The sequence below is a fragment of the Streptomyces marincola genome (assembly GCF_020410765.1).
GTDB lineage: Bacteria > Actinomycetota > Actinomycetes > Streptomycetales > Streptomycetaceae > Streptomyces > Streptomyces marincola.
Genome location: NZ_CP084541.1, coordinates 5,463,448 through 5,507,500, shown reverse-complemented (window position 1 = coordinate 5,507,500; position 44,053 = coordinate 5,463,448). Strand labels below are relative to the sequence as shown.

At 72.5% G+C, this 44,053-nt stretch carries 38 protein-coding genes (2 of these 38 running past the window's edge); 11 read left to right on the top strand and 27 right to left on the bottom strand.

Annotated features, from left to right (window positions below):
• From LC193_RS24350 to thyX, 3 genes are all read right to left on the bottom strand, one after another.
• Positions 1–970: the 5' portion of a ribonuclease J gene (locus LC193_RS24350; protein ID WP_226077454.1), read on the bottom strand. Its footprint begins 716 nt before the window's first position; only the first 970 of its 1,686 coding nucleotides appear in the window; it begins with the start codon at positions 968–970; the stop codon falls past the left edge of the window.
• Positions 971–1,102: 132 nt separating this feature from the next.
• Positions 1,103–2,002 carry a 4-hydroxy-tetrahydrodipicolinate synthase gene (gene dapA / locus LC193_RS24345; RefSeq protein WP_086157675.1) on the bottom strand — a complete coding sequence of 300 codons (900 nt, stop codon included), beginning with the start codon at positions 2,000–2,002 and terminating at the stop codon, positions 1,103–1,105.
• A 182-nt stretch (positions 2,003–2,184) separates the two neighbouring features.
• Positions 2,185–2,907: an FAD-dependent thymidylate synthase gene (thyX, locus tag LC193_RS24340; protein WP_226077452.1), complete on the bottom strand. Its 723-nt coding sequence runs from the start codon at positions 2,905–2,907 to the stop codon at positions 2,185–2,187.
• A 211-nt stretch (positions 2,908–3,118) separates the two neighbouring features.
• Here thyX and LC193_RS24335 point away from each other — a divergent pair, with 211 nt between their 5' ends.
• A complete protein-coding gene (locus LC193_RS24335; protein ID WP_226077450.1) occupies positions 3,119–3,313 on the top strand; it encodes a hypothetical protein in 195 nt (64 codons plus the stop codon).
• Positions 3,314–3,384: 71 nt separating this feature from the next.
• Complete coding sequence (locus LC193_RS24330) at positions 3,385–3,930, top strand: PH domain-containing protein (protein ID WP_226077448.1); 546 nt, start codon at positions 3,385–3,387, stop codon at positions 3,928–3,930.
• A 129-nt stretch (positions 3,931–4,059) separates the two neighbouring features.
• On the opposite strand, the gene LC193_RS24325 is transcribed toward LC193_RS24330, so the two are convergent.
• From LC193_RS24325 to eccD, 6 genes are all read right to left on the bottom strand, one after another.
• Positions 4,060–4,536 (bottom strand): hypothetical protein, encoded by a 477-nt coding sequence (locus LC193_RS24325; protein WP_226077446.1) that lies wholly within the window; start codon positions 4,534–4,536, stop codon positions 4,060–4,062.
• Between the two features lie 3 nt (positions 4,537–4,539).
• Complete coding sequence (gene dapB / locus LC193_RS24320) at positions 4,540–5,295, bottom strand: 4-hydroxy-tetrahydrodipicolinate reductase (RefSeq protein WP_226077444.1); 756 nt, start codon at positions 5,293–5,295, stop codon at positions 4,540–4,542.
• Positions 5,296–5,317: 22 nt separating this feature from the next.
• Positions 5,318–6,688 (bottom strand): M16 family metallopeptidase, encoded by a 1,371-nt coding sequence (locus LC193_RS24315; RefSeq protein WP_404819478.1) that lies wholly within the window; start codon positions 6,686–6,688, stop codon positions 5,318–5,320.
• Positions 6,685–8,925, bottom strand: a complete 2,241-nt coding sequence (locus LC193_RS24310) for a polyribonucleotide nucleotidyltransferase (protein ID WP_226077442.1) — start codon at positions 8,923–8,925, stop codon at positions 6,685–6,687. Before LC193_RS24310 ends, LC193_RS24315 begins: the two co-directional genes overlap by 4 nt.
• A gap of 287 nt (positions 8,926–9,212) precedes the next feature.
• Positions 9,213–9,503: a 30S ribosomal protein S15 gene (rpsO, locus tag LC193_RS24305; protein WP_086157683.1), complete on the bottom strand. Its 291-nt coding sequence runs from the start codon at positions 9,501–9,503 to the stop codon at positions 9,213–9,215.
• A gap of 184 nt (positions 9,504–9,687) precedes the next feature.
• Complete coding sequence (gene eccD / locus LC193_RS24300) at positions 9,688–11,130, bottom strand: type VII secretion integral membrane protein EccD (protein WP_226077441.1); 1,443 nt, start codon at positions 11,128–11,130, stop codon at positions 9,688–9,690.
• A gap of 132 nt (positions 11,131–11,262) precedes the next feature.
• Here eccD and eccCa point away from each other — a divergent pair, with 132 nt between their 5' ends.
• Complete coding sequence (gene eccCa, locus LC193_RS24295; protein ID WP_226077440.1) at positions 11,263–15,222, top strand: type VII secretion protein EccCa; 3,960 nt, start codon at positions 11,263–11,265, stop codon at positions 15,220–15,222.
• A gap of 86 nt (positions 15,223–15,308) precedes the next feature.
• Here the strand turns inward: eccCa and LC193_RS24290 are convergent, their stop codons facing one another.
• The 7 genes from LC193_RS24290 to eccB all read right to left on the bottom strand — a co-directional run bounded on the left by LC193_RS24290 (position 15,309) and on the right by eccB (position 25,380).
• Positions 15,309–16,454 carry a S8 family serine peptidase gene (locus LC193_RS24290; RefSeq protein WP_226077439.1) on the bottom strand — a complete coding sequence of 382 codons (1,146 nt, stop codon included), beginning with the start codon at positions 16,452–16,454 and terminating at the stop codon, positions 15,309–15,311.
• A 1,709-nt stretch (positions 16,455–18,163) separates the two neighbouring features.
• Positions 18,164–19,291, bottom strand: coding sequence for a S8 family serine peptidase (locus LC193_RS24280; protein ID WP_226077438.1), 1,128 nt, complete (start codon positions 19,289–19,291; stop codon positions 18,164–18,166).
• Positions 19,292–20,901: 1,610 nt separating this feature from the next.
• The gene (locus LC193_RS24275) at positions 20,902–21,333 is read right to left on the bottom strand and encodes a hypothetical protein (RefSeq protein ID WP_226077437.1); all 432 of its coding nucleotides are present in this window, start codon (positions 21,331–21,333) and stop codon (positions 20,902–20,904) included.
• Between the two features lie 254 nt (positions 21,334–21,587).
• Entirely contained in the window at positions 21,588–21,878 is a 291-nt protein-coding gene (locus tag LC193_RS24270; RefSeq protein WP_226077436.1) for a WXG100 family type VII secretion target, read from the bottom strand.
• Between the two features lie 42 nt (positions 21,879–21,920).
• A complete protein-coding gene (locus LC193_RS24265; protein ID WP_226077435.1) occupies positions 21,921–22,223 on the bottom strand; it encodes a hypothetical protein in 303 nt (100 codons plus the stop codon).
• A gap of 489 nt (positions 22,224–22,712) precedes the next feature.
• Positions 22,713–23,915 carry a type VII secretion-associated serine protease mycosin gene (mycP, locus tag LC193_RS24260; protein WP_226077434.1) on the bottom strand — a complete coding sequence of 401 codons (1,203 nt, stop codon included), beginning with the start codon at positions 23,913–23,915 and terminating at the stop codon, positions 22,713–22,715.
• A 1-nt stretch (position 23,916) separates the two neighbouring features.
• Positions 23,917–25,380, bottom strand: a complete 1,464-nt coding sequence (gene eccB, locus LC193_RS24255; protein ID WP_226077433.1) for a type VII secretion protein EccB — start codon at positions 25,378–25,380, stop codon at positions 23,917–23,919.
• Positions 25,381–25,471: 91 nt separating this feature from the next.
• Here eccB and eccE point away from each other — a divergent pair, with 91 nt between their 5' ends.
• From eccE to LC193_RS29025, 5 genes are all read left to right on the top strand, one after another.
• Positions 25,472–26,761: a type VII secretion protein EccE gene (gene eccE, locus LC193_RS24250; protein ID WP_226077432.1), complete on the top strand. Its 1,290-nt coding sequence runs from the start codon at positions 25,472–25,474 to the stop codon at positions 26,759–26,761.
• Complete coding sequence (locus tag LC193_RS24245; protein ID WP_226077431.1) at positions 26,761–27,444, top strand: hypothetical protein; 684 nt, start codon at positions 26,761–26,763, stop codon at positions 27,442–27,444. Before eccE ends, LC193_RS24245 begins: the two co-directional genes overlap by 1 nt.
• 28 nt (positions 27,445–27,472) lie before the next feature.
• Positions 27,473–27,748 (top strand): hypothetical protein, encoded by a 276-nt coding sequence (locus tag LC193_RS24240; RefSeq protein ID WP_086157693.1) that lies wholly within the window; start codon positions 27,473–27,475, stop codon positions 27,746–27,748.
• Positions 27,749–27,852: 104 nt separating this feature from the next.
• Positions 27,853–28,137 carry a DUF397 domain-containing protein gene (locus LC193_RS24235; RefSeq protein WP_226077430.1) on the top strand — a complete coding sequence of 95 codons (285 nt, stop codon included), beginning with the start codon at positions 27,853–27,855 and terminating at the stop codon, positions 28,135–28,137.
• A 319-nt stretch (positions 28,138–28,456) separates the two neighbouring features.
• Positions 28,457–31,051 (top strand): SCO5717 family growth-regulating ATPase, encoded by a 2,595-nt coding sequence (locus LC193_RS29025; RefSeq protein WP_264086281.1) that lies wholly within the window; start codon positions 28,457–28,459, stop codon positions 31,049–31,051.
• Between the two features lie 34 nt (positions 31,052–31,085).
• Here the strand turns inward: LC193_RS29025 and LC193_RS24220 are convergent, their stop codons facing one another.
• The 8 genes from LC193_RS24220 to rimP all read right to left on the bottom strand — a co-directional run bounded on the left by LC193_RS24220 (position 31,086) and on the right by rimP (position 38,986).
• Positions 31,086–32,030 carry a bifunctional riboflavin kinase/FAD synthetase gene (locus LC193_RS24220; RefSeq protein WP_226077429.1) on the bottom strand — a complete coding sequence of 315 codons (945 nt, stop codon included), beginning with the start codon at positions 32,028–32,030 and terminating at the stop codon, positions 31,086–31,088.
• 93 nt (positions 32,031–32,123) lie between these two features.
• Complete coding sequence (gene truB, locus LC193_RS24215; RefSeq protein ID WP_226077428.1) at positions 32,124–33,017, bottom strand: tRNA pseudouridine(55) synthase TruB; 894 nt, start codon at positions 33,015–33,017, stop codon at positions 32,124–32,126.
• Positions 33,018–33,024: 7 nt separating this feature from the next.
• Positions 33,025–33,489: a 30S ribosome-binding factor RbfA gene (gene rbfA, locus LC193_RS24210; protein WP_226077427.1), complete on the bottom strand. Its 465-nt coding sequence runs from the start codon at positions 33,487–33,489 to the stop codon at positions 33,025–33,027.
• A 47-nt stretch (positions 33,490–33,536) separates the two neighbouring features.
• The gene (locus tag LC193_RS24205) at positions 33,537–33,833 is read right to left on the bottom strand and encodes a DUF503 domain-containing protein (RefSeq protein WP_226077426.1); all 297 of its coding nucleotides are present in this window, start codon (positions 33,831–33,833) and stop codon (positions 33,537–33,539) included.
• Between the two features lie 74 nt (positions 33,834–33,907).
• Complete coding sequence (gene infB / locus LC193_RS24200) at positions 33,908–36,931, bottom strand: translation initiation factor IF-2 (protein ID WP_226077425.1); 3,024 nt, start codon at positions 36,929–36,931, stop codon at positions 33,908–33,910.
• A gap of 155 nt (positions 36,932–37,086) precedes the next feature.
• Entirely contained in the window at positions 37,087–37,365 is a 279-nt protein-coding gene (locus tag LC193_RS24195; protein ID WP_226077424.1) for a YlxR family protein, read from the bottom strand.
• A gap of 107 nt (positions 37,366–37,472) precedes the next feature.
• Positions 37,473–38,477, bottom strand: coding sequence for a transcription termination factor NusA (nusA, locus tag LC193_RS24190; protein ID WP_226077423.1), 1,005 nt, complete (start codon positions 38,475–38,477; stop codon positions 37,473–37,475).
• Positions 38,478–38,479: 2 nt separating this feature from the next.
• A complete protein-coding gene (rimP, locus tag LC193_RS24185) occupies positions 38,480–38,986 on the bottom strand; it encodes a ribosome maturation factor RimP (protein ID WP_226077422.1) in 507 nt (168 codons plus the stop codon).
• Positions 38,987–39,252: 266 nt separating this feature from the next.
• On the opposite strand from rimP, the gene LC193_RS24180 reads away from it, so the two are divergent.
• From LC193_RS24180 to LC193_RS24170, 3 genes are read left to right on the top strand one after another with little or no spacing between them, the layout of a single operon-like run.
• Positions 39,253–39,783, top strand: coding sequence for a hypothetical protein (locus LC193_RS24180; RefSeq protein WP_226077421.1), 531 nt, complete (start codon positions 39,253–39,255; stop codon positions 39,781–39,783).
• Positions 39,780–40,220 carry a ferritin-like domain-containing protein gene (locus LC193_RS24175; protein ID WP_226077420.1) on the top strand — a complete coding sequence of 147 codons (441 nt, stop codon included), beginning with the start codon at positions 39,780–39,782 and terminating at the stop codon, positions 40,218–40,220. The genes LC193_RS24180 and LC193_RS24175 overlap by 4 nt, the downstream gene beginning before the upstream one ends.
• A gap of 5 nt (positions 40,221–40,225) precedes the next feature.
• Positions 40,226–41,128, top strand: a complete 903-nt coding sequence (locus LC193_RS24170; RefSeq protein WP_226078865.1) for an aminoglycoside phosphotransferase family protein — start codon at positions 40,226–40,228, stop codon at positions 41,126–41,128.
• Between the two features lie 60 nt (positions 41,129–41,188).
• On the opposite strand, the gene LC193_RS24165 is transcribed toward LC193_RS24170, so the two are convergent.
• The 3 genes from LC193_RS24165 to LC193_RS24155 all read right to left on the bottom strand — a co-directional run.
• A complete protein-coding gene (locus tag LC193_RS24165; RefSeq protein ID WP_226077418.1) occupies positions 41,189–42,898 on the bottom strand; it encodes a proline--tRNA ligase in 1,710 nt (569 codons plus the stop codon).
• 54 nt (positions 42,899–42,952) lie between these two features.
• Complete coding sequence (locus tag LC193_RS24160) at positions 42,953–43,516, bottom strand: GNAT family N-acetyltransferase (RefSeq protein WP_226077416.1); 564 nt, start codon at positions 43,514–43,516, stop codon at positions 42,953–42,955.
• Positions 43,517–43,597: 81 nt separating this feature from the next.
• Positions 43,598–44,053: the 3' portion of a GNAT family N-acetyltransferase gene (locus tag LC193_RS24155; RefSeq protein WP_226077414.1), read on the bottom strand. It continues 393 nt past the right edge of the window; only the last 456 of its 849 coding nucleotides appear in the window; the start codon falls outside the window, past its right edge; its stop codon occupies positions 43,598–43,600.

Genomic DNA, 44,053 nt, shown 5'->3' with positions numbered 1-44,053 from the left:
GGTTCGCCATCCGGGACAGCGCCGCCATGGGCTCCCCCTGGGAGCCGGTGCACACCAGGACGACCTCGTGGTCCGGCAGGTCGTCCAGCGTCCGCACGTCGACCACCAGGCCGGCGGGGACCCGCAGGTAGCCCAGGTCGCGGGCAATGCCCATGTTCCTGACCATGGAGCGGCCGACGAACGCGATCCGCCGGCCGTGCTCGTGCGCGGCGTCCACGATCTGCTGGATGCGGTGCACATGGCTGGCGAAGCTCGCCACGATGATCCGCTTCTCGGCGCGCGAGAAGACCTGCCTGAGCACTCCGGAGATCTCGCGCTCCGGCGCGACGAACCCGGGCACCTCGGCGTTGGTCGAGTCGGCGAGCAGCAGGTCGATGCCCTCCTCGCCGAGTCGCGCGAAGGCGCGCAGGTCGGTGAGGCGGCCGTCGAGCGGCAGCTGGTCCATCTTGAAGTCGCCGGTGTGCACGACCATGCCGGCCGGCGTGCGGATCGCCACGGCGAGGGCGTCCGGGATCGAGTGGTTGACGGCCACGAACTCGCAGTCGAACGGCCCGACCCGTTCCTTGTGGCCCTCGCGGACCTCAAGTGTGTACGGACGGATGCGGTGCTCCTGGAGCTTGGCCTCGATCAGGGCGAGGGTCAGCTTGGAGCCGATCAGCGGAATGTCCGGCTTCTCGCGGAGCAGGAAGGGCACGCCCCCGATGTGGTCCTCGTGGCCGTGCGTGAGGACGATGCCGTCGATGTCGTCGAGACGGTCCCTGATGGAGCTGAAGTCCGGGAGGATCAGGTCGATTCCCGGCTGCTCCTCCTCGGGGAACAGCACGCCGCAGTCGACGATGAGCAGGCGCCCACCGTACTCGAAGACGGTCATGTTGCGGCCGATCTCGCCGAGGCCGCCGAGCGGGGTAACGCGCAGGCCACCCTCAGGAAGCCTCGGCGGCGGGCCGAGTTCTGGGTGCGGATGACTCAAGAGACTCTCCTGACCACGCGCGCCGCCGCCCCCGTGCGGGGCGGCGCGGCGCGCGTGTCTCTGTGCACTGGTCGGTATTCAGTTATCACCCTCCGCGCGGCGCTCCGCGCCGGACAGGCAACGCTTCTGTTCTCAGATTTGTACCCCGCCGGCCGTCAGATCCCGCTTGAGCTGGTCGGTCTCCTCAGGGGTGAGACCGACCAGGGGCAGGCGCAGGGGGCCGCCCGGCAGGCCGAGGAACCCGAGGGCCGCCTTGGAGGTGATCACGCCCTGCGTACGGAACATTCCGGTGAAGACGGGAAGCAGCTTCTGGTGGATCTCGGCGGCCTTCGCCACGTCGCCGCCGGTGTACGCGTCGACCAGGGCCCGCAGCTCGGGCGTGACCACGTGGCCGACGACGGAGACGAAGCCCACCGCGCCGACGGAGAGCAGGGGCAGGTTCAGCATGTCGTCGCCCGAGTACCAGGCGAGGCCGGTCGTGGCGATGGCCCAGCCGGCCCGGCCGAGGTCGCCCTTGGCGTCCTTGTTCGCGACGATGCGCGGGTGCTCGGCCAGCCTGACCATGGTCTCGGTGTTGATCGGGACACCGGAACGGCCCGGGATGTCGTAGAGCATCACCGGCAGGCCGGTGGCGTCGGCGATCGCGGTGAAGTGCCGCAGCAGCCCCTCCTGCGGGGGCTTGTTGTAGTACGGCGTGACCGTGAGCAGCCCGTGGGCGCCCGCCTCCTCGGCGGCGCGGGCCAGCTCGATGCTGTGCCGCGTGTCGTTGGTGCCGACGCCGGCGACGACGTGGGCGCGGTCGCCCACCGCTTCGACGACGGCGCGCACCAGGCGTTTCTTCTCCACATCGCTGGTGGTCGGGGACTCACCGGTGGTGCCGTTGACGATCAGGCCGTCGTTGCCTGCGTCCACCAGGTGGACGGCGAGGCGCTGGGCGCCGTCGATGTCGAGCGAGCCGTCGGCCGTGAACGGCGACACCATGGCGGTCAGGACCCGTCCGAACGGGGTCTGCGGTGTGGAGGTCGGAGCCATAGGTTCCACGCTACTCGTAGCTCAGCGTGCTCGGGCCCATCGGGGCGTTCAACCGGTGGAACCCGGCACTGCCTGCTCGGGGGTTCAGACAGCGCCGGGTCCGTCCATTCACCCTAAATGAACTTCGCGAAATGTCGCAATACGGACACTTCGACCGGGATCGAGGCGCAGCGGTGCGCGCGCTACGGCGCCACCCGGCCGTTCGCGTTGAACGCCGCATGGGTCAGCGGCATCAGGCGCGCCCACTCCTCCTCCATGCGCTCGCCCACCATCTCGATCTCCCGCTGCGGGAACGACGGCGCCGCCGCGCGCTCGTCGCGCGTGCGCAGGCCGAGGAAGTGCATGAGCGAGCGCGCGTTGCACGTGGCGTACATCGACGAGAACAGGCCGACCGGCAGGACCGAGCGGGCGACCTCGCGCGCGACGCCCGCGTCGAGCAGGTCGCGGTAGGCGGCGTAGCTCTGCCGGTAGGACTCCTCCATGACCTTGCCCACCAGGGCGTGCTGCTCGGCCGTGCCCGGCACGAACTCGTACTTGCCCGGGCGGCCCCGCTGCACCAGGTCGCGGTCCTCGCCCGGCACGTAGAACTCGGGGTCGAGGCGGCGGTAGCGGCCGGACTCCTCGTTGTACGACCAGCCGACCCGGTGCCGGTGGAACTCGCGGAAGACGAAGATCGGCGCGCGGACGAGGAACGTCATCGAGTTGTGCTCGAACGGGCTGCCGTGCCGGTCGCGCATGAGGTAGTTGATCAATCCCTTGGACCGCTCCGGGTCCTTGCCGATCTCCTCGACGGACTGCTCCCCCAGCGTCGAGACACGCGCCGCGAACAGGACGTCCGTGTCCGCGGCACTGTGCTTGACCAGCTCGACGGTGAGGTCACTGCGGAAATTCGGGCTTTCGGTCACCAAGGGTCCTTCCGGGCACGGGCTGGCGGGCGGAGACGGGTCCCACCCTACGGCCCGCCCCGGGCCGCCCGACGGGCGGCAGCGGGGCAAAACCGGCATGACCCACGGAGTCGGATTGTTCACCTGATAGCCTGGCGTTGGGCCGTTCGGGGGACGGCTGGGACGACAGGGACGAGGGGACGACGGGGGATGCCAGGGGTTGGAGGACCGCATGCCGCACCATGACGACTTCACGGGTCCCACCGCCCCGCGTCGCGCCCCCGGCATCGGCCGGCTGCTCGGCGGCGCGCTCGTCGGCCTTGTCCTGATATCCGGGCTCATAGGCGCCCTGCTGCTCGCGCGCCCCGCCCTCGACGTGGACCCCGGGCCCGTTCCCGGGGCACCGGAGGCGGCCGAGGAGCACTGACCCGGTAGCCTCACCGTTCACAGCACCGCCCTGTGTGATGCCGTCTGTGATACGTAGCGAGGACCCCAGCCGTGCCCCTGACCTTTCTCGCGGCCGACCCCGACTCCGCCGGTTCCCGGCAGGACGAGGCTCTGCCGCACGCCACGCAGGACCAATGGCGCCGCCCCTACCGGCCGGGCCCCTGGCGCGTGGCCACCGCGGCGATCGCGTTGCTGATCGCCGCCTACATGCTCATCTGCGCCATGATCATCGTGATGGCCGGTTCCCCGACGGGCGCCGGAGTGACGCTCGCCGCCGCCGCCCTGGGCATCGCGTTCGCCCTGCGCCTGCTGCGCATGGGCATCTGGGTCAGCCCGCACGGGCTGCGCCGGGTCGGCCTGCTGCGCACCCAGTCCCTGCGCTGGAGCGAGGTGGCGCGCGTCAGCACCGTTCAGCAGCCGGTCAAGTGGCTGGGCACGCCGCGCAGCGTGCAGGGCCAGGCCGTGCACGTCGAGCGGCGCGGCGGCGAAACGCTGCCGCCCCTGCTGACCGACCACAACGCCGACTTCCTGTCCCGGCCCGAGGCGTTCGAACGCGCGGCCGACGTGCTGGAGGCGTGGGCCGCCGAGCACCACTAGATCCTGTCGCCCGAGGCGCGAATGCGGCCCCGCGGCGTGCTCCCGGCGTTACCGCCCGGGAGTCACGGCGCGGGGCCGCGGCGGCTCGTGGCCGAATCCGGGCCGGTCGGCTGTGCCAAGCCTGAGCCGTCAGCCGCGGGACATCCGCCCCGGCGACGCGGCGGGCACGCGGCCCGCCCGCAGGCCGATGGCGTGCTGCATCGCGCGGCGGGCCCGCGGTGTGTCGCCGGCGTCTCGGTAGGCCACGGCCAGCCGGAACCAGCACCGCCAGTCCTCGGGGCGGGCCTCGGCCTCGGCCCGCCGCGCCGCGAACGCCTCGTCCGCGGCGGCCCGGTCGATCCGCCCGCTCGGCGTCCGCGCCAGGTCGTCCACGGCGAGCCCGCCCTCGGCGTCGAGTTCGCGGGCCAGCCGGTTGGCCGCGAGCACGAAGCGCAGGCTGCGCCACAGGAACCAGGCCCCGAGCAGGGGCAGCACCAGCACCGCGAGGCCCAGGGAGACCGCCACCCACGTGCCCTCGGCCACCAGCAGGACGCCGCGGTGGCCCACGAGCCCGGAGTAGACCAGCAGGGCACCGCTCAGCAGCGCGAGGACGAGCCTGTCCCGCACGGCTCAGCCGTCCAGGTCCATGAAGTGTTCGAGACCGAACGTCAGACCGGGGACGCCGCCGACCCGCCGCACGCCGAGCAGCACGCCCGGCATGAACGAGCCGCGGTTCATCGAGTCGTGCCGCAGCGTGAAGATCTCGCCCTCGTCGCCGAACAGCACCTCCTGGTGGGCGACGAGTCCCCGCAGCCGCACCGCGTGCACCGGGACCCCGTCGACCGAGGCGCCGCGCGCGCCGTCGAGCGCCGTGCTCGTCGCGTCCGGCTGCTCGCCGAGCCCCGCGGCCCGCCTGGCCCCCGCGATCAGCCGGGCGGTGCGCACCGCGGTGCCGCTGGGCGCGTCCGCCTTGCCCGGGTGGTGCAGTTCGACGATCTCGACGGACTCGAAGAAACGGGCCGCCTGCTGCGCGAAGCGCATGGTGAGCACCGCGCCGATGCCGAAGTTCGGTGCCACGAGCACGCCGGTCCCCGGCGAGGCCGCCAGCCAGCCCTCCAGTTCCGCGATCCGTCCGTCGGTCCAGCCGGTGGTGCCCACGACACCGTGGATGCCGTGCCGCACGCAGAACTCCAGGTTCTCCATGACGGAGTCGGGATGCGTCAGTTCGACGGCGATCTCGGCGCCCGCGTCCGTCAGCGCCGTGAGCGGGTCACCGCGTCCGAGCGCCGCGACCAGTTCCATGTCGTCGGCGGCCGAGACGGCCCGCACGGCCTCGGCTCCCATGCGTCCGCGGGCACCGATCACGGCCACGCGCAGCTTGCTCATCCTGTTCGCTCCTGGGTTGTGCTCAGGCCACCGCGTCCGGCAGGCGCGCGGCCTGCCGGTCGTCCAGCGGGCCGATGACGGACAGCGAGGGCCGCCGGCCCAGCACCTCGCGCGCGACCTGCCGGACGTCGTCCGGCGTCACGGCCGCGATGCGTTCCAGCATCTCGTCCACCGAGAGCTGCCGGCCCCAGCACACCTCGCTCTTGCCCAGCCGGTGCATGAGCGAGCCGGTGTCCTCAAGACCGAGCACCGTCGACCCGGCGAGCTGCCCGATGGCGCGCCGCGTCTCCTCGTCCCCCAGCCCGTTCCGCGCGACGTCGGAGAGCTGCTCCCGGCAGATCGCCAGCACGTCGTTCAGCCGGTCGGGGCGGCAGCCGGCGTAGACGCCGAAGATGCCGCAGTCGGCGTAGCCGGAGGTGTGGGTGTAGATGCTGTAGGCCAGTCCGCGCTTCTCGCGCACCTCCTGGAAGAGGCGGGAGCTCATCCCGCCGCCCAGCGCGGCCGACAGCACGCCGAGCGCCCAGCGGCGCTCGTCGTGCCGCGAGACGCCCGGCATGCCGAGCACGAGGTGCGCCTGCTCGGTGGGACGTTCCTGCACCTCGACCCGGCCCGCCGTCCTGAGGGTCCTGCTGCCGGTGCGGTGCGGCGCGGGGTCGGCCGTTCCGTTCAGCGCACCGCCCCGCTCGAACGCCGCGCGGACCTGGTCGACCACGGCCGCGTGGTCGAGGTTGCCCGCGGCGGCGACGACCAGGCGCGAGGGCTCGTAGTGGCGCCGGTAGAACCGCGCGATACGGTCGCGCGTGAGCCCGTTGACCGTGTCGACGGTGCCGAGCACGGGACGGCCGAGCGGGCTGTCACCGAGCAGGGTGTGGGCGAACAGGTCGTGCACGCCGTCGCCGGGATCGTCCTCGGTCATGGCGATCTCTTCGAGGATGACGTCGCGCTCGGCCTCGACCTCCTCCGGCGCGATCACCGAACTCGTCAGCATGTCGCAGACGACATCGACGGCCAGCGGCAGGTCCGCGTCGAGCACCCGGGCGTAGTAGCACGTGAACTCCTTCGTCGTGAAGGCGTTCATCTCACCGCCGACCGCGTCGACGGCCGCCGAGATGTCCAGCGCGGTGCGCCGCTCGGTGCCCTTGAACAGCAGGTGTTCCAGGTAGTGCGTCGCCCCGTTGAGCGCCGGGGTCTCGTCGCGCGAGCCGACGGCCGCCCAGATGCCGAACGTCACCGAGCGGACCGAGGGCACGGCCTCGGTGACGACCCGGAGACCGCTGGGGAGCACCGTCGTGCGCACGGTCCCGGGCGCCGCCTCCGCGGGCCGCGGACGGGGCACGGCCCGCCCCACCGGAGCGGTGGGGCGGGCCGTCGTGGAACGGGGGGTGGGCCTCACTGGTCGGCCGCGTCCTTCCCGGCCTCGTCGGCGCTGCCCGAGGCGTCCTCGCCCGCGTCCTCGTCGAGGACCGGCACCAGGGACAGCTTGCCGCGCTGGTCGATCTCGGCGATCTCGACCTGCACCTTCTGGCCCACGCCGAGCACGTCGTCGACGTTCTCCACGCGCTTGCCGCCGGCCAGCTTGCGGATCTGGGAGATGTGCAGCAGGCCGTCCTTGCCGGGCAGCAGGGAGACGAACGCACCGAACGTCGTGGTCTTGACCACCGTACCCAGGTACCGCTCACCGACCTCGGGCATCGTCGGGTTGGCGATGCCGTTGATCGTGGCGCGGGCGGCCTCGGCCGCCGGGCCGTCCGCGGCACCGATGTAGATGGTGCCGTCGTCCTCGATCGTGATGTCGGCGCCGGTGTCCTCCTGGATCTGGTTGATCATCTTGCCCTTCGGGCCGATGACCTCGCCGATCTTGTCCACCGGGATCTTGACGGTGATGATGCGCGGCGCGTTCGGCGACATCTCGTCGGGAACGTCGATGGCCTCGCTCATCACGTCGAGGATGTGCAGCCGCGCGTCCCTGGCCTGCTTCAGCGCGGCGGCCAGCACGGAGGCCGGGATGCCGTCGAGCTTGGTGTCGAGCTGGAGCGCGGTGACGAACTGCCGGGTGCCCGCGACCTTGAAGTCCATGTCGCCGTAGGCGTCCTCGGCCCCGAGGATGTCGGTGAGGGTGACGTAGTGGGTCTCGCCCTCGACCTCCTGGGAGATCAGCCCCATCGCGATGCCCGCGACCGAGGCCTTCAGCGGCACGCCCGCGTTCAGCAGCGACATCGTCGAGGCGCACACGGAGCCCATCGACGTGGAGCCGTTGGAGCCCAGCGCCTCGGAGACCTGCCGGATCGCGTAGGGGAACTCCTCGCGCGTCGGCAGCACCGGCACCAGGGCCCGCTCGGCGAGCGCGCCGTGGCCGATCTCGCGGCGCTTCGGGGAACCGACGCGGCCGGTCTCACCGGTGGAGTAGGGCGGGAAGTTGTAGTTGTGCATGTAGCGCTTGCGCGTCACCGGCGACAGGGTGTCGAGCTGCTGCTCCATGCGGAGCATGTTCAGCGTGGTGACGCCGAGGATCTGGGTCTCGCCGCGCTCGAACAGCGCCGAGCCGTGGACCCGCGGGATGGCCTCGACCTCGGCGGCCAGCGTGCGGATGTCGGTCACGCCCCGGCCGTCGATGCGGACCTTGTCGCGGATGACGCGCTCGCGGACCAGCGCCTTGGTCAGCGACCTGTAGGCCGCGGAGATCTCCTTCTCGCGCCCCTCGAACTGGGGCAGCAGCTTCTCGGCCGCCACGGTCTTGACCCGGTCGAGCTCGGCCTCGCGGTCCTGCTTGCCCGCGATGGTCAGCGCCTGGGCCAGCTCGTCGCGCACCGCCGCGCTCAGGGCCTCGTACACGTCGTCCTGGTAGTCGAGGAAGACGGGGAACTCGCCGGTCGGCTTGGCCGCCTTGGCCGCGAGGTCGGACTGCGCGCGGCACAGGACCTTGATGAACGGCTTCGCGGCGTCGAGACCGGCCGCCACGACCTCCTCGGTCGGCGCCTGCGCACCGCCCTTGACCAGCTCGATGGTCTTCTCGGTCGCCTCGGCCTCGACCATCATGATCGCCACGTCGCCGTCCGGCAGCACGCGGCCGGCCACGACCATGTCGAAGACGGCCTCCTCCAGCTCGGAGTGCGTGGGGAAGGCGACCCACTGGCCGCGGATGAGGGCCACGCGGGTGCCGCCGATGGGGCCGGAGAACGGCAGGCCGGCGAGCTGCGTGGAGCAGGAGGCCGCGTTGATGGCGACCACGTCGTAGAGGTGCTCGGGGTTGAGCGCCATGATCGTCTCGACGATCTGGATCTCGTTGCGCAGACCCTTCCTGAACGAGGGCCGGAGCGGGCGGTCGATCAGGCGGCAGGTGAGGATCGCGTCCTCGGACGGGCGTCCCTCACGGCGGAAGAAGGAACCGGGGATCTTCCCGGCCGCGTACATCCGCTCCTCGACGTCCACGGTGAGCGGGAAGAAGTCCAGCTGGTCCTTGGGGTTCTTGGACGCGGTGGTCGCCGACAGCACCATGGTGTCGTCGTCCAGGTAGGCCACCGCGGACCCGGCGGCCTGCCTGGCCAGCCGGCCGGTCTCGAACCGGATGGTGCGGGTGCCGAAGCTGCCGTTGTCGATGACGGCCTCGGCGTAGTGGGTTTCGTTCTCCACCTTGGAAAGTCTCCTTCTTCTGCGCCCCGCCCCGAGGGCGGGACCGCGAGGTGGAGCACCTCCGGACGGGCCGGCCATCGATCGAAGCTCCCGGGACAGCAGCCCGGAAGCCACTACCGAGGACCGGCGTCGGTGAGAAGGCACTCCTCCTCGTGCATGCGTCTCTCTTCTTGTCGTTGGAACCAGCCTACAAAGGCGGCCGGTCCCCGGCGCGGTACCGATCCACGACGGACCGGATACGCCGAAGGGAGCGGCACCCGGCGGGTGGCCGCTCCCTTGGGGGCGTCTTACCTGGCGCCCGCCGCGCCGCGGCGGATGCCGAGGCGTTCCACCAGGGTCCTGAAGCGCTGGATGTCGTTGCGCGCCAGGTACTGGAGCAGCCGGCGGCGCTGGCCGACCAGCAGCAGCAGACCCCGGCGGGAGTGGTGGTCGTGCTTGTGGGTCTTCAGGTGCTCGGTCAGGTCCGAGATGCGGCGCGAGAGCAGCGCGACCTGAACCTCGGGGGAGCCGGTGTCGCCTTCCTTCGTGGCGAACTCGGCGATGATCTTCTGCTTCGTTGCGGCGTCGAGCGACGACACACGTACTCCTTGATGATGTCCGGCGTGGCCACCGAGTGCCCCTGGGCCGATCCGCAGGGGAGCTTCCTGAACTCGGGAGGCGGGGCTCGCTGAGCGCTTCCTCCAGAAGACTCCGGGGGCGCGTACGCAAACGGCCGGTAAGCAGGCTACCGCAGGATGGCCGACAGAGCACATCCGGGTGTCATCACCCGCTGGTCAGCCCCCTGGCCCTGCTGTACGCGTCGAGCACCGCGAGGCACAGCGGTATGAGGGACAACAATACGGCGCCCTCGGTGAGATCGAGCACCCGGCCCCAGAACGGGGTGAGACCGGCGCGCGGCACGACCAGGGCGATGCCGGCCAGGACGGCCGCGGCGGCCGTGAGAGCGGCGGCGAGCCAGACCGTTCGCAGGTCCGGTGAGCCGCCGTCGGCCGTCGGGGCCGCGTCCGAGGCGAAGCCGACGACCAGCAGCACCAGGGACACCAGGCCGGCCGTCAGCAGCACGGAGACCTGCACCGCGTAACGGAACAGCCGGGCCCGGGTGAGCAGCGCGACGGCGGTGGCCAGCGCGAGGAGCCTGCCCCAGCCGTCCTCGGAGAAGCCGAGCACGCCCGCGGAGACGGTCGCGAGGACGGCGCAGCCGCCGGTGAGCCCGAGCAGCAGCTGGTGGCCGCGGCGGGCCTGGGCGGCGACGCGTTCGGTGTCCACCGGCGGGCTCTGCGTCCTGGCCTGCTCCGGGTCGGCCGCGTCGTAGCCCGGCTGCGGCGCGGTGTACCCGATGGGCAGGCGCACCAGGCTCGCGGACAGGGCGGGCAGGAAGCCCAGGGCGCCGAGGGCGACGGGCGCGCACACGGCGGCGGTGTCGACCGGGTGCGCCCCGGTGAGGATGGCGACGAACGTCGCGAGCGCGCCGAGCGTCGCGGCGAACGCGCTCGCGGTGAACCACGCCGCGGCTTCCGGCATCGCGGCGACCAGCAGCACGGAGACCAGGACCGCGGCCACGCAGCCGAGCAGCAGTTCGAGGCGGCCCACGCCGTGCCCGTCGTCGAGCGGCAGCGCGCCGGTGCCCGCGACCAGGGCGTTCGGCAGGGCCGCGAGGCCGAACGCGACGGCGGCGGCCCGGTCGTCGTAGACGCGGGCCCGCACGACGGCGAAGGCCACCAGGAGCACGGCCACCACCCCGGCGATCACCCCGGGCAGGCCGTGCATCTCGTGCCGCCGCGGTTCCCCGTACCACAGCACCAGGGCCACCAGCGCGCCGAGGCAGCCGGCGGCGGTCAGGCCCGCCAGGCGCAGCATGCGGTCCTGCCACAGCCTGCGGTCCCCCGCGACGGCGTCGGCCACCGCGTCGGTGACGTCGTCGTGCACGGGCGGCGGCAGGGAGTCGGCGAAGGGGCGCAGGGCCAGCACCTCGCCGTCGAGCACCCGTTGTCCCGCCAGGGTTCCGGCGCCGTCGAGCACCGTGCCGTCCGGGCGCACCAGGTGGTACCCCACGGGGGCACCGGGCTCAGGCGTCGCGCCCGTCAGGCGCAGGATCTCCGGGAACAACTCGGCGAGCGGGAAGTCCTCCGGCAGGGCCATGTCGATGCGGCTGTCGGGCGCGGCGATGGTGACGCGGCAGAAGCCGACGTTCGCGGTCGTGCTCACGGTGTTGCTCCCCTCCCCAATGTGCACGGACTGCGGCGGCCACCCTACCCGGCGTGGTGTCGGAGGCGCCCACTAGGATCGGCACAGCGCGTCACCGGTCAGTGGCGCGCGGCTTTTCCGGGGGGTATTCCGATGGGCCAGATCGTCGTCAAACGTCCGCCGCGCGCCCTGCCAGAGCAGGCCCCAGGGACCGCGGTCGAGCTGCTGCCACCGCCCGAGCTGCCGCAGGGGCAGCAGGAGGGCGTGCTGATGCAGATCGTGCCGATGCTCGGCATGGGATCGTCCGTGGTCTTCTTCTTCATGCCGAACGCCCACCCCTTCATGCGCATCATGGGCATGCTGATGCTGGTGTCCACGGTGGGCATGGTCGTGGCCATGATCGTGCGGTTCCGCCGCGGCACGCAAGGCCAGATGGCGCAGCTGCGCCGGGACTACCTGAAGTACCTGTCGCGCACGCGGCGCGCGGTCCGCGAGACGGCGCGGCGCCAGCGGGACGCCCAGCACTACCTGCACCCCGCGCCCGAGCAGCTGTGGGCGCTGGTCGCCGAGGGCAGCCGGGTGTGGGAGCGGCGGCCGGGCGAGGCCGACTTCGGCCAGGTGCGCCTCGGGCTCGGCGAGCACCAGCTCGCGACGCCGCTCGTGGCCCCGCAGACCGCGCCGGTCGAGGAGCTCGAACCGCTCACGGCGGGGGCCATGCGGCGGTTCCTCGACACGCACAGCACGGTGCAGGGCCTGCCGATGGCGGTGTCGCTGCGCAGCTTCTACCGCTTGGTGGTCAAGGGCGACGCGGCAACCGCACGCGGGGTGGCGCGCGCGCTGGTCGGTTCGCTGACCGCGCTGCACTCGCCCGAGGACGTGACGCTCGCCGTGGCGGCCTCGGCGGATGCGGCGGGGCACTGGGAGTGGACGAAGTGGCTGCCCCACGCGCAGTTGCCCGCGCTGGACGGGGCCGGCACCCGCCGGCTGTTCGGCGGCAGCGTGTCCGCGGTCGAACGGGACGTGGCCGGCCGGCTCGAAGGGCGGGGCAGGTTCTCACCGGGCGGCAAGCCGGTGCTGGACCAGCCGCACGTGCTCCTGGTGGTGGACGGCGAACGGGTGCCGCCCCACTCGGCGTTCGCCGCCGCCGAAGGGCTCCAGGGCGTGACGATCGTCGAGGTGCTGCCCGGGGACCGGGACGCGGGCCGGGGCGGCCTGTCGGTCGAGTGCGCCCCGGGGCTGCTCAGGCTCCAGGCGCAGGACGGCGCGGTGTTCGAGGGCGAGCCGGACGTGCTGTCGCCCGAGGCGGCCGAGGCGCTGGCCCGGCAGCTGGCGCCGCTGCGGCTGAGCACGGCGGCGGACGAGGAGGAGCCGCTGCTGGCCGAGCTGGACTTCGCGGAGCTGCTCGGCCTCGGGGACCCGGCTTCCGTCGATGTCGCCAGGACCTGGCGACCGCGGTCGGCCGGCGAGCGGCTGCGGGTGCCGATCGGCGTCGACGAGGAGGGCCAGCCGGTGATGCTGGACCTCAAGGAGGCGGCGCAGGAGGGCATGGGTCCGCACGGTCTGTGCGTGGGGGCGACCGGTTCCGGCAAGTCGGAGCTGCTGCGCACCCTGGTGCTCGGTCTCGCGGTCACCCACACGTCGGAGACGCTGAACTTCGTGCTGGCCGACTTCAAGGGCGGCGCCACGTTCACGGGCATGGCCGCGCTTCCGCACGTGTCGGCCGTGATCACGAACCTGGCGGACGACCTGACCCTGGTCGACCGCATGGGCGACTCCATCCGCGGCGAGTTGCAGCGCCGGCAGGAGCTGCTGCGGAACGCGGGCAACTACGCCAACCTGCACGACTACGAGCGGGCACGCGCGGCGGGCGCGCCGCTCGAACCGCTGCCCTCGCTCGTGCTCGTCATCGACGAGTTCAGCGAGCTGCTGACCGCGAAGCCGGATTTCATCGACATGTTCATCCAGATCGGCCGCATCGGACGGTCCCTGGGCGTGCATCTGCTGCTGGCCTCGCAGCGACTTGAGGAAGGCCGCCTCAAGGGGCTGGACACCTACCTCTCCTACCGGATCGGGCTGCGCACCTTCTCCGCCGCCGAGTCCAGGACCGCGATCGGTGTGCCGGACGCGTACCACCTGCCGCAGGTGCCCGGCTCGGGTCTGCTCAAGTCGGGTACCGACCAGATGACGCGGTTCAAGGCCGCCTACGTGTCCGGCCCGTACCGGAAGCCCTCGGAACGGTCGGCGTCCTCGGGGCCGCGTCCCGTGCACCGCCGGCCGGTGCTCTTCACCGCCGCGCCGGTGGAGGTGCGGTACGCCGAGCCGACCGCCGACCCGCGCCGACCGGACGACGGCGGAACGGCGGCCGACGACCCGCTGGCCGAGTCGGTGCTCGACGTCATCGTCCGCAGGGTCGAGGGGCAGGGGCCGGCCGCCCACCAAGTGTGGCTGCCACCGCTGGACTCGGCGGTGCCTTTGGACGCGCTGTTCCCCGAGCTGCGCGTCGTCGACGGCCTGGGCCTGCGGGCGAGTGGCGAATCCGGTGGCCTCAGCGTTCCGCTCGGTGTGGTGGACAAGCCGTTCGAGCAGCGGCGGGAGCCGTTCGTCCGGGACTTCTCCGGGGCCGGTGGGCACATGCTGATCGTCGGCGGCCCCCAGTCGGGCAAGTCGACGCTGCTCCGCACCCTCGTCACGGCGTTCGCCGTGACGCACACACCGGAGGAGGTGCAGTTCTACGGGCTGGACTTCGGTGGCGGCGGGCTCGCTTCCGTCACGGACCTGCCGCATGTCGGCGGTGTCGCGTCCCGGCTGGACCCGGACCGGGTGCGGCGGGCGGTCTCGGAGGTCGCCGGCGTGATGGCGAGGCGCGAGGAGCTGTTCCGCCGGCAGGGCATCGACTCCATCGGCACCTACCGGCGCATGCGCGCGGCGGGGCAGTTGCCGCACGAGGCGTGGGGTGACGTCTTCCTCCTGATCGACGGATGGGCGTCGTTCAAGCAGGACTACGACATGACGCTGGAGCCGGTCATCACGGACATCGCCTCCCGCGGCCTCGGCTACGGCATCCACCTGGTCGTGACGGCGTCCCGCTACATGGAGATCCGTCCGGCCCTCAAGGACCAGCTGACCAACCGCGTCGAGCTGCGCCTGGGTGACACCCTCGACTCGGACTTCGACCGCAAGGTGGCCGCGGCCGTGCCGACGGGCATGCCGGGGCGGGGGCAGACCCCCGACAAGATGCACTGGATGGCGGCGCTCCCCCGGGCCGACGGCGCGGCTCGCGCCGAGGACCTCGCGGAGGGCACGGCCGCCCTCGTCGAAGCCGTCCGGGCCGCCTGGAGCGGGGCACGGGCGCCGGCCGTGCGCATGCTGCCCGAGCGGCTGTCCGCGAGCGAGCTGCCCAAGGGCTTCGAACGTCCCGAGTCCGGCATCGCGATCGGCGTCGGCGAGACCGATCTGGAGCCGGTGTTCATCGATTTCGAACGCGATCCGTTCCTGTTGATCATCGGCGAGAGCGAGTCGGGCAAGTCGGCGGCGTTGCGCCTCATCATGCGGAAGCTGACGGAGCGCTACTCGCCCGAGGACGTGCGTTTCATCGTCACGGACTACCGGCGGGCCCTGATGGCCGCGGCTCCGCAGGAGTACATCGCCAGCTACTCGACGACAGAGGCCCGGCTGACTCAGGATGTCGTCTCCCTGAACAAGATCTTCGAGAAGCGGGCGCCGACGGAGGACATCAGCGTCGAGGAGCTGCGCTCGCGCAAGTGGTGGAAGGGCCCGCGGCTCTTCGTCCTGGTCGACGACTACGACCTGGTCGCGAGCAGCACCAGGAACCCGCTCAGCCACCTGGCCGAGCACCTGCCCTACGCCAGGGATGTCGGCGTCAACTTCGTGATCGCGCGCGGCACGGCCGGTATCTCCCGCGCCATGTTCGAGCCGTTCGTGCAACGGCTGCGGGAGTTGGGCGGGCAGGGGCTGATCCTGTCCGGGGATCCGAAGGAGGGGGAGATCTTCCCCTCGGTGCGGGCCCGTGTCCTGCCGCCCGGTCGGGCCCAGTTCGCCTCGCGCCGCCGCGGTCGCCCTCTGGTGCAACTGGGCTGGCTCCCCGAGGAGTAGCCGATCCCAACGCCTGTGGGGGCGGTGCCGACCTACGGTCGGCACCGCCCCCACAGGCTTCCTCGGCCGACTCGCGGCCGAACCATCTACGTCATGCGCTTGCGGCGGTTGAACACCATGGCCGCGGCGACACCGCCCAGGACCACGACACCGACGACACCGGCCAAAGCCAGCGGCCCCGCACCACCACCGCCCTCACCGCTCGCCGCCCCGGCCCCGGCCTCCGCCAAAGGAACTTCCAGTACGTCGCCGCCCTCTCCACGAGCCCCCTGGGGCTCGGGCGCGGCCTCAGGCTCCGGCTCGGGCTCCGGCTCGGGAGACGCCGGCGGATCAAGCGCGGCCTCGTACTCCTCGAACAACGGATTGACATCCGGATCCCCCGGATCACCCTCACCATCAAGAATCACCCGGTCCGGCCGCACCATCCCATAACCGACAAAGTCATCCCGCTCGGCACCCTCAGGCCCATCAGCCGTCTCCAACATCACCCGCAGAACCTGATTCTTCGTCCACTCCGGATGCGCCGACCAGATCAACGCAGCCGAAGCAGACGCAAGCGCGGTCGCAGAACTCGTCCCCCCGCGCTCCGAGATACACGCCGGCTGGTAACTGCCTCCCGGACAAGGGCCCGGCACCTCGTTACCCGGCGCAGCCAACGAAACCTGCGGGCCATAGGTCGAATAATCCACCCGCTCACCCCGCCGATCCACAGCCCCCACACCCACCACACCATCAAGCGCAGCGGGCACCATCACGGTGTTCGCACCCGCCCCCTCGTTTCCACTGCCCGCGAAAATCAACACATCATTGCGCGCGGCCAAGGCGATCGCTTCCTGCAACTCGGGCATTCCACCCAAGTCCGGCCCGGCCAAAGACATACTGATGATGTCGGCACCGGATTCCACTGCATACTCAATACCTTGAATCCACCATTCATGCTGATTGAAGTCATAGGCCCCTGTGTCCACTCGCACCGGCAGAATCTGCGCTTCCGGAACCAGCCCCGGAATCCCGCCTTCTGCGCCGGTTCCAGCGATCAGAGCCGACATCATCGTGCCATGGCCATCCACGTCTTCATGCGCCCCCTCAGCCCCGCGAGTGAAATCTGCCCCTTCCAGCACGCGGCCCTCCAGAGAGGGCAACGAAGCCCGAGTCCCAGTATCCAGCACGGCGACCGTCACACCTTCTCCCCGCGCCCGCTCCCACACCTCCCCCATGCGCATCGTGTCCATGTACCACGGTTCCTGCGGCCCCTCGGCAGCAGCCCCCGGCGCCAGCCAAACACCACCCAATGCCGCCCCGGCTAGCAGGAAGGAAACACTTGCAACGCGCCCGAGAGGCGTGGAAGACAGAGGAAGCATCAGATTCAGCAATCCCTTTCCTGCCGCTCACGGTCCCTGCGCTTCGGCCGACGCCGACGACCACGTCCCAACATCACAGGACGTCCTGTGATTCCCTGGCCTGACGCCGACCCATCATTCGAACGGCCACCGGGCACGCCCACTCGTTTCCCAGCTGTATCTGCACCAGCCGTCCTCACATCGCCGACCCCAGCAATAGGCCGACTGACCAGAGCGCCTCCAGGCCCACGCACCATCCCAGTCACCGGATCACGGACAGCTGAGGGCATGCCGGAACTCACTACCCCAGCCTGTGACACTCCACGCACCGGCACGCCCGCCGTGCGCGGCGCACCGCCCACGACCCCACTGTCCACGCGGCCCTGCGACACCCCACCGGACCCGATCGGCCCGTCAATCGAACCCACCGACGGCCGCGCGCCCACCAGTCCCTCACTCAACACACCAGGCGAAACGAAGCGAGAAGAATCCGCTCCCAGGCCGCGCGGAAAGGCACCAGCGTCCAGCGGCACCACAGGTCGCACACCTACCGGGCCCACCGGCCCCGAAGATCCCGCCCGCGTCCCACCGATCCCCGCCGACCCAGCCGGCCCGACACCGCCCCTGAACTGCGGCCCTACGCCCGGACCCGAAGACGGCCCATCTTCAAGTGCCGGAACAATCGGCCCTTGCTGCGCGGGTCCCACAGGCCCAACCGGAGCACGGACCTCAGCACTTGAGCCAAGCGAATCGAGGGAGGTACCAATCCGCTCATCAACCGGCGTAACCACCGATGTAACTGGCGCCGACGCAAACCCGCCCGCACGTTCGAGCGGACCGCTCACCTCGGAGACAGAAGCACCAACTACCTCCCCTGGCCCGGATTCCTGGCCTCCCGACACCGAACGGTCCCCCAATGCCAAGACGGAAGGAGGCCCTTGACTCGCACTCTCCATAGGCACAGCGGGCTGCGATTGTTCTTCCGGTGGCTGCACGTCTCGGCCCGTCAGTGGCGCGAAGCGGGGTTCGGGGGCGTGGTGCATCAGTTCGGCGGCGAACTGGTAGGAGGAGTCGAGGCGGTTCATCACCTGGATCGCTTCCTGCCGATCCAGCTCCGCCATCGTCTGATCGAACAGACCCGCCTCGGCCAACGGAACCAACGGCGCCGGACGCGTCGCCGGCATCGACGCCTGCGCCTCCGCCAAAGCCTGCCCCGCGACCTGCATCCCCTTCCCCACCGACGCCGCGAACTCGCTCAACGCCAAAGACTCCCGCCGGAAATGATCACCCCACGCGAGAATCGTCTCAGCAGCCAGCCCCTGCCACTCCATCCCCGCCACCCGCGCCGCCACCAGGTCCCCCACCTCCCGCAGCACCGGCGCCATCCGCAACAACATCTCAGCACGCGCCCACACACCCTCGGCATTCGCGCCCGAAATCATCGCCGCCAGATCAGCATGCGAACTCCCATAATGCCCACTCACGACACACCCTCCCCTCTCAATCCGCCACGACCGATGGAGCACGCATCGAACGGGCCATGACCTGCCTCGTCGGCTGCCGAGCTCACTCCTGACCGCTCTGCGCCTCAGCGCCGCCGTCTACGTCATGCGCTTGCGGCGGTTGAACACCACGGCCGCGGCAACACCGCCCAGGACCACGACACCGACCACACCGGCCAACGCCAGCGGCCCCGCACCACCACCGCCCTCACCGCTCGCCGCCCCGGCCCCGGCCAGAGGGACCTCCAACGCGTCGCCGCCCTCTCCACGAGCCCTCTCGGGCTCCGGCGCGGCCTCCGGCTCGGGTTCGGGAGACGCCGGCGGATCGAGCGCGGCCTCGTACTCCTCGAACAACGGATTGACATCCGGATCCCCCGGATCACCCTCACCATCGAGAATCACCCGGTCCGGCCGCACCATCCCGTAACCGACAAAGTCATCCCGCTCGGCACCCTCAGGCCCATCAGCCGTCTCCAGCATCACCCGCAGAACCTGATTCTTCGTCCACTCCGGATGCGCCGACCAGATCAACGCAGCCGAAGCAGACGCAAGCGCGGTCGCTGCACTCGTTCCTCCACGCTCCATGATGCAAGCAGGCTGATGACTCCCATCCGGACACCGCCCCGGCACCCCGTCCCCCGGCGCGGCCAACGCCACTTGCGGACCGTACGTCGAATAGTCCGCCCACCCGCCCTGCTGGCCCACAGCCCCCACACCCACCACACCATCAAGCGCAGCGGGCACCATCAGGGTGTTCGCACCATCGCCCTCATTTCCGCTCCCCGCGAAGATCAGGATGTCATTGCGCGCGGCCGACGCAATGGCCGCTTCCAACTCAGGGATACTGCCGAACTGCTCTTTCGCCAGCGAGATGCTGATGATGTCTGCACCTGATGAAATAGCGTACTCGATCGCTCTCGACCAGCGCTCTTCCAAGCCAAAGTCCACACTGGCGGCACTCACCCGGATAGGGAGAATTTGCACACTCGGGGCCAATCCCGCAATACCGTTCCCAGTGCCGCTTCCGGCGATGAGTCCGGCCATGATCGTTCCGTGCCCAGCCGTATCCGTATGCGCACTTTCACCACCGCGTGTGAGATCCACCCCTTCCAGGACTCGCCCCTCCAGGGTCGGCAGCGACGCGTCGACACCCGTGTCCAGCATCGCGACAGTGATTCCCTCTCCCTGTGCGCGCTGCCACACTTGATCCATGCGCATGGCATCCATGTACCAGGGGCTTCGTGTCTCTTCGGCCGTTGCCTGGGGGGCCACCACGCCCCCGCTCGCCAACAGGCCAACCAGGACGACACCCACTACTCGCTCACGTCGTGAGGCAGTGCGAGAAAGAGAAAACATGGATTCACGAGTCCTTGTTCCGTTGCTCGGTGCCTTCTCCCCGCACCTTGCGCCAGCGACGTGCCGCGCGCTGGGCAGGGCGGCCAGTAATGCCGACCCCTGCTGTCCTGGCGCTCCCTGGCATGGGTGTACCGGCTGCGTCGCCTTTCGGGCCGGGGGACGTTCGTGGTGATCCTGGCCCGTTCAGCCCTTGGCTGACAAGAGTGCCTCCGGGGCCGCGAACCACTCCAGTCGCTGGATCACGCCACGCCGGCCGTGTACCGGACCCGACGACTCCGGCAGAAGAAATGCCTCGGCCCCATGCATCCGGCGGCCGATGCGTACCGCCGACAATACCGGTGGTGGGCACGTTCTGAGGGGTTCCGCCGCCCGGAAAGCCAACAGCTGGGCGCCCGAACAGCGGTCCCTGAGACGTCCCTTCTCCCGCCCGTGTCGGAGAGGGACCGGTCACAGCAGCCTGAGGGCCCGCCGTTCCGGGCGTCGACCGCCCTTCCGCAAAAGGACGATCCCGCACAGCGAACGACCCGGGGGGCAAGACTCCATTACCCGGAGGAAGAGGCATGCCAGCTGAGCCAGGTCTCTGCTGGAATCCACTTCTCGGAGCCAGATGCAAACTGTCCAGTGTGCCCCCCGGCGACTCAGGGGTGCTGGAAAGAACCGGTTGTGTCGGCACAGGCGGGCTGTGCGGGTTGACGACGCCACTAGTCGAGTCGAGCGAAGTCCCAATACTGTCGTCAGCGGCGCGTGGGGGTGGCGCAACCCCCGGATCCCTGGCATGGACAGCCGAGTGATGACCGGACGTTCCGTCCAAGGCCTCGGGCGAAAGTCCATCCTGCCCACCGGCACGGTTGTTCAGCTCTTCGGGCATTCCCGAGAAAGACGCTACATACATAGCGCTGGGGACGGGAGCGTCTCTTCCGGGCCCCGCCCCGTTCGTTCCCTGCGGCGAAGTGCTCTCGGCTGGCAGCAGCACGCGATCACCACGCGCAAGGGGCTCAAAGCGAGGCTCGGGGGCGTGGTGCATCAGTTCGGCGGCGAACTGGTAGGAGGAATCGAGGCGGTTCATCACCTGAATCGCTTCCTGCCGATCCAGCTCCGCCATCGTCTGATCGAACAGACCCGCCTCGGCCAACGGAACCAACGGCGCCGGACGCGTCGCCGGCATCGACGCCTGCGCCTCCGCCAAAGCCTGCCCCGCGACCTGCATCCCCTTCCCCACCGACGCCGCGAACTCGCTCAACGCCAAAGACTCCCGCCGGAAATGATCACCCCATTCAAGAATCATCTCAGCAGCCAGCCCCTGCCACTCCATCCCCGCCACCCGCGCCGCCACCAGGTCCCCCACCTCCCGCAGCACCGGCGCCATCCGCAACAACATCTCAGCACGCGCCCACACACCCTCGGCATTCGCGCCCGAAATCATCGCCGCCAGATCAGCATGCGAACTCCCATAATGCCCACTCACGACACACCCTCCCCTCTCAATCCGCCACGGCCGAACCGCCGCCCCCGGGCGCCCTGCCTTCGGGCGTCGATCCCGGTGTCGTATACAGTTCGGTCATGCCAGCGACGATGTGATGGAGACGCTCGACCTGCTCCACCTCTGTGGCCTGGTAGTCGTTCTCCATCAGTGTCGTGGTGATGCCGAGCATTTCCATCGCGTCCTGCTGGACGCGCACGAAACTCTCCAGCCGGGCCCGCACTTCCTCGTAGCGCGTGAACAACGCCGCTGCCGCGGATGACTGGCCGAACTGGCCGGCTTCGGCGCTGAGCGCGTTGACCTGCTCCGGTGTCAGCCGGGAGTCGCGCAGTGATTCGAGCGCGGATTCCAGCCAGCCGACGAATTCGCTGAGTTCACCGTCCGGGAGAAACAAGTCAGGCTGACCTGCCGGCCGGTATGGATCGTCCGTCATTTCGCCCTCCCCTCCCACGGTGCCCCCTCAGTCACCGTGGGCCACCATCTTATGTCGGTCGCTTCGTACTGACGCAAGGCGGTCACACTGCGGAATCGCTCACAACTCCCCGGCGGAAACGCTCTCGACGAGAACCGCGAGCCGGCCCCCGACTCATGCCTGGAACGGCGCGCGCGGACCGGGACCGGAGCTGAGGCGACGCGGGCCGCCGACCGATGGCCGACGGCCCTGGTACTCACGCTGACGCGCCCGCTTCAGTAACCGAAGCGGCCGGCGCCCCGGACGTCGACGGCGCGGTAGCTCATCCCGGCGGTGTCCAGCGCGTTGCCGGTCTGCCCTAGAACGACGCGCAGCTTCTCCAGTTCCTCGGAGAACACCCGCATGTTCGCGTCGAACGCGGTGGCAGCGTTGCCGGTCCAGCCCTCCGCCACCCACCTCAGGGCGGCTTGCAGCGCCTCAAGCCGGGCCAGAAACGCCTGCTCCTCGGCACTCAGCCCTTCGGAACCGCCGCTGAGCGCGGCGTACCTCACACTGATGTCCGACATGAGCTGTCTCCTTCCTGTGTTCTGGTCAGTGTCCGGGAGCCGTTACGCGAGGTGCTCGAATCCGCGGCTCGACATGTTCGCGAGACCGGAGTGAGCACGCTGCATCTCGGCGATCTGCTCCTGCTCCTCGTTCGTGAAGTCGTCCCGGCTCAGCTGCACCAACTCGCGCATGTTGCGCAACGCCGTGATCAGGCGGTCGAGGTTGAGCGACACGTCGCCCTGCCCGGAGGCGAACTGCCGTGCCGCGTCCCCGGCCCACCCCGCGGACACCTGCGCGTTGGCCTCCGAGATCTTGCCTCGGCTCCGGTTCAGCAACTCGACCTCCTGGTCGAGCGAGTTGAGCAACGTCCGGATGGTTTCATCGCTCTTCCGGAGATCGCCATCCGGCAATGCGTCGGACATTCCGTCCCTCCCCAATGGATTTCATCTGCTCACCGTTGTCGTCGTACGCCCGGCGGTGCCGAGCGATACGACCACTGATCCCTGACAGGTCCCGGTCCCGCACCGTGCCTCTGCCGGCGCGTTCTCCACCGCCCGCCTGGTTTTCCCGCTGCCGCGACCTGCACGATCAACGACATATCTCGGCATCGGCTCGGGCCTCGCCCGGAGTTCCGCCGATCGGGACACTCGACTTCATCCGTCTCACGAGGGCGAGGCAACGCGTCGGAATCGCTTCGGACCGACCTTCCGGACGGTATGCGTTCTCCGGCATCCCACCCCCTTCCAGCGGCGCCCCCTCAGTCACCGTGGAGTACCCATCCTATGCCGATCACTCCGCATTGATGCAAGGTGGTCACACTGCGGAATCGCTCACAAGTCCTTTGGCCGGACGGATTATCGGCCCACTCGGCGCGATCGGCGGCGCCAGTCGCGGTGGATGAGTGCCGCGCCCGCGAGGGCCGCGACCAGGACGGTTCCGGTCAGGATGACGAAGGTGCCCAGCCGTTCCGCGCGTTCCGCGTGGGTCTCCCCCAGGCTCAGCTCCGGGACCTCGGGGGCGGGGGGTGCGGGAGCGGGCGGGTCGGGGACCGGAGCGTCCGCCGGGTCGCCGCCGGCCTCGCGCAGGGCCCGGACGGGATCGACCACACCCCAGCCGGTGAGCGGATCGGGGCCGGGCGCGGCCCGTTCCGCGGTCTGCTGGAGGTGGGCGACGACCTCCCGGGCGCTCCAGTCCGGACGCGCGGCGCGCAGCAGGGCGGCGGAGCCGGAGACGTAGGGCGCGGCGAAGCTCGTGCCGCTGTCGACGCACTGGCCGCCGCCGGGGACGGTGGAGACCATGTCGACGCCCGGCGCGGCGATGCCGACGAAGTCGCCCGACTGGGAGAACGGCGCCCGTTCGTTGTTGCGGTCCGACGCGGCGACGGCCAGGACTCCTTCGTAGGCGGCGGGGTAGGTGCGCCGCCGCTCGCCGTCGGCTCCCTCGTTGCCGACCGAGGCGACGACCACGATGTCCGCGTCGAGTGCCTCCCGCACGGCGACTTCGAGCGCGGAGCCCTCGCCCGGCGGCGCCTCGGTGTCCTGGGAGACGTTGATGATGTCCACGTCCTGGGCCACCGCGTGCCGGATGGCGGCGGCGAGGGTGGCGACGTTGCTGCTGCCGTCGGCGTTGTTCTGGCGGATGGGGACGATGGTCGCCTCGGGGGCGAGGCCCACGAATCCGGTGTCCGGGTGCGCGCGGGCCGCGATGATGCCCGCGACCTTGGTGCCGTGCCCGACCGTGTCGGTGGTGCTGTCGCCGTCCGCGTCCGTGAGATCGGCGCCGCGGTCGGCGGCGACGGCGTCGGCGAGCTGCGGGTTGGTGACGTCCACGCCGCTGTCGATGACGGCGACGCTGACGCCGGCACCCTTCGTGTGCTCCCACGCCTGGTCGAGCAGGAGGCGCTGGAGTGCCCAGGGGCGTTCCGCTATGGGTTCCGCGGGGAAGGTGCACCGGCCGCCGTCGGCCTGTGCGGCGCGGGCTCCCGTGAACGCGACGAGGCCGGTCATGACCAGTGCGACGCCCGCGCGCAGCGGTCGGTGCGGCTGGTGAACGCGCATGTCACGACCCCTGCGGCTGCTTGGCGCCCGCGGTGTCGAGGCGCGGTCCCGTGGGCAGGAACTGCGACCAGGCCGCGGGTACGGGCACGGGCGTGACGTCGCCGTAGCCCAGGCGCAGGTGGGCCTGGTCGGCCTCGTCGCCGGTGGCGGTCGCCTGGACCGGGTAGCGCAGTCCCGTGTCGGTGACGAGGAAGACGCTGCCGGCCTCGGCCTGTTCGCCCTGGACCTGGCGGTACAGGAGTCCGGAGCCCGGTGTGACGTAGGCGTTCGCGGAGCCGGAGGCGATGGTCGCCGGGTAGGCCTCACCGGCCCAGGTGGCGAGTTCCGTGCTGCCGTCCTCGGCGTCGACGCCGAGGAGGACGGAGCAGAGAGCGTTCCGTCCGCCGCCGTTGACCTGGTCGGGGACGGCCTCGGGCCAGTCGGCGTCGAGGCTCTCCTCGGCGGGGCCCGGGGTGAAGCTCTGGGCGCCCATGTCCATGGCGGTGTTGTTCTGGTTGAGCACGTCGGTGGCCGGGTGGTTGAGCGTGAGGTGGGCGGTGAGGTCGGAGACGGGGACGACTTCGCCCGGCAGGACGACGTAGTGCTGCGGCCCCGCGCCGGTGGGGGCGCGCAGGACCGTGCCGACCACGTCGGCCTCGGCGGCGAGTCCCGGGACCCCGGCGCGGGTGCCGACGGAGGGCGGCAGGGCGGGGAACGCGAGGGGGTCGCCCTCGTCGAACGTCGCGAGCCACGCGTCGGTCACCGGCTGCGGGGCGCCGCGGGTGAGGAGGCGCAGCAGCGTGTCGCGGGCCTGCGGGTCCTCCTCGCCGATCGGATATCTCCTGCCGGAGCCGTCGATCAGGTACTGGGTGCCGTCCTCGCCCCGCACGTGCAGGGCCTCGCGGCCGGTCAGGCGCCCCTCGCCGTCCACCCGCCCGGCGTCGCGGTCGCCGAGGACGAACGCCGCCTGCTGCACCGCCGTGCCGTCTCCGCCGGGCTGCTGGCAGACCGCCCAGCGCTTGGCCTCGGCCACGTCGCCCGGCGCGGGCAGGCGGTCGGGCGCGTAGGGGATGCCGAGGGTGGGGCCGCGGGGGACGCGCCCGCTGTCCAGTTCGCTCTCGTCGACGTCGACGATGCTGAGGTCGTCGGTGTCGTCGAGGAGGAGGCGGGCCGAGGAGAGGTTGAGGACGGGGTGGAGCTGGGCCCGCCCGCCGGTCTCCAGGACCACGTAGCGGGTGGTGGAGTCGCTGCCGATGATGACGTGGCGCCCGGGCTCGTCCCAGTTCTCGGGCACGGACGGGCGGAACATGCCCCACGCCCCGAACCCGGCCAGGATCAGCGCCCCCACGACGGCCCCGGGCACGACGGCGCGCAGCGGCCGTGGCGCGCCCTCCTCGGTCACGGTCGGCGCGGGTTGCAGGAACGCTGCGACCGTCCGCCGTTTGGCGAACGTGTAGGCGTTCAGTTCGTCCTTGCGCGATGCCATGGGCGACCGCTCCCCCCTGCCGGTGACCGGTTGTCGGACCGAGGTCCTACTATGCCGGGTGATGCTTCGGTTACCGTCAGGAGGGGGCTTGATGAGGACGGACGCGGCGAACGACGCGTCACGTGGCCAGGACGCCCCGGAGCGGGGCGTGGTGCCGCGGGCGCTTTCCGGGCCGGGCGGCACGCTGCCGCTGGGGGCCCTGCTGTGCGTCCAGGCCGCGGGCGCGTTGGTGTGGGGCGGCTGGGCGGCGGGGAGTTGGGGGGTCGTCGCGCTCGCCGCGCTGCCGGTGGGCCTGCTCGTGCTCGCGGTGGTCGCGTGGCGGCGGGGGGAGCCGCTGCCGGCGTGGGCCGCGTCCTGGCTGGCGCTGCGGCGCCAGCGGCGGCAGGCGGCGCGGGCGTCGGGTTCCGGGGGCGATCCGCTGTTCGCGCTGGCCGAGGAGTGCCGTCCCGGTCTTGAGACGTTCGCGTTCGCGGCGCGCGGCGGCCGTGACGGGAGGGAGCGGCGCGAGGTGGGCATGGCGGCGGCCGGCGGCACGCTGACGGCGGTGCTGCGGGTGGAGGCGACGCACGCGCCGCTCCAGCCGGGGCGGGCGGCGCGGCCACTGCCGCTGTCGTTGCTGTTCGACGCGCTGCACACGGACGGGATACGGCTGGACGCGGTGCAGACGGTGCAGTACACGCAGCCGGCGCCGACCCCGGTGCTGCCGGACCGGTCGGTCGCGGGGACGAGTTACGCGCTGGTGCAGGGCCAGGAGGACGCCCCGGCGCTGCGGCTCACCTGGGTCGCGCTGCGGCTCGACCCGGAGCTGTGCCCGGGGGCGGTGGCGGAGCGCGGCGGCGGGCTGGTGGGTGCTCAGCGGTGTCTGACGCGGGCGGCCGACCAGTTGGCGAGCAGGCTGGCCGGTGCGGGGTTCACGGCGACGGTCCTCTCGGAGGCGGAGTTGCTCTCGGCCGTCGCGGCGTGCGCGAGTTCGAGCCCGGCGGCGACGGCGCTGGTGGGGCAGGGGGACGGGCCGCGCGCGCGGCGTACGGAGGAGGGGCAGCGGGTGTGGCGGTGCGACGACCGGTGGCACACCACGTTCGAGGTGACGCGCTGGCCTGTGCTCGGGCCCGGAGCGACGCCGCTTCCCGGCCTGGTGGCGCTGCTGACGTCGCTGCCCGCGTTCGCCACCACGTTCGCGCTGACGCTCAGGGGCCAGGGCAGGCAGTCCGCCGTGCTGAGCGGGCATGTGCGGATCACCGGCCGCGCGGAGGGTGAAGTGCAGGCGGCAGGACGGGAGTTGCTGCGCGCCGCGCGGGGGGCGCGGCTGGTGCTCGCCAGGATGGACCGCCGGCAGCTGCCGGGGGTGCAGGCCACGCTGCCGCTGGGCGGTGCGCGCTGATGGGCCGCTCGGGGCACGTGCTCTCGGCGGCGGAGCTTTCGGCGCTCTCGCTGCCCGTGGGGGACGACGGGATCATCATCGGCGTGGACAGCCGGTCGCGGCCCGCGGTCCTCGGCATCCACCGTCCGGTGCCGTTCGACATGGTGCTGATCGGCGGCCTGTGGACGGCGCAGGTGCTGGCGCTGCGCGCCGTCGCGACGGGCGCGCGGGTGGTGGTGGAGACCGGGCGCCCGCGCCTGTGGGCCCGGCTGGCACAGGCCGCGAACGGCGGCCTTGAGTGCATGACGCTGCACGACGTGGGCCGGGTGCCGCCGGTGGGCGCGGCGTTGGGCAGCCCGGTGCTCGTGGTGCGGGACTGCGGGACGAGGCCGCCGCGCAGCCGGGTGGCCTCGGCGCCGTGGCAGCCTGTGCTGACGCTGCTGCCGTATCTGAGTCAGGCCACGCACCGGCTCGTGGAACGGGCCTCGCTGGTCGGGGTGCAGCAGATCTCGCCGGAGGAGGCGCGCGTCGTGGGCCGGATCCTGGCGCTGCCCGAGGTGCAGGCGGGGGCGTTGCCGACGTTCGCGGAGAACGCGACGCTGTGGTGCACGCGTTCGGCGCGGCGGCTGGTGCGGCTGGTGCCGACGGACAGCGAGGTGGGGCTGCTCGGCGCCCCGAGCCGTTTGGACCGGACGACGGAATGACCGGGGCGCGAAGACTTATGCTGCTGGCGTGACTTCACCACAGCAGGGGCTCAGCCCGCGCCAGGCCAGGCGGCTGCGCATGGCGATCGCGGGGTGCGCGATGACGGCCATGGCCGTCGTGCTCGTCATGCAGCTGGGCGACGGTTCGTCCCTGCGGTCCGTCGGCCTGTACGGGGCGGCGTTCGTCCTGTCCGGCGCGGTGATCGAGATGAGCCGCCGCGGTCGCACCCGGCTCGGCATGGCCGTACTCGTCGCCGGTTTCGTGCTGTTGCTCGGCGCGGACTGGTGGTTGCGGGGGCGGTGAAGGCGCGGTCCTGGCCCGTACTCGCGCCGGTGCGCCGCGTTACGATCGCGGGCACGCATTCGTTGTGCTTTCGATGTGCCGCCGACCGAAGGGATGCACGGCTCATGGCCGCCACCGAGACACCGGAAGAGATCGCCGCGCGGAAGGAACGCGAGAAGGACGAGCTGTACTCGCTCGACATTTCGGGCGTGGAGTGGCTGAGCGCGCCGGGCGGGCCCGAGGACGAGAAGGTGGAGATCGCGTACCTGCCCGGTGGGGGCGTGGGCATGCGGAATTCCAAGGACCCCGACACCGTGCTGCGGTTCACGGCCGCGGAGTGGGAGGCGTTCGTCCTGGGCGCACGGGACGGGGAGTTCGACATCGACGTGCCGGACTCGCAGACCCGGTAGGGATGTTGGCCGGGTGAACGGCCGGGCCGCGCGGCCGGGCGCCGCGTTGCCCGCCCGTTCCGGCAGGGCCGGGCCGCGCGGCCCCACGCCGGGCACCGCGGCGTTTTGTCCTGCTTCGCGCGGCGGTCGGCCGGGGGGCACGCGGGGAGGACTAGGGCGAGTTCGCCCATGGCGTTTAGGGTGAGGGTGGGCGCGTGAGACGTGCCCCGGCAACGACCTGTGTCCGCACCCGGGGAACCGTCCGGGTGACGGGGCCCGGCCTCCGCACAGCGGCCTCAAAGGCGCGGATCAGGTAGCAGGACCAGCAGCGGGAGGCGTCGTGGACAGCGATCGGGACAGGGTTCGTCACGGGGAGGACACCTCCGCCGACGAACACCCCGATGCCGATCTCCAGGAGGAGGAGTCGGAGAGCACGGGGCAGTTCACCATCGACTACACCCCGCCCGCCTGGTATTCGGGAGGCGGCGGCACATCCGGACAGCAACCGTCCGGACAGCCGCGCGACGAGCGGCCGGCGCCGCCCCGCGAGCAGCCGCGGGACGACGGCCCAGGCGACGTGGTGAGCGGGGCGACGATGCAGATCTCGCCCGCGACCGTGCGCAGGGCCACCGGCGAGACCCCCGCGCCGCCGGCGCAGGGACCGCCCCCCGGCTCCCAGGACCCCAGGCTGGCCGCCGCGCCCCCCGGTCCCGCACCGGCCGGGCTGCCGCCCCTGCCTCCCGCCTTCCTGGCCGGGTCCGCGCCGCCGCCCCCCTCGGCTCCCCCCGGCTTCCCTCCCCCTCCGGCCGCGCAGCGCGAACCGGCGGATGCCTCCGCCACCGCGCCCCGGGCGGACCCGGCCGCGCCCGCGGCCACGGGACCCGCCGCTCCGGCGGCCCCGGCCGCCGCGGCCCAGGACGAGGAGGGCGCCGAACCACTCGGCCCCGACTACACCTTCACTCCCCCGCCCGACGAGGCCGGGCCCGAGGAATTCGGCGGCGCCCGCACCGAGTTCCCCCGGCCCGCGGCGGAGCCCGGCGCCCCCGGCTCCGAGGGAGCCGACGAAAGCGGGGCCGATGGGGCCGACTCCGGCTCAGGAGCCGGCCGGCCGGAGGCCGCGACCGGCGAGGCGGACCGGTCCCCGGCAGCGGCGGGGCCGCCCGCGCCGCCCCTCGGGCTCGGCCCGCCGCCCGCGCCCAACGCGGCCGAGGGCCCTCCGCACGCCCAGCCCCCGGCGCCCGCGCCCGTTCAGCCGCCCCCGGCGCCCGCGGCGCAGGAGCCGGGCGGCGCTCCCCGGCAGGATCCGCGCGCCGCCGGGCCGTTCCCGTTCGCCGGTGCGCCACCGCAGCCCGCGGCTCCCCAGTCGCCGGGGCCCGCCGGGCAGCAGCCGTTCGGGCAGCCGCATGCCGCCTCCCCCGCCGGATATCCGCCTCCGCACCACCAGCAGCAGCCGCACCAGCAACCGCAAGGGCCGCGGCAGCCGTTCGGGCTGCCGCCAGGACCGGCGCAGCAGCAACCGGGAGCAGCGCCCGCGCCCTTCGCGCCCCAGCAGCAGGCTCCGCAACAAGCCCACCAGCAGCCGGCCCCGCGGCAAGCCCACCAGCAGCAGCCGACGCCGTGGCAGCAGAACGGACCGGCGCAGCAGCAACCGGCGCAGCAGCAACCGGGATTGCCCGCACCGTTCGTCCAGCCGCCCCAGCAACCGCGGCCCGGTCAGGACCAGCCGCCCATGGCCGACGCCGCCCGGCCGGACCAGCAGGGGTACGCGGCCCAGATGCAGCCCGGCGCCCTCGGGTACACCGCCTCCGTGGAGCTGTCCTCGGACCGGCTGCTCCAGGACAAGCGCCGGAACCGGGCGCGTTCACAGCCGGCGAGCAGGCCGGGAGGCCGGTTCCGCATCGGCGGCAAGGCCGCCGAGCAGGAGCGGCAGCGCAAGCTGGACATCATCCGCACACCGGTCCTGTCGTGCTACCGCATCGCGGTCATCAGCCTCAAGGGCGGCGTCGGCAAGACGACCACGACGACCGCGCTCGGCGCGACGCTCGCGAGCGAGCGGCAGGACAAGGTCATCGCCATCGACGCGAACCCGGACGCGGGAACGCTCGGCCGCCGCGTGCGGCGCGAGACCGGCGCCACCATCCGCGACCTGGTGGGCGCCATCCCGTACCTCAACAGCTACATGGACATCCGGCGGTTCACCTCGCAGGCGTCCTCGGGCCTGGAGATCCTCGCGAACGACGTGGACCCGGCGATCTCGACCACGTTCAACGACGAGGACTACCGCCGCGTCATCGACGTGCTCGGCAAGCAGTACCCGATCATCCTCACCGACTCGGGCACGGGCCTGCTGTACAGCGCGATGCGCGGCGTGCTCGACCTGGCGCACCAGCTGATCATCGTGTCCACGCCCTCGGTCGACGGCGCGAGCAGCGCCAGCACCACGCTCGACTGGCTCGCGGCCCACGGCTACGGCGGTCTGGTGCAGCGCAGCGTCACGGTGATCTCCGGGGTCCGCGAGACCGGCAAGCTGGTGAAGGTCGAGGACATCGTCGCCCACTTCAGGACCCGGTGCCGCGGGGTGGTGGTGGCCCCGTTCGACGAGCATCTGGCGGCCGGCGCCGAACTCGACCTGGACATGTTGCGTCCGCGCACGCGGCAGGCGTACTTCGACCTCGCCGCGCTGATCGCCGAGGATTTCGTGCGGGTCCAGCAGGAGCAGGGGCTGTGGACCCAGGACGGCGGGATGCCTCCGCAGATGGCCCCGCCGCTGCCCGGCCAGGGGCAGCCGTCGGCGGAAGGGTACGGCTACCCGCAGCAGGCACCGCAGCAGGGCTACGGGTACCCGCAGCACGGGTACGGCTACCCGCAACCGCCGGCGCAGCCGTACGGCTACCCGCAGCAGCCGGGCCCCTGGCCGCAGCAGCCGCCGCGCTGAGCCGCCGGCCCGGGCCCGTTCCCACGGGTCCGGGTCAGCTCTCCCGGGTCAGTTCCCGTACCCGGCGGATGTCCTCACCCATGCGGTCGAGCAGCTCCTCCAGCGTGTCGAACGCCTGCTGGCCGCGCACGAACGAGTGGAAGTCGACGGCCACCCACTGGTCGTACAGATCGAGGTCCGTGCGGTCGAGCGCGTACGCCTCGACGGTCCTGCGAGTGCCGCCGAAGTGCGGGTTGGTACCGACCGAGATCGCCGCGGGCATCCGTTCCCCCGCCGCGGTGAGCCAGCCCGCGTACACGCCGTCCGCGGGAACGGCCGAGTGGGGCACGGTGTCGAGGTTGGCCGTGGGAATGCCCAGCTCGCGCCCCCGGCGTGCGCCGTGCACCACGATGCCTTCGAGGCGGTGCGGACGGCCCAGCGCCTCGGCCGCTCCGCGCACGTCGCCCTCGGAGATCAGGCGCCGGACGAGGGACGAGGAGAACGGTTCTCCGCCGCCGGCCGCGCCGCTCTCCACGAGGTCGACGACCACGACGTCGAAGCCGTAGGTGCCGCCCAGTTCCGCGAGGGTCCCGACCGTGCCCGCGGCGCGGTGGCCGAAGCGGAAGTTGGGCCCCTCGACGACGGCCCGCGCGTGCAGCTTCTCCACGAGGACCTTCACGACGAACTCGGCGGGCGGCAGCTGGGAGAACTCCTTGGTGAACGGCAGCACGAGCACCGCATCGACCCCGAGCCCGGCCATCAGCTCCGCGCGCCGGGGATGCGGGGCGAGCAGCGGTGGATGGCTGCCCGGCCGCGTCACTTCCTTGGGGTGCGGGTCGAACGTGACCACGACGGTCGGCAGGCCGAGCTCCCGGGCATGGGCCACGGCCCTGCCGATGATCAGCTGGTGCCCTCGGTGCACCCCGTCGTACGAACCAATGGTGACGACGCTTCGTCCCCAGTCCTCAGGGATGTCCGCCATGTCACGCCAGCGCTGCACCGTTCGCTCCTCGCCGTGTCTCCAGTGAACCACCGCTGTGGGCCTGCCGGTCCAAGGTACCCGGAGCGGTGGCCGGGCAGCCGGGTGGCCGCGTCAGGCGAAGACCGCCAGGCTCCGCGACCGCTCGCCCGCGGCGTCGATCAGCGCGATGAAACGGTCGTCGGGCCCGAACACCGCCACCGGGCCCGCGGGAAGCGGCGGGGTGGCGATCCTGGCACCGTTCCCCAGCAGGGCGGCCTGCTGCTTGTCGACGTTCCAGCGCGGGAACGCCGCCGCGGCGGCCTCACCGAGCGGCAGCACCGTCAACTCCTCCCGCAGGCGCTGGAGCGGGTGGGCCGCGGCCAGTCCGTAGGGCCCCACACGCAGCCGCCGCAGCGCCGTGAGGTGCCCCCCGGTGCCGAGCGCGGTTCCCAGGTCGCGCGCGAGCGCCCGGATGTAGGTGCCCGACGAGCACACGACGCCGACGTCCACATCGGTCACCCGGGTGCCGTCCTCCGCCCGCAGCTCGCGGACCTCGTGGACGGTGAACGAGCGGACGGTGACCGGGCGGGCCGGGATCTCCACGTCCTCCCCGGCGCGCACCCGGTGGTAGGAGCGCCGGCCGTCGATCTTGACGGCGCTGACCTTCGCGGGCACCTGCATGATGTCCCCGGTCAGGTCGGCGACCGCCGCACCGAGCGCGTCCCCGGCGATGTCGTGGGCACCGGCGCTCCCGGTGATCTCGCCCTCGGCGTCGTCGGTGACCGTCGTCTGGCCGAGCCTGATGGTGCCCGCGTACTCCTTCTCGGTCAGGGCGAGGTGGCCGAGCAGCCGGGTGGCGCGCCCGACGCCGACGACGAGCACGCCGGTGGCCATGGGGTCCAGCGTCCCGGCATGCCCGACGCGCCGGGTGCGGGCGGCGCCGCGCAGCACGGCGACGACGTCGTGCGAGGTGAATCCGGCGGGCTTGTCGACGACGACGAGCCCGTCGGGTGCGCTGTGGCTCATCGGCCGCTCAGTCCTCGCCGCGCGCCGGGCCGCCGTCGCGGTCGTCGCGGTCCTCGTCCTTCACGTACGGGTCGGCGTCGCCCGCGTACTCGGCTCCTGCCGACGCCTGCCTGACCTGCTCGTCGCGTTCCCGCGCCCGGGTGAAGAGGTCGTCCAGGTTCCGCGCGTTCTCCGGCAGCGCGTCGGGGACGAACTCCAGGCTCGGCGTGTGCTTCACCCCCGCGGCGGCCCCGACGGCGGACCGCAGCACGCCCTTGGCGCTGCGCAGCCCCGCCGCGACCTCCTCCCGGGCGGCCTCGTCGCCGTACACCGTGTAGAACACGGTGGCCTCCCGCAGGTCGCCGGTGACCCGTGTGTCGGTGATGGTGACCCGGGTGCCGAGTCTCGGGTCCTTGACGTCCCGGTGGAGCTTCTCGGCGACCACCTCGCGAATGAGGTCGGCCAGCTTCTTCGCCCGCGCCTTGTCCGCCATCGGTCCATCTCCTTGCTCACGTGCCCGCTCGGTGGCGCGCAGTCGTGCTATTCGTCGTGGTCGCCGTGGATGCGCCGCCGCACGGACAGCAGCTCCACTTCGGGTCGAGCGGCCATCCACCGCTCGCATCGGTCGAGGACTTCGGTGAGGTGGGCCGCGTCCCCCGAGACGACGGCCAGCCCGATCTCGGCTCGGCGGTACAGATCCTGATCACCGACCTCGGCCACGCTGACCTCGTGGGAACGGCGCAGTTCCGCCACGATCGGCCGTACCACGGAGCGCTTCTGCTTCAGCGAGCGGACGTCGCCGAGCAGCAGGTCGAAGGACAACGTCCCGGTATACATAGCGATGATCGTAACGGGAACGGCCGGGGCCGATCGACGGAGTTTCCCCCGGCCGACCGGCCCCGGCCGCCTGCTCACGCGCGGGGCTTCTCCCGCATCTCGTACGTCGCGATGACGTCGTCGATCTTGATGTCGTTGAAGTTCCCGAGGTTGATACCGCCCTCGAAGCCTTCCCTGATCTCGGTGACGTCGTCCTTGAACCGCCGCAGGCCCTCGATGGTGAGGTTCTCCGCGATGACCTTGCCGTCGCGCACCAGGCGGGCCTTGGTGTTCCGCCTGACCTCGCCGGACCGGATGAGGACACCCGCGATGTTGCCCAGCTTGGAGGAGCGGAAGACCTCGCGGATCTCGGCGGTGCCCAGCTCGACCTCTTCGAACTCCGGCTTCAGCAGGCCCTTCAGGGCCGCCTCGATCTCCTCGATCGCCTGGTAGATGACCGAGTAGTACCGGACGTCCACGCCCTCGCGCTCGGCCGCCTGCGTGGCACGCCCCTCGGCGCGCACGTTGAAGCCGAGGACGATCGCGTCGGAGCCGGCCGCGAGGTCGATGTCGGTCTCGGTGACCGCACCGACGCCGCGGTGCAGCACCCGCAGATCGACACCCTCGCCGACGTCGAGCTGGAGCAGTGAGGACTCCAGGGCCTCGACGGAACCGGACGCGTCGCCCTTGAGGATGAGGTTGAGCTGCTGGATCTCGCCCGCCTTGAGCACCTTGTCCAGGTCCTCAAGGGACACCCGGCGGGTGCGCTTGGCGAACGCCGCGTTCCGCTCGCGGGCGGCGCGCTTCTCGGCGATCTGCCGCGCGGTGCGGTCCTCGCCGACCACCAGGAAGTTGTCCCCGGCGCCCGGCACGTTGGTCAGACCCTGCACCAGGACCGGCGTGGAGGGCCCGGCCTCGGAGAGGTTCCTTCCGGTGTCGTCGAGCATCGCCCGCACACGGCCGTGGGCGTCGCCGACCACCATCGTGTCGCCGACCCGCAGCGTGCCGCGCTGCACCAGCACGGTCGCGACGGCACCGCGCCCGCGGTCGAGGTGGGCCTCGATCGCGATGCCCTGCGCCGCCTGCTCCGGGTTGGCCCGCAGGTCGAGCGCCGCGTCGGCGGTCAGGACGACCGCTTCGAGCAGCCCCTCGATGTTCGTGCCCTGGCGGGCGGAGATGTCGACGAACATCGTGTCGCCGCCGTACTCCTCCGCCACCAGCCCGAACTCGGTGAGCTGGCCGCGCACCTTCGCCGGGTCGGCGCCCTCGACGTCGATCTTGTTGACCGCGACGACGATCGGCACCTCCGCCGCCTTGGCGTGGTTCAGCGCCTCGATCGTCTGCGGCATCACGCCGTCGTTGGCCGCCACCACGAGGATCGCGATGTCGGTCGACTTGGCACCGCGGGCACGCATGGCGGTGAACGCCTCGTGGCCCGGGGTGTCGATGAACGTGATCGCGCGGTCCTCGCCGTTGACGTCGATCGACACCTGGTAGGCGCCGATGTGCTGGGTGATGCCGCCGGCCTCGCCCTCGATGACGTTGGTCTTGCGGATCGCGTCGAGCAGCCGGGTCTTGCCGTGGTCGACGTGGCCCATGACGGTGACCACCGGCGGGCGGGAGGTCAGGGCCTCCTCGCCGCCCTCGTCCTCGCCGAACTCGATGTCGAAGGACTCGAGCAGCTCGCGGTCCTCCTCCTCCGGGCTGACGATCTGGACGGTGTAGTTCATCTCGTCGCCGAGCAGCGTGAGCGTCTCGTCCGAGACCGACTGGGTCGCCGTGACCATCTCGCCCAGGTTGAACATCACCTGGACCAGGGACGCCGGGTTGGCGTTGATCTTCTCCGCGAAGTCGGTGAGCGAGGCGCCGCGCGAGAGCCTGATGGCCTCGCCCTTGCCGCGCGGCAGCATGACACCGCCGATGGACGGGGCCTGCATGGCCTCGTACTCCTGGCGGCGCTGCCGCTTCGACTTGCGACCGCGCCGCGCCGGGCCGCCGGGACGGCCGAACGCGCCCTGGGTGCCGCCGCGGCCACCGGGGCCGCCGGGACGGCCGCCGAAGCCACCGCCGGGACGGCCGCCGAAGCCGCCGCCACCGCCGCCACCCGGGCGGGTGCCGGTGCCCGTGCCGCCGCCGCGGCCGGCGAAGCCGCCGCCACCGCCGCCACCGGGACGACCGCCGGGACCGCCGCGGCCGGCGAAGCCGCCGCCACCGCCACCGCCGGGACGACCGCCGGGACCGCCGCCCGGACGACCGCCGGGACCGCCACCGGGGCGACCGCCGGGACCGCCGGCCGAGGGCCGCTGCGGCATCATGCCCGGGTTGGGCCGGTTGCCGCCGGGGCCCGGACGCGGCCCCGCGGGACCGCCCTGCGGACGCGGCATGTTGCCGGGCGTGGCGCGCCCGCCGCCGGGCGCCTGCGGGCGCGGGCCGGGACGGTCACCGCCCGGCCGGGGGCCGGGACGGTCCTGACCGGGTCCTGGACGCGGTCCAGGGCCGGGGCGCGGCGCCTGCTGGGGCCTGGCCATACCGGTGGAACCACCGGTCGAGAACGGGTTGTTGCCGGGGCGGGGGCCCGAGGGCCGGCCACCGGGCTTGGGGCCGCCCGGCTTGGCCGGCGCGGGCTTGGGGGCGTTGCCGCCCTGCGGCCTCGGCGTCTGCTGCTGCGGCCGGCTGCCGGGCTTCGGCGCCTGCTGGCCGCCACCGCCACCGGGTCGCGGCGCGTTGCCGCCGGGGCGGGGCGGGGCGGACTCGCCGCTCGCGGGCGGCGCGCTGAACTCCGGCGCGGCCGGGCCCGGCCTGGCGGCGGGCTTGGGGCCGGGGCGCGGGGCGCCCGGCTTGGGCCCCGCGGCGGGGGCGCCCGGCTTGGGGCCGGGCGGCCTCGGGGTCATGGCGCCCGGCTTCGGGGCGCCAGGCCTCGGGCCTGAGGGCGCGCCCGGCTTCGGGGCGCGGCGGCCACCGCCGCCGCTGAAGGCATCTGTCAGTTTGCGGACCACGGGCGCCTCGATCGTCGAGGACGCCGAACGGACGAACTCACCCAACTCCTGGAGCTTGGCCATCACGACCTTGCTCTCAACTCCGAGCTCCTTGGCGAGCTCGTATACCCGGACCTTAGCCACTTCGCTCCTTATACGGTCCGGGGTGGGTCGTCCGCCGGACCTTCGCTACTTCACGGGCGTACTCATCGCGTACTCATCGAGTGCTCATCGCAATCTCGACCTACTTCCGACTCGCGAGGTACCTCTTCGTGCGGAACGTCCGCACCTTGCATTTTCTACGGTGCCGCCTGACCGACCGCCTGCCGCAGCTCCCCCGTGTCGAGCGGCCCCTGCACCTTCAAGGCCCTGGGGAACGCTCGACGGCGGACAGCCAGCTCAAGACAGGCCGGCGTGGGATGCACATAGGCACCCCGACCGGGCAGCGTACCGCGAAGATCGGGGACACAGCGACCCTCGATCACCACCACACGCAGCAGGCCGTCTCGGGCTGAGCGCTTCCGGCAGCCGACACATGTACGTTCCGGGCAGCCGCAAGCGCGTGTCCGGCCAGACACCAAGATTCTACCTCCCCGTGCGCCCGTGCCCATCGGGCGGGCCCACGCCAGCTTTCAGGGGAACAGCCGACCTGCCGCCGGCATTCCCGGGTCGCGCCGGGCGCCGCTCACCCGGCGTCCTGCTCGCTCTGCTCGGTGTCCGGCCTGATGTCGATGCGCCAGCCGGTCAGCCGCGCCGCGAGCCGCGCGTTCTGCCCCTCCTTGCCGATGGCGAGGGACAGCTGGTAGTCGGGCACCGTGACCCGGGCCGACCTGGCCGCCTCGTCCACCACCTCGACCCGGGTCACCCTGGCCGGCGAGAGGGCGTTCGCCACCAGCTCGGCCGGGTCGTCCGACCAGTCGACGATGTCGATCTTCTCGCCGTGCAGCTCGGCCATGACGCTGCGGACCCGGCCGCCCATCGGGCCGATGCAGGCCCCCTTGGCGTTCAGCCCTGAACGCAGCGAGCGGACCGCGATCTTGCTGCGGTGCCCGGCCTCCCGCGCGATGGCCGCGATCTCGACCGAGCCGTCGGCGATCTCGGGCACTTCGAGCTCGAACAGCTTCTTCACGAGGTTGGGGTGCGTGCGCGAGAGGGTGACCGAGGGGCCGCGGGCGCCCTTCACGACGCGCACCACGTACGAGCGCAGCCTGGCACCGTGCGAGTACACCTCGCCCGGCACCTGCTCCTGCGGCGGCAGGATCGCCTCAAGGCGCCCGATGTCGACCAGCACGCTCTTGGGGTCGCGGCCCTGCTGGACGATGCCCGCGACCACGTCGCCCTCGCGGCCCGCGTACTCGCCGAACGTCACGTCCTCCTCGGCGTCGCGCAGCCGCTGGAGGATGACCTGCTTCGCGGTGGTGGCCGCGATCCGCCCGAACCCCTGCGGTGTGTCGTCGAACTCCCGCGGCTTTGCGCCCTCCTCGGCGTCCGCCAGGTCCTCGGCGTCCTCCCGGGCCCACACGGTCACGTGGCCCGTCTTCCGGTCGAGTACCACCCGGGCCTGCCTGCGGCTGCCCTCGGTGCGGTGGTACGCGATCAGGAGTGCCGACTCGATGGCTTCCACCAGCACGTCGAAGGAGATCTCCTTCTCCCGGACGAGCCCTTGCAGGGCCTGCATGTCGATGTCCACGACTACGTCTCCTTCAGGCTCTCGTCACGAGCCGGCTTGCGGCTGAACTCCACCTCGACCCGCGCCCCGGCGATGCCGGTGAACTCCACCCGCCGCGCCGTGGCCCTGCGGCCCTTCTCCCCCGGCACTTCGAGATCAAGCCCCTCGTCGTCCACCGCGACGATCCGGGCGGTCACCTCGCCGCCCTCGCGCAGGCGGAGGCGGGCCAGGCGGCCGACGGCACGGCGGTAGTGGCGCGGCTCGGTCAGGGGGCGCTCCGCGCCGGGCGAGGTCACTTCGAGTACGTAGGGCGCGCCGCCCATCACATCGTCCTCGTCCAGCAGGGCGGAGACCTCGCGGCTCAGCTCGGCGCAGGCGTCGAGGCCGACGCCGCCGTCCTGGTCCACGACCACCTGGAGCACTCGCCGGCGGCCCGCCGGGGTGATGCGCACCTCTTCGAGGTCCATCCCCCGGCTGCCGGCCAGCGGTTCGAGCAACTCCCGCAGCCTGTCGATCTGGGTGGAACTCATCCGGGTGACTCCTCGGCCGCGTGTGCTGTTGTCGGGGTGGCGCGTCTCGGGCGCTCGCGCCCAACAGCCTAGCGCCTCGGGCACGGTACGCCGACCGACCGGCCCGCGGGACCTGGCACGCCGGGAGGTGGGCCGGGGCCGGGATGGACCCCGCGCACAGGTACGCTCACGGGGCGGTGATCTCTCCGGCCCGCGCGCCCCGGGCGTGCGGCCGTCGAGGAGAGCCGCCGCCTGCCCTACGGTCCACTCCACGAGTCGGGGAAGCCATGTCCACTGGCGTGTCCTTCGGCATCTCCACCGGCGTGCCCCGGCGCGCCCTGCTCGCGAGCTGCCTCCTGACCGGTGCCCTCACCGGGTGCACGTCGTCCGGCGGTGCCGGGGCCGGCGGGCGGGCCGCGGGCCCGGGGGCCGCCGCGGGCCTGCGCCGCCGCGCCGCGCGCGCCAGCAGCGCCCTCCTGGCGCGCTACGACGCGACGTCCGCCGCCCACCCGGCCCTCGCCGGGCCGCTCGCCCCCTTCCGCGACATCGTCACGGCCCACCTGCGCGCGCTCACCGAGGCGGACGCCGCCTCGGCGGCCCCGGACGACGGCGTGGGCGCCGGCCCCGAGGGCGACGTGCCGCGGGTGCCCGGCGAACCGGCGGGCGCGGTCTCCGCGCTGGCCGCGGCGGAGCGGCAGGCCGCTGAGGAACGGCTGCGCACCCTGGCCGACGCCCCGCCGGAACTCGCCAGGCTGCTGGCGGCGCTGGCCGCCGCGGGCGCGGCCCAGGCCCACCTGCTCGGCGAGGTCCGCGCATGAGCGAGGACACCAGGCGCCTTGAGGCCACTCAGGCCGCGCTCGCCGCCGAGCACGCCGCGGTCTACGGCTACGGCGTGGTCGGCGGCCGGATCGGGGAGGAGCGCGGCGCCGAGGCCCGCGAGGCGCACACCGCGCACCGTTCGCGCCGGGACCAGCTGCACCGGGCCGTTCGCGACCTCGGTGGGGAGCCGGTGGCCGCCGCCGCGGGCTACGCCCTGCCCTTCGAGGTCACCGACAGCGCCGGCGCGGTGGAACTGGCGGTCGAGCTGGAGACGCGCCTGGCCGGCTGCTACGCGGACCTCGTGCTCGCCACGTCGGGAGAGGCGCGCGGCGCCGCCGCGGCGGCCCTGCGCGAGACGGCGGTGCGCGCGGCGCGCTGGCGCGGGCACGGGGAGCCGTTCCCCGGTCTTGCCGAGTACGCGGACGAGAGGCGGTGAGCGCGATGGCGGCGGCCGTCACCCCCTGTCCGCCCCGGCGGCTCGCCCGGGCCCAGGGGGCCGGGGCGGCTGACTGGCTGGCTGAGCTGCCCGCCCTCGTGGAACGGCTGCTCGACCGCTGGGAGCTGACCGCCGAGCGGGTCGCGGAGCCGGGCGGGCGCAGCAGCATGACCGTGCTGGTGCGGCGCGCGGACGGGGAGCGCGCGGCGCTGAAGCTGTGCGCGCCCGGCGCGCCCGCGGCTCTCGAAGAGGCCGCGCTGCGGCGCTGGGACGGCCACGGCGCGGTCCGCGTGCTGCGCGGCGCGCCCGACGAGGGCGCGCTGCTGCTGGAGCGCCTGCGCGGGGAGACGTCGCTGCGCGCCCTGCCGGAGGCGAAGGCGATGCTTGAGGCGGTGTCGGCGGTGCGGCGGCTGTGGATCGACCCGGGCGCGGAGCACCCGTTCCCCACGGTGGCGCTCCGGACGGCGCGGTCGGAGCCCGCGCTGCTCGCCGCAGCGGACGGGGAGGCCGGGCCGCTGGTGGCCGAGGCCCTGCGCCTGCGCGAGTCGCTGATGGCGGACGCCCCAGAACAGCTGCTGCTGCACGGCGACTTCCGGCAGGGCGCGGTGCTGGCCTCGGACTCCGGGCGGGCGCCGTGGCTGGCGGCCGGGCCCGAGCCCGTGGTGGGCGAACGCGCCTGGGACCTGGCCAGGCTGGTGCGCGACCGGCTGCACGACCTGGCCGCGTCGCCCGGCGCGCCCGCCGTGACGCGGCGCCGGGTGACGCGGCTGGCGGACGCGGTCGAGGTCGACGCGGAGCGGCTGCGCGGCTGGGCGCTGTACCGGGCGGTGGAGTCGGGCGTGGGCCACCTGGCGGCGGGCCGCCGCGCGGAGGGCGAGATGCTGCTCGAATTCGCGACCTGGCTGTAGCGCCGGATCTCGCCCAGCCCCCGGGGCCGCTCGCGCGGGCGGCCCCGGGGACGGCGGGGGTCAGCCGGCGGCGGTGAGGCGTTCGATCGCCTCGTCGACGGGCAGCTCCTCGCGCTCGCCGGTGCGCCGGTCCTTCAGCTCGACGCGGCCGTCGGGCGCGGCGCGCCCCACGATGAGGATGGTGGGCACGCCGATCAGCTCCGCGTCGGCGAACTTCACGCCGGGCGAGAGGCCGGCCCTGTCGTCGACGAGGACCCGCAGGCCCGCCGCGCCCAGCCGCTCCGCGACATCCCGCGCCAGCTCCGTCTGCACGGCCTTGCCCGCGGCCACGACGTGCACGTCGGCGGGCGCGATCTCCTTGGGCCAGCACAGGCCGCGGTCGTCGGCGGTCTGCTCGGCGAGAGCGGCGACGGCGCGGGAGACGCCGATGCCGTAGGAGCCCATGGTGACGCGGACGGGCTTGCCCTCGCGGCCGAGGACGTCGAGGGCGAAGGCGTCGGTGTACTTGCGGCCGAGCTGGAAGATGTGACCGATCTCGATGCCGCGTTCGAGGCTGAGCCCCGCGCCGCAGGACGGGCAGGGGTCGCCCGGCTCCACGACCACCACATCGAGGTAGCGGTCGACCTCGAAGTCCCGGCCGCACACCACGTTGCGCGCGTGGGTGTCGGGCCGGTTGGCGCCGGTGATCCACGCCGTGCCGGGCGCGACCCGCGGGTCCGCGATGTAGGGGAACGCCTTGCCCGCCATGCCCTGCGGGCCGACGTAGCCGCGGACGAGGTCGGGGCGGGTGGCGAAGTCCTCGGCGGTGACGACCTCGACGACGGCGGGCGCGAGGTGCTCGGCGAGCTTGCCGAGGTCCACCTCGCGGTCGCCGGGCACGCCGACGGCCGTGATCTCGCCGTCGACCTTCACCAGCAGGTTCTTCAACGTGGCCGAGGCGGGCGCGCCGACGTGGGCGGCGAGCGTCTCGATCGTGGGGGTGTCCGGGGTGTCGAGCTCTTCGAGGGGCGGGTGGGCCGCGGGGTCGGCGGGGGGCACGGTGACCGTGACGGCCTCGGTGTTGGCCGCGTAGCCGCAGGCGGCGCAGGAGGCGAACGTGTCCTCGCCCGCGGCGGCGGGGGCCAGGAACTCCTCGGACGCCGAGCCGCCCATCGCGCCGGAAACGGCCGAGACGATCCGGTAGTCGAGGCCGAGCCGGGCGAAGATCCGGATGTACGCCTCGCGGTGCAGCCGGTAGGCGGTGGCCAGGCCCTCGTCGTCGGTGTCGAAGGAGTAGGAGTCCTTCATCTGGAACTCGCGGCCCCGCAGGATGCCCGACCTGGGCCTGGCCTCGTCCCGGTACTTGGTCTGGATCTGGTACAGGATGACCGGCAGGTCCTTGTACGAGGTGGCCTGGTCCTTCACCAGCTGGGTGAAGATCTCCTCGTGCGTGGGCCCGAGGAGGTAGTCGCCGCCCTTGCGGTCCCGGAGCCGGAACAGCAGGTCGCCGTACTCCTCGTAGCGGCCGGAGACCTCGTAGGGCTCCCGGGGGAGCAGCGCGGGCAGCAGGACCTCCTGCGCGCCGATGGCGTCCATCTCCTCGCGGACGACGCGGGCCACGTTGTCCAGCACCCGTTTGCCCAGTGGCAGCCAGCTCCAGAGGCCGGCGGCCGAACGCCGCACGTAGCCGGCGCGGACCAGCAACCGGTGGTTGAGGGTCTCGGCATCGGCGGGGGCCTCGCGCAGCGTCTTGAGCAGGGAGGCGGACAGGTACTGGACTCGGGCTGCCATGGGCGGGAGCCTAACCCCGCCGGGGCACCGGGCGCCAAACGGGTGGCTCACGCGTCACCTGCGCAGCGGTAGCGGGGCGCCCATGACGGCGTAGGGGCTCGACGCGGAGGGGAACATGACGCGGCGCGCGAGGTCGGTGTAGCCGAGCTTGCGGTACAGGGCGCGGGCGGGGCTCTCGGTGTCGATGGCCGAGAGGATCGAGCGGGGTTCCGCGGCCGTGTCGGTGAGGGAGGTGATGAGCGCGCGGCCTATGCCGCGCTGCTGGTAGGCGGGCAGGACGTGCAGTTCCGTGATGGTGAACGACTCGTCGAGCCACGCGTCGTTCCCGGCCCTGCGCAGGTAGGGCTCGACGACGCCCGACCACCACTGCGCGCGGTCGTTGGGCATGCCGTAGACGAAGCCCACGAGCCTGCCGCGCGCGTCGGTCGCGCCCAGGGCGCGCGCGCCGGGGCTCGCGATGTGGCGCAGAACGATGTGCCGGCGCACCCCGATCTCCTCCGCGCCGAGCCCGAAGGCCCGGGCCTGGACGGCGAGGGCGTCGTCGACTCTGGCCGCGAGGTCGAGGGGCGCGATGGCGACGGGGCCGGCGGCCGGGTCCCCGGCGGCGGATGCTGTCATGCGGGGAGGCTAACGCGCCCGGGCCGTCCCGTCGCGTCCTGGGCCGCGGATGGTCCGGCGGGCGCGGGCGCGGCGCCGCGTTCAGAACAGCACGCTCATCAGCGTCCCCGACCGGGTGAAGCCGAGGCGGCGGTACACGGCGAGGGCGGGCGCGTTGAAGTCGTTGACGTACAGGCTCACGACCGGCGAGGTCTCGGCGAGGGCGTGGGCGATGACGGTGGCGAGCCCGGCGGTGGCCAGTCCCCTGCCGCGGCGGTCGGGAGCGGTCCAGACGCCCTGGAGCTGGCACACATCGGGGGTGACGGCGCCGATCTCCGCCTTGAAGACGACGCGGCCGTCCTCGATCCGGGCGAAGCAGCGGCCGGTGCCCACCGTTTCTGCCACGCGGGACTGGTAGGCGAGGCCGCCGTCCTCGGCGCTGAGCGGGGAGATGCCGACCTCTTCGGTGAACATGGCGACCGCGGCCGGGAACACCAGGTCCATCTCGTCCTTGCGCACGCGCCGCACGAGGGGGTCGGGGGCGATGCCGGCGGGCGT

Excerpts from the sequence above, each read along its gene's own strand:
- dapA (WP_086157675.1), bottom strand. The coding sequence starts at position 2,002 with ATGGCTCCGACCTCCACACCGCAGACCCCGTTCGGACGGGTCCTGACC.
- LC193_RS24335 (WP_226077450.1), top strand. The coding sequence starts at position 3,119 with ATGCCGCACCATGACGACTTCACGGGTCCCACCGCCCCGCGTCGCGCC.
- dapB (WP_226077444.1), bottom strand. The coding sequence starts at position 5,295 with ATGAGCAAGCTGCGCGTGGCCGTGATCGGTGCCCGCGGACGCATGGGA.
- eccCa (WP_226077440.1), top strand. The coding sequence starts at position 11,263 with ATGGGCCAGATCGTCGTCAAACGTCCGCCGCGCGCCCTGCCAGAGCAG.
- LC193_RS24290 (WP_226077439.1), bottom strand. The coding sequence starts at position 16,454 with ATGGACACGATGCGCATGGGGGAGGTGTGGGAGCGGGCGCGGGGAGAA.
- LC193_RS24280 (WP_226077438.1), bottom strand. The coding sequence starts at position 19,291 with ATGGATGCCATGCGCATGGATCAAGTGTGGCAGCGCGCACAGGGAGAG.
- LC193_RS24275 (WP_226077437.1), bottom strand. The coding sequence starts at position 21,333 with ATGACGGACGATCCATACCGGCCGGCAGGTCAGCCTGACTTGTTTCTC.
- LC193_RS24270 (WP_226077436.1), bottom strand. The coding sequence starts at position 21,878 with ATGTCGGACATCAGTGTGAGGTACGCCGCGCTCAGCGGCGGTTCCGAA.
- mycP (WP_226077434.1), bottom strand. The coding sequence starts at position 23,915 with ATGCGCGTTCACCAGCCGCACCGACCGCTGCGCGCGGGCGTCGCACTG.
- eccB (WP_226077433.1), bottom strand. The coding sequence starts at position 25,380 with ATGGCATCGCGCAAGGACGAACTGAACGCCTACACGTTCGCCAAACGG.
- eccE (WP_226077432.1), top strand. The coding sequence starts at position 25,472 with ATGAGGACGGACGCGGCGAACGACGCGTCACGTGGCCAGGACGCCCCG.
- LC193_RS24245 (WP_226077431.1), top strand. The coding sequence starts at position 26,761 with ATGGGCCGCTCGGGGCACGTGCTCTCGGCGGCGGAGCTTTCGGCGCTC.
- LC193_RS24235 (WP_226077430.1), top strand. The coding sequence starts at position 27,853 with ATGGCCGCCACCGAGACACCGGAAGAGATCGCCGCGCGGAAGGAACGC.
- truB (WP_226077428.1), bottom strand. The coding sequence starts at position 33,017 with ATGAGCCACAGCGCACCCGACGGGCTCGTCGTCGTCGACAAGCCCGCC.
- rbfA (WP_226077427.1), bottom strand. The coding sequence starts at position 33,489 with ATGGCGGACAAGGCGCGGGCGAAGAAGCTGGCCGACCTCATTCGCGAG.
- LC193_RS24205 (WP_226077426.1), bottom strand. The coding sequence starts at position 33,833 with ATGTATACCGGGACGTTGTCCTTCGACCTGCTGCTCGGCGACGTCCGC.
- rimP (WP_226077422.1), bottom strand. The coding sequence starts at position 38,986 with ATGAGTTCCACCCAGATCGACAGGCTGCGGGAGTTGCTCGAACCGCTG.
- LC193_RS24180 (WP_226077421.1), top strand. The coding sequence starts at position 39,253 with ATGTCCACTGGCGTGTCCTTCGGCATCTCCACCGGCGTGCCCCGGCGC.
- LC193_RS24175 (WP_226077420.1), top strand. The coding sequence starts at position 39,780 with ATGAGCGAGGACACCAGGCGCCTTGAGGCCACTCAGGCCGCGCTCGCC.
- LC193_RS24170 (WP_226078865.1), top strand. The coding sequence starts at position 40,226 with ATGGCGGCGGCCGTCACCCCCTGTCCGCCCCGGCGGCTCGCCCGGGCC.
- LC193_RS24165 (WP_226077418.1), bottom strand. The coding sequence starts at position 42,898 with ATGGCAGCCCGAGTCCAGTACCTGTCCGCCTCCCTGCTCAAGACGCTG.
- LC193_RS24160 (WP_226077416.1), bottom strand. The coding sequence starts at position 43,516 with ATGACAGCATCCGCCGCCGGGGACCCGGCCGCCGGCCCCGTCGCCATC.